The sequence below is a fragment of the Delftia sp. PE138 genome (assembly GCF_018320755.1).
Taxonomy (GTDB): Bacteria; Pseudomonadota; Gammaproteobacteria; order Burkholderiales; family Burkholderiaceae_C; genus Comamonas; species Comamonas tsuruhatensis.
This window is the reverse complement of record NZ_JABEPN010000017.1, coordinates 1-41238: the sequence shown is the minus strand read 5'-3', so window position 1 is coordinate 41238 and position 41238 is coordinate 1. Positions and strand designations below refer to the sequence as shown.

Sequence of the window (41238 nt, the reverse complement as noted above, 5' to 3'; positions counted from 1 at the left end):
TTCCGATGTATTACTCACCCGTTCGCCACTCGTCAGCGTCCGAAGACCTGTTACCGTTCGACTTGCATGTGTAAGGCATGCCGCCAGCGTTCAATCTGAGCCAGGATCAAACTCTACAGTTCGATCTTGAATTTAAAGTCTTTCGACTAACTCATAAAAACGGAATTGAAGTGAACTTCACTTCTATTCTCATGAGCGTTTTTTGGCTTCAAAGAGCCGAGTTCCAAAGAACTTGGCTGTTCGCCTCAAACGCCCACGCTTATCGGCTGTATATTTTTAAGGATCGAAGCGAAGAATTTCTTCCTTGCTTCTGACTTGCTGCGATCAGCGAAGCCTTGAATTCTAGCACAGTTTTTAGCGTCGTTGCAATCAAATTTCTTCGATTTTCTCAACACCAGCGATCTGCATCGCTCTCTTCAGCAGAGCCTTGCATTGTAGCACGTTTTTTCGTGCTGTCTACAAGACTTTTCTGACTCATCGCTGTCTGCAAGGCAGTGTGGCGACGAGGGATCGAACTATAGCATGGGTTTTTACCGATGGCGTGAAATTCGTGAACTTCCCTTCAAGTTGCCAAAGCAACCGAGACCACGCCCTTCGCCATCGGCCCGTAGCCTGCCCTAGCGGGCAGGCTACGGGCGTGAGGCCTTGCCGCCTGTGCCAGGAATCGGGCCCGCATAGATAATGCGCGCACGATGGCATTGATTACTTTGTTAGACGCCCAACTGGCGTTCGGGCATGTGGCGCTTCTCGACCACGCCCAGTTTTCCCTGGAGAGCGGCGAACGTGTGGGCCTGATCGGTCGCAACGGCGCAGGGAAGTCCTCTTTGTTGAAGATTCTTGGCGGACTGGCCAAGGCCGATGACGGCCAGGTCCAGACGCAGTCCGGTATCCGCATTACTTATGTGGCGCAGGAGCCGGTGCTTGTGCCCGAGCAGACAATCTTCGAGTCGGCATCCGCCGGCATAGCCGAGGTGATTGCCGTGCGCGACCGCTACCTGGCTGGCGCCGAGGGCGAGGATCTCGATGCGCTGCAGTCCCAGATCGAGGCCTATGACGCCTGGAACTGGGAGCAGCGCGTGGAGGAGACTCTGCAGCGGCTGCACCTCGATCCCGAAGCCGTGGTGGGCACCCTGTCCGGCGGGATGAAGAAGCGCGTGGCACTGGCCCAGGCCCTGGTGGCGAGACCCGATGTACTGCTGCTGGATGAGCCGACCAACCACCTGGATCTTGACGCCATCGAGTGGCTGGAAGAGTTGCTACTGAACTTCAAGGGCAGCGTAGTGACCATTACGCACGATCGATCCTTCCTGGATCGGGTTTCCACGCGCATCGTGGAGCTGGATCGTGGAACGCTGCGCTCGTATCCCGGCAATTTCGTCCAGTACCAGCAGACCAAGGAGGATCAGCTGGCCCAGGAGGCCGTGATCAATGCCAAGGCCGACAAGCTGCTGGCCCAGGAAGAGGTCTGGATCCGCAAGGGCGTGGAAGCCCGCCGCACGCGCAGCCAGAGCCGCATCGGCCGGCTTGAGCAGTTGCGGGCCAACCGCGCTGCCCGCCGCGAGGTGCTGGGTGGCGTGAAGATGGACATTGCGTCGGGCCGAGGCGACGGCTACCAGGGCAAGATCGTGGCCGAGCTGACGGATGTGGCCAAGTCCTTTGGCGACAAGAACATCGTCTCCCACTTCACCGCCACCATTTTGCGCGGAGACAAGGTGGGCCTGATCGGACCCAACGGCGCAGGCAAGACGACGCTGCTCAAGATGATTCTGGGCGAACTGGCACCTGACAGCGGCCAGGTGCGGCTGGGGGCGAATCTGCAGGTGGCGTACTTCGACCAGATGCGTCACCAGATCGACATGGATGCCACGCTGGAGGACTTCATCAGCCCCGGCAGCGAGTGGATCGAGATCGGCAGCCAGAAGAAGCACGTGAAGAGCTATCTGTCGGATTTCCTGTTCTCTCCGGCGCGCGCCCATTCCCCCGTTCGCTCGCTGTCTGGCGGGGAGCGCAACCGCCTGCTGCTGGCCCGGCTGTTTGCCCGGCCCGCGAATGTGCTGGTGCTGGACGAGCCGACCAACGATCTCGATATCGAGACGCTGGAAATGCTGGAAGACCTGCTGCAGAACTACGACGGCACCGTTTTTCTGGTCAGCCATGACCGCAGTTTCCTGGACAACGTGGTCACCAGCACCATCGCCTGGGAAGGCCCGGGCCAATGGCGCGAATATGAAGGCGGCGTGCAGGACTGGCTGGATCAGTCCCGCCGCAGCCGCGATCTGGCCGAGGCCGCGCAGCCCAAGCCATCCAAGGAAGAGGCCAAGCCCGTTGCGGCACGCAGCGACGGCAAGCCCAAGCGCAAGCTCAGCTACAAGGAGCAGCGTGAGCTCGATCAGTTGCCCGAAAGCATTGCAGCGCTGGAGGCAGAGCAGAAGTCCATTCGGGAAGCCTTGGCCGATGGTTCGCTGTATGCCAGCGACAATTCCCGCGCCGTTCAGTTGCATCAGCGCGATGGCGAGATCGATGAGCAGCTGATGGAGGCGCTGGAGCGCTGGAGCGCACTGTCGGAGTGAGCTTTCTTCGGACGAAAAAAAAGAGCGCATGGCGCTCTTTTTTCATGGGTGCCGCCAGGACCGGCCGTTGCACTCAAATGCGGTGGTGAACCTGGTCCGAACCTATGCGCAGCTTGCCCAGCAAGGCGGAGGCGATCTGGTTGAGGGGCAGCACCTCGTCGGCCGCACCATGGGCGATGGCCTCGCGCGGCATGCCGAAGACGATGCAGCTGGCTTCGTCCTGCACGAAGTTGTAGCTGCCCGCATCGCGCATTTCACGCATGGCGACCGCGCCATCGGCCCCCATGCCGGTGAGCATGATGCCGTAGGCGTTGCGGCCCGCACAGGCCGCCACCGACTTGAAAAGCACCTCGACCGAAGGCTTGTGGCGATTCACGGGCGGGCTGTCATCCACCACGGCGACATAGTTGGCACCGCTGCGCTGCACGGAGAAATGCTTGCCGCCCGGTGCGATGTAGGCGTGGCCGGGCAGCAGCCGCTCGCCCTGCTGTGCTTCCTTCACGGTCATCTGGCACAGGCTGTTGAGCCGGGCCGCGAAGCTGGTGGTGAAGCCCGGCGGCATGTGCTGGGTGATGACGATGGCCGGGCAGTCGGCCGGCAGATGGGTGAGCACTTCACGGATGGCCTCCGTGCCGCCGGTGGAGGCACCGATGGCAATCAGCTTTTCCGTGGACAGCCGCCCCAGCAGCGACGCCGGTGCAGCCTGGCGCGGCGCGCTCATGCCAGCCGAGGCGGAGACCGGCGCCACCGCGCTGCCGGTGGCGGGAGCCGCACTGCGCGGAGCGACCGGCAGGCGCCGGACCTGGGCCACGGCAGCAACGCGGATCTTGTCCACGATCTGCGCGGCCAGCTCCTGCAGGCCGTTGGACACGCCCACGCGCGGCTTGGCCACGAAGTCGATGGCGCCCAGCTCCAGCGCGCGCATGGTGACCTCGGCGCCGCGTTCGGTCAGCGTGGAGATCATGACCACCGGCATGGGGCGCAGCCGCATGAGCCGGCCCAGGAAGTCGATGCCATCCATGCGGGGCATTTCCACATCGAGCGTGATCACGTCGGGATTCATCTCGCGGATCATTTCGCGTGCGATCAGCGGATCGTTGGCCGAGCCGATGCATTCCATGTCGTGCTGGCGATTGATGATCTCGGACAGCAGACTGCGCACCAGCGCAGAGTCGTCCACCACGATCACCCTGATTTTCCTGTCCATTCCTTTGAACCTTCCTCAAAACAGGTCGACCGAGCCGCCTGCCGTATTGCGTGCCACGACGGCTGCATTGCCGCGCGTGAATTCCTGCTGTACCAGCTCCTCCGGATGGGCATGTGCCAGGCGCTTGACCATGGCCTTGCCGCTGGCGGGGAAGAACACCACCTTGCGCGGGTAGATGTCCAGCACATCCTCCGAGACGATGGGGATGCGTTCGGTCTGCAGGTACTGCGTGACGAAGGCGGTATTGCGTTCGCCCACGTTCATGGTGGTGAAGTTGTGCATCACCTGGCCGCCGCCGAAGATCTTGGCCTGCAAAGACTCGCGCCGTGCGCCGAGCTTGAGCATTTCGTTGATCAGCAATTCCATGGCGTACGAGCCGTAGCGGCCCGACGCATCGGCGGAGTCGCCGTCGGGCAGCATGAAATGGTTCATGCCGCCCACGCGCATGGTGCGGTCCCAGATGCAGGCCGAGATGCACGAGCCCAGCACGGTGACCAGGATCACGTCCTCGTTGGAGACGAAGTATTCGCCCGGCAGCACCTTGACGGCGTTGTGCTGGAAATGCGGGTCGTAGTAGAAGAACGACGCCTCGCCGGGGTAGCGCTGCTGGCGCTTGAGCTGCTCCAGCGAGGAGCGCGGCACCGGGTCGCCCGGCGCCGGGTAGTCCGCAGCGGTATAGCTGTTGATGCGCGGCGTGCGGCGGCGCTCCGAAGGCGGCGGGGGCGGTGCGAAGGCGGAGCGGTCTCCGATCATGGGAAGACCCCCTTGTGTGCGGCAGGACCTGCGTCAGCGGCGCTCATAGACCGTCTTCCCCTTGAGCGTGAACAGATCGCGCGAGTCGCTGAAGTTCTCGGCATGTCCGACGAACAGCAGGCCCCCGGGCTTCATGACGCGGTGGATGCGCTCCAGCACGCGGCGCTGCGTGGCCGCATCGAAGTAGATCATCACGTTGCGGCAGAAGACCACGTCGAAGGGATCGCGGAACGGCCAATCGTCACGGATCAGATTGACGTTGAGAAACTCCACCAGGCGGCGCAGCTCGGGCTTGACGCGCACCAGGCCCGCATTGCCGGCCTTGCCCCGCAGGAAGAAGCGGTGCAGGCGCTCGGCGCTCATGCCCTTGATGCTTTCGGCGCGATAGACACCGGCCGACGCCGTGTCCAGCACACGCGAGTCGATGTCGCTGGCCTGCAACTGGAAGCTGGGCGTGGCGCCCAGCACTTCCAGGGCCGTCATGACGATGGAGTAAGGCTCTTCCCCGGTCGAGGCCGCGTTGCACCAGACCTTCCAGGCCGTGCCGGCCGGCTTGCTGCGCAGATGCTGGGCAAAGATCTCGAAATGGTGCTGCTCTCGAAAGAACGCGGTGAGATTGGTGGTCAGCGCGTTCACGAACTCCTGCCACTCCACGCCATCGGACTGGGACTCCAGCCAGTCCAGGTAGGTGGCAAAGCTGTCGTAGCCCGTCTCGCGCAGGCGCCGCGACAGGCGGCTGTAGACCATGGCGTGCTTGCCATCGTGCAGGCTGATGCCGGCACGCTGGTAGATCAGCGCCTGCACGCGGGCGAAGTCCCGCGACGACCATTCGAATTCGCGCCCCTGGGCCAGGGGCCCGTTGGCTGCCCCGTCGTCGGCGACGGGGCGCGCGGCCAGTGCCGCATTGGAAGAACCGGATCGCATGAGGGCGCTCAGTGCAAGAACGGGTCTCAGTCGGCCGAAGCGACCAGGCCCATGTCCACGTTGTTCATGAGCTTTTCGATGTCCAGCAGGATGAGCATGCGCTCGCCCACCGAACCCAGGCCCAGGATGCAGCCGCTGTCGATGGCGCTTTCGATGTCCGGCGCGGGGCGCACGGCTTCGGGAGCCAGCTCCATCACGTCGCTGACCGAGTCCACCACGATGCCCACCACGCGGTTGCGCAGGTTCAGGATGATGACGACGGTGAAGCTGTTGTATTCGACCTGGGAGCAGTTGAACTTCAGGCGCATGTCCACGATGGGCACGATGGTGCCGCGCAGATTCACCACGCCCTTGATGAACTCCGGCGCATTGGCGATGCGCGTGGGCGGCTCGTAGCCGCGGATTTCCTGCACCTTCAGAATGTCGATGCCGTATTCCTCCTGGTCCAGGCGGAAGGTCAGGTACTCGCGCGCGCCGGTGGCGACGCCTGCAGTCTTAGCGATCACGCTCATTGCTCAGCTCCTCAACTGTCGGGCCCGCGCCGTGGTGGCGAAAGCCATGGTTTTTGGCGGCGCGCAGGCTCTGCCTGCGGCTCCGTCGTTTGTCGTCAGGTATCCCTGTCCCATTCAGTGGCGCGCGCGGCGCACCAGCGCACCCGTGTCCAGAATCAGCGCCACCGTGCCATCGCCCAGGATGGTGGCGCCCGAAACGTTGGGCACCTTGCGATAGTTCGATTCCAGGTTCTTGACCACCACCTGGTGCTGGCCCAGCAGCTCGTCGACCAGCAGGGCCACGCGGCTGCCGTCGGACTCGACCACCACCATGATGTTGCTGGACTGGCTGGTGTCGCTGCGCGGCACACGGAAGGTCTTTTCCAGCGCGAACACGGGCATGTACTCGTCACGCACCTTGACCAGTTGCGTGCCGTTGGCCACGGTGTTGACGTCCTCTTCCTTGACCAGGAAGGACTCGACCACCGAGGACAGCGGCAGGATGTAGACCTCGTCGCTGACGCCCACCGACATGCCGTCCATGATGGCCAGGGTCAGCGGCAGGCGAACGGCCACGCGCATGCCCTTGCCCTGGTTGGACTCGATCTCCACCGAGCCGCCCAGCGCCGCGATGTTGCGCTTGACCACGTCCATGCCCACGCCGCGCCCGGACACGTCGGTCACCACATCGGCCGTGGAGAAGCCCGGCGCGAAGATCAGCTGCCAGACATCCTGATCGGGCATGCTGTCCGAGACATCCATGCCGCGCTCGCGGGCCTTCTTGAGAATCTTCTCGCGGTTCATGCCGCGGCCGTCGTCGCGCACCTCGATGACGATGGAGCCGCCCTGATGGGAGGCTGCCAGCGTCAGCGTGCCATGCTCGGACTTGCCAGCGGCCAGGCGCTCCTCGGGCATTTCGATGCCGTGGTCCACGCTGTTGCGCACCAGATGGGTCAGCGGGTCGGTGATCTTCTCGACCAGGCCCTTGTCCAGTTCGGTGGCTTCGCCCAGAGTGATCAGGTCGATCTTCTTGCCCAGCTTGCCGGCCAGGTCGCGCAGCATGCGCGGGAAGCGGCTGAACACGGTGGACATGGGAATCATGCGGATGGACATCACCGATTCCTGCAGGTCGCGCGTATTGCGGTCCAGATCGGCCAGGCCCGCCAGCAGTTGCTGGTAGGCCGATGCATCCAGCCCGTGGCTGTTTTGCGCCAGCATGGCCTGGGTGATGACCAGCTCGCCCACCAGGTTGATGAGCTGATCGACCTTGGCCACCGACACACGGATGCTGGTCGACTCCATCTGCGCCTGCTGCGCCTGGGCAGCCGTCTTGGCAGCAGGCTTGGCCGCGGCACCGGCCGGCTGGATGGCCAGCGCGCCGTCGGCCTGGGGCATGCCGGGTGCACCGTTGAAGAAGCCGTAGGCCTCTTCGGCGGGCGGAATGGCGGCCGAGGCCAGGGCGGCGTCGGGATCGTGCGCGGCATGCTCTTCGGCGACGGGGGCTTCGGCCACCTGCACCGCTTCGGTTGCAGGAGCGGCCCCGGCCGCCTCATCGGCTGCCGTGATGCGAACCTGCTCCTTGGCCACGTGGAAGGCGAACAGATCGAGCAGGTCGTCGTCGGTGGACGAGGTCTGCACGGCAAAGAGGCGGCTTTGCGGCTGATCGCAGGCCAGGTCCTCGATGCGGCCCAGGCCGGGAATGTCGCGGAACAGTTCCTTGATGGCCTCGGCCATCTCCAGACGCTCCAGCGGACCGATCAGGATGTGCAGCGAACGGCCGCCACTGGCGGGTGCCGTTCCCACGGCGCCGCCCGATACGGGCGCGGCAGGCGCGGGCGCCTCGACCGGCGCTGCCACGGGAGCAGGCGCCGGTGCCGGTGCAGCGGCCGGGGCGGCTGTTGCAGGCACGGCACTGCGGCCTTCTGCCAGCATCTCGATGCGCGCCACCAGATCCGTGGTGGACAGGGCCTCGCCCTCGTTGCCGGCCTGGTGGCGTGCCAGCAGGCTGCGGCTGGCATCGGCCGACTCCAGCAGCACGTCGACCATTTCCGGAATCGGTGTGATCTCATGCCGGCGCAGCCGGTCGAGCAGCGACTCCATGCGGTGCGTCAGCTCGGTCACATCGGCAAAGCCGAAGGTGGCCGCGCCGCCCTTGATCGAGTGCGCGCAACGGAAAATGCCGTTGAGCTCCTCGTCGTTGGCCGCCGACAGATCCAGATTCAGCAGCATCTGCTCCATCTGGTCGAGGTTCTCGGCCGCTTCTTCGAAGAAGATTTGATAGAACTGGCTCAGGTCGAAGTCTGCGCCCGCTCCTGCCCCATCCTGGTGTAGATCCGCCATCTTTGGTCCTGCTGTTTCCTGTTGCCCGTACTTATCGGCTCAACGCATTACTTTCTGAATGACTTCGATCAAACGGTTCGGATCGAAGGGCTTGACCAGCCAGCCCGTGGCGCCCGCAGCGCGTCCGGCCTGCTTCATCTGGTCGCTGGATTCGGTGGTGAGAATGAGAATGGGCGTGTTCTGGAACTTCGGGTTTTCGCGCAGCTTGCGCGTCAGGCCGATGCCATCGAGGCGCGGCATGTTCTGGTCGGCCAGCACCAGATCGACTTGTTCGAGCTGGGCCTTTTCGAGCGCATCCACGCCGTCCACGGCCTCCACGACGCGAAATCCCGCTCCTGCGAGGGTGAACGCCACCATCTTTCGCATCGAGGGGGAATCATCAACAGCCAGAATCGATCGCATGTATAGCTCCAACAGACGGGCAATAAAAGGTGGATGGGTGCATGGTCAGCGGTCAGAACAGTTCGACCGAGCCGGCATCCATCTCGCTTTGCGTGACGGGATTGGGCCGGTCGGGTATCGCCGGCAGGCCCAGGGAATCGTCCTCTCCCTCGTCCACACCCATGGTGGCTGCGGCCAACTGGAACGCGCAGCCTTGCAAAATCTTCGTAATATGGGCGATCAGTTGGGAGGACATGTCGTGAAACTGCAACTCGGTCACCGCCAGCCTCAACGTGGACCGGGCGGCATCGAGCTGGGGCAAGGCGGCTAGCGCCTCGCCGGCCAGCTGGCCATGGGTCTCGTCGAAACGGTCCAGCAGGTTCTGCGTTGCGTGATTGAGAAGGCCTTCCAGGCGCTGCAGATCGCGCATCGCCACCAGCAAGGCATCCTGCAGGTCTGCGGCCACCATGACGGGCATGGGGACGGCAGGCTCGCCCGAAGGCTTGTGCATTGACTGCATTGTTACTCCACCACCAGCGTTTCAGCCCAACGTGCGCCGTGCCTTGCAGCACGGCCAACCCTTGTCAATCGTTCACGGGAATGCCGCGCATCCCTTGGTGTACACGACCATTTGCATTTATGTTCCAAAATGTATCTCATGATAGCGCCCCCGGGGATGCCAGACCACCGCACAAGCCCTTGCGCATACTGCACATTGAGGATTCGGCCGCTGACCAGGCGCTGGCGCGGCTGAGCCTGCTGCGCGGCGGGCTGGTCTGCGAGATTGTCGTGGTCGACACGCTCGATGATGCCGCAGCTGCGCTGCACAACCAGGCATTCGACCTCATCCTGGCCGACTACCACCTGCCCGGCTTCACGGCGCTGGATGCCTGGGAGCTGGTTCGCCGCCAGCCCGGGCATCCGCCCTTCGTGCTGCTGTCCGGCGCCATCGGCGAGTCGGCCGCCGTGGATGTGATGCGCGAGGGCATCAGCGACTATCTGCTCAAGGACCACATCACGCGCCTGCCCCATGTGGTCTCGCATGCGCTGGAAGTGCACGAGGCCCGCCTGGCACGCCGGCGCGCGGCGGCCGAACTGGCGGCGTCCGAGCGGCGCCTGGCCGACCTGACCGAGCACCTGCAGACCTCCACCGAGCGCGAGCGCGCCAGCATCGCCCGCGAGATCCACGATGACATCGGCGGCTCGCTGACCTCGGTGAAGTTCGACGTGGCCTGGATCGCGCGCAATGCGCCCGAGGGCGGGCTGCGCGAGCATGCGCTGGCTGCGCTGGAGATGCTGGAGCACGCGCTGGGCGCCAGCCAGCGCATCATGATGAACCTGCGCCCGCCCGTGCTGGACCAGGGACTGGTGGCCGCCGTCCAGTGGCTGGCCGAGAATTTCGAGCGCCGCACGGGCGTGCCCACCCGTGTGCGCAGCAGCCGCGAAAGCATGGACATCGCGCCCGACATCCAGGTCGTGGCCTACCGCACGGCCCAGGAGGCGCTGACCAACGTCGGCAAATATGCCCAGGCGCGCCATGTGGACATCGATCTCTCCGACCGCGAAGGTTTTCTCACGCTGGAGGTGACGGACGACGGCGTGGGCCTGGCCGACGGCGCCCGCGACAAGCCCGAATCCTTCGGCCTGCGCGGTCTGGGCGAGCGCGCGCGCACCGTTCGGGGCTGGCTGGATGTCAGCAGTCAAGCCGGACGCGGAACCTCGGTCATCGTCTCCATTCCGCTGGACGATGGCGGCGCTTGCCCTAATATCCCGGGCAATGAATGCTGAACGCCATGGCGGCGTGACCCTTTTTCCAGGAGGCCGACTTTGATCCACGTGGTGCTGTGCGACGACCATGCGGTGCTGCGCCGGGGCATCCGCGACACCCTGGCCGAGGCAGTGGACATCAGCGTCACCGCAGAAGCAGGCAGCTATGCCGAGCTGCGTGAGCAGCTGCGCACCGCCGCCTGCGACGTGCTGCTGCTGGACATCAACATGCCCGGCCGCAGCGGCCTGGAGGCCCTGGCCAGCGTGCGCGAGACCCATCCGCTGATCAAGGTGCTCATGGTCTCCATGTACCCCGAGGACCAGTACGCGCTGCGCTGCCTCAAGGCGGGCGCCCAGGGATATGCCAACAAGGCGGGCGATCCGATGCTGCTGATCGAGGCCGTGCGCACGGTGGCCACGGGCCGCAAGTACCTGACGTCCGAAGTGGCCCAGATGCTGGCCGACAGCCTGGCCCAGCCCGCACCCCAGGTGCCGCATGAAAGCCTGTCCGAGCGCGAGCTGCAGACGCTGATCAAGATCGCGGCCGGGCAGCGGCTGACCGACATTGCCACCGAGCTGATGCTCAGCCCCAAGACCGTCAGCGTCTACCGGGCGCGCGTGCTGGAAAAACTGCAGATGAGCAGCAACGCCGAACTCACGGCCTACGCCATCCACAACCAGCTGATCTGAGGCTTTTGCGGCCGCCAGAGCGGAAAATCTGTTGTTTTTCACAACTGCTTACATTGAGGTGCCAAACACCGCGATGCCGCGCTGCAGCAAGGCGACCAGGGGCTGCTCGAGCAGCGGCAGCGTGGCCATCAATCCCGTCAGGCCCACGGTGAGCGTGACCGGGAAGCCCACGGCATAGATGTTCATCTGCGGTGCCACGCGCGAAATGATGCCCAGCACCAGGTTCACGAACAGCAGCATGGCGACCATGGGCAGGGCGATCCAGAAGGCGCTGGCAAAGACCGCCGCCCCCATCTCGTGCAGCCGCATCTGGTTGATGGCCTGCAGGAAGCTGCCGTCCACAGGAAACGCCTCGTAACTCTTGAGCACGGCCATCAGCACCAGCAGGTGTCCGTTGATGACGATGAACAGCAGCGTGGAAATCTGGACCATGAAGCGCGCCACGGCGCTGAGCTGGGCATTGGTCGTGGGATCGAAGAAGCTGGCGAAGTTCAGGCCCATCTGCAGGCCGACCACCTCGCCAGCCACCTCCACGGCGGCAAACACCAGGCGCACGGCAAAGCCCACGGCCAGTCCCACGCCGACCTGCTGTATCAGCGTCCCCAGCGCCTGCGGCGAGTTGATGCCGATCACGGGCTGATCGCCCAGCACGGGCTGCGCGCACACCGCGACCAGGAAGGCCAGGCCGATCTTCAGCCGCATGGGAATGACGCGCTGCGAGAACACGGGAGCCACGGAAAACATGGCCAGCACGCGCAGAAACGGCCAGAGAACTGGCGACAGCCAGGCCACCAGTTGGGCTTCGCTGAAGGTGATCACGGCGGCGTTTCCTGCGCGCGGCGAAGGGCTCAGCCCACCGCCTGCGGAATGGTCTCTATGGTGCGGCGGATGAAATCCACCAGCGTGCTCAGCATCCACGGACCGGCAATGGCAAACACCAGCACGGCGGAGATGAGCTTGGGCACGAAGGCCAGCGTGGCCTCATGCACCTGGGTCACCGCCTGGAAGACACTGACGGCCAGGCCCACGGCCAGCACCACGCCCAGCACGGGCATGGAGATCATGAGCAGCAAGGTCAGTGCCTCGCGGCCGAAGGTGAGCACGTATTGGGAGGTCATGGAAGGATTTCCAATAAAACGGGACTAGACGGCGAAGCTGGCCGCCAGCGATCCGATGAGCAGGTTCCAGCCATCGGCCAGCACGAAGAGCATGAGCTTGAACGGCAGGGCCACCAGCACGGGCGACAGCATCATCATGCCCAGCGACATCAGGATCGAGGACACGACCATGTCGATGACCAGGAAGGGGATGAAGATCATGAAGCCGATCTGGAACGCCGTCTTCAGCTCGCTGGTCACGAAGGCCGGCACCAGCACGCGCAGCGGCGCGGTCTCTGCGGTGACGCCGGCTTCGAGCTTGGCCAGGCGCGCGAACAGCGCAAAGTCCGACTGGCGCGTCTGCTTGAGCATGAAGTCGCGCATGGGCGCCTCGGCCTTTTCAATGGCCTGCTCGAAGGTCGCGGCATTCGTGGTGTAGGGCACATAGGCCTCCTGGTACACGCGGTCCAGGGTGGGTCCCATGACGAACAGCGTCAGGAACAGCGACAGGCCGATGATCACCTGGTTGGGCGGCGCCGACTGCGTGCCCAGCGCCTGGCGCATCAGCGACAGCACGATGACGATGCGGGTGAAGCCCGTCATCATCAAAAGGATGGCCGGCAGGAACGACAGCGCCGTGAAGAACAGCAGGGTCTGGATGGGCACCGAAAAACTGGTGCCACCGCTGCCCTGGCCGATGACCAGCGGCAGGCTGGCGGGCGCGCCCTGCGCCCAGGAGGCCAGGGGCGTGGCGCAGCACAGCGCCAGCGCTGCGGCGCCGGCGGCCTGGCTCAGCGTGCGCGCCGGGCGCTTGCAGGAATATTCAGACATTCGCACCGTCCGCAGGCAGGCTGCGCGCTTGCGCCATCGCAGCCGAAAAATCAGCAGGGGCCGGGGCCTGCAGCACATGCAGGCACTGGATGCTTTGCGCCGTGACGCCCAGCACCAGCCGCACGGTCTGCGCGCCCTCGCCCACTTCTACCGTCACCACCCGCTGCTGCGGGCCCACGCCCACGGCGCCCAGCACCCGCGACTGCAGGCCGGCTGCGCCACGCAGCGCAGCCGTGCGCTGCTGAAAGCGGCGCAGCAGCCAGGGCAGAGCAGCCATGGCCGTGACCAGGGCCACGACCGTGAGCAGGGTCGGCCACAGCGGGCCCATGCCGGCGCTCTCAGCCACGGCTGACCCGGCGCAGGCGCTCGGACGGCGTGACCACGTCGGTCAGGCGGATACCGAACTTGTCGTTGACCACCACCACCTCGCCCTGGGCGATCAGGTAGCCGTTGACCAGCACGTCCATGGGCTCGCCGGCCAGTGCGTCGAGTTCGACCACCGAGCCCTGGGCCAGCTGCAGGATGTACTTGATCGGCACCTTGGTGCGGCCCAGTTCCACCGACAGCTGCACCGGGATGTCCAGCACCATGTTGATGTCGTTGACCGGCACGTCGCCGCCACCGGCGTAGGGGCGCACGGGCTCGCCCGTCAGCGGGCCGCCCTGTTCCGCCTCCAGCTTGGCGTCGCGCTCGCGCTGCTCGTCCAATGCCTCTGCCCATCCCGAGAACGGATCGTCGCCAGCGGGCTTTTGCGTGTCTTCAGTTGCCATTGTTTTCTCCCATCCAGCCAGCATCGGCACCGCGCAGGCAGTGCTCGACACGGATTGCATACTTGTCGTTGTGAGTGCCGTACTGGCACTCGAAAATCGGAACGCCGCCGATGGAGGCGCGGATCAGCGGCTCGCGGTCGAGTTCGATGAAATCGCCGGGGCGCATGGCCAGCAGCTGCTCCACCGTGGCGTCGGCGCGCGCCAATTCGGCCACCAGGGTCACCTCGGCGGCCTGGATTTCGCGCTTGAGCACCTTGACCCAGCGGCGGTCCACTTCAATGGAGTCGCCCTGCGTGGAGGAGTACAGGACATCACGGATGGGCTCCAGCGTCGCATAGGGCATGCAGATGTGGATGGAGCCCGAGATGTCGCCGATCTCCAGCTGGAAGGCCGTGGACACGACGATTTCGCTGGGGGTGGCAATGTTGGCGAACTGCGGCTGCATCTCCGAGCGCTGGTAGCCCAGCTCCAGCGGATAGATGCCGTGCCAGGCCTTCTTGTATTCCTCGCAGATCACGTTGACCAGGCGGTTGATCACGCGCTGCTCGGTGTGCGAGAAATCCCGCCCTTCGATGCGCGTCTGCAGCCGGCCCGTGCCGCCGTACAGCGTGTCGATGACGCCGAACACCAGCGAGGGATCGCAGACCACCAGGCCGCTGCCGCGCAGCGGGCGGATGGCGACGATGTTGAAGTTGGTGGGCACCACCAGCTCGCGCAGGAAGGCGCTGTAGCGCTGCACCGACACCGTGCCCACCGACACCTCGGGGCTGCGGCGGATGAAGTTGAACAGGCCGATGCGGAAGTTGCGGGCAAAGCGCTCGTTGACGATCTCCATCGTCGGCATGCGCCCGCGCACGATGCGCTCCTGGCTGGAGATGTCGTACTGGCGGATGATGCCCGCCTCGACCTCCTCGGTCGTGGATTTCTGGCTCTCGCCGGTCACGCCCTCCAAAAGGGCATCGACTTCTTCCTGGGAGAGAAACGAATCGCTCATGGCGCCTTGCCTCCCCGGTTACTGAATGATGAAGCTGGAGAACAGCACGCGGCGCACGGGGTTCTTGCCAGGGGAGCGGCGGCGCTCGCCATCTTCGTCCTCTGCATCCTCGTCGCGGCTGCGCTTCTTGGCCTTGGCCTGGTTGCCGTAGCCCAGCGGTGCGGACACTTCGTTGAGCACGTCGGCAGCCAGGCGTTCCTTGCCGTCGCGCTCCAGCAACTCCTCGGCCGTGCGCTGGGACACCAGCATCAGGATGCCGTTGCGGATGCTGGGCAGGTACTGCTTGACCGTAGTGGCCGTCTTCTCGTCGGCCAGCTCCAGCGTGATGCCGATCTGCACGAAGCGGTCGCCGCCCGGGTCGGACAGATTGACCACCAGGCTGTCCAGCGGCAGGAAGGTGGGAACCGTGACGGCCGCCTTGCTGGAGCCGCCCTCCTCCTCATCGGCATTGCTGTGCCGCTTGGACAGCAGGATGAAGGCAGCGGCCGCGCCTATGGCCAGGACGGCGATGATGACGATCAGCACGATCAGCTTCTTGCCCTTGGCCGGGGCGGGAGCTGCATTGTTGGCGGCATTGGGTGTGGCAGACACTGGAATTCCTCTGGGTGAGCGGGACCGCCACGCGCTCGCGCATCATGCGCGGCGCCATGACGCAGCAGGCCCATGGCAGGAATTATTCGGCGATTGGACCTCGGGCCATGGCCTGAATAAGCGCATGAAACCCCGGTTTCTCGCTGGCTTGATGGCCCCCAAACGCCACAGGCCGGGCAGCTTGTCGCCACCCGGCCTGTTCTGAAAACCCGGAAAACGGCGCATGCGCCGCCCCGCAAGAAGCGCAGGAAGAATCAGACGAACAGATCCACCCCGCCTGCCGCCGCGCGGCCACCAGCCTGTGCGGCACCATTGCCGCCCGTGACGCCGGCGGCATCGACCATGGCGCTCACGCGGCCCTGGCGCGCCTGGGCATCCGCGCCCTGGCGGCCCCCCGCCTCGCCATTGCCGGACTGGCCACCCGCGTCCACGCTGACGCCGGCCAGTTGCAGGCCCTGGGCCTGCAGCAGCTCGCGCAGCTGGTCGGCACCGTTGCCCAGCCATTCGCGCGCCTGGGATTCGCTGGCGCCAAAGCGCACATGGGCCTCGTTGCCCTGCAGGCTGACCTGCACCTGGATGGCCTTGCCCTCATGCTCGACAGACAGCGAGGCGTTCTGGCTCTTGTTGTGCACCCAGAAGGCCACCTGCTCGGACACCTGCTGCTCGCGCTCGGTGGAGTTGCCCGGCTGTGCCTGGGCATCGGGCTGGGCCAAGGCTGCGCCATTGTGTCCGGCGGCCTGCTGTCCCAGGGACTGGCCGGCGTGGGCCGCGCCCACGGCGGCTGCAACCCCATGCAATCCGTTGGCGGCAGACTCTGTGGAGCCGGTGCCACCTTCGCGGGCCCGCTCGAACAGGCCGCGCCATTCCGCGGGCCGCACCGCCGCCATGCCGTTGAGCGCAATGCCCGACGCCAGGGCCGCGTCCTGCCGCACGCCGGGCGCCAGCGCCTGGGGTGTGTGCTCATGCGTGGCCTGGGCTGCAGATGCCGTGCGCGCTGCGGCGGCCGTCAGCGCCGTATCGGACTGCACGGCGGCCAGCACATCGGCCGCCTGTGTCTGTGCCTGGGCGCCCTGGCGCGCAGCGGTATCGGCGGGCGTGCCGGCTGCAGCGGCATCCACTGCGCCAGCCAGCGCCGCCGTGTTGGCGTTCGCGGCCAGCGCCGCGCCTGCGGCATCGCCCGCTGCAGGTTGCGGCGCCATGAAGGCGGCATGCGCCACCACGCCCTGCTCCTGGCGCAAGGCCAGCATGGCGGCACTGCCCCGGCCAGACAACCAGTCGCCCGCCACGCCCTGCAGCATGTCGCGGTCGCCCTTGCCATCGAGGTGGGCGGTCTGCCCGACCAGGCTGAGCCAGGGCGCCTGGCCGTTGGCGGCCAGCAGCATGGCATCGGCCTGCGCGGAAGTGGCCATATCGGCCGTCTCCGCCTGGGGCTGCAGCGGCAATTGCGTCTGCAGCAGCCCCTGCGCCAGGCCGGACAGGTCAGCCGGATCCTTCAGGCTGCCCTGAATTGCACCCTTGAGGCTGGCCAGTGCGCCGGCCCCCTCATCGCCGAGGACCTGGCCCAGGTCCGGCAGTCCGCCAATGCCATCCATGGCGGCCAGCAGCGAGGAAAAGCCTGCGGCCTGCTCATTGGACGGCGGCTGCGCCGCGCGCGCGGAACGCACGCCCTCCATGGTGCGCTGCATGGCGCTGCGCGCGTCGGCGCGCTGTTCGATCTGGTTGGTGGACATGCGTCAAGCCTCCTGGAATGTCAGCCCGAAGCTGCGGCGGAAAAACTGGATGGCCGCACGTTCGTCGGTTTCCTTTTGCTCGCGGCGCATCTGGCCCAGCGCCAGGTCGCGGCGGCGCACCTCGACCACCTTGCGCAGGCTGCTGACCCGCAGCTCGCAGGCCATCAAGGCCTTTTGCGCGGCCTCCAGGCGGATGGCCAGGTCGGCCAACACCCGTGTCTGCAGGCCGATGGCGTGCTGCAGGCGGTCCATGAACTGGTATTGGTGGAACATGACTTCGGGCTGCACGGACTGGTTCTGCTGCACGCCCCAACGTGCCTGCATTTCCTGCACGTAGTGCTGCAGCTGGTCCATCTGCGCCTGCGCCGCCTGCTGCGAGCGCTGACGCTCCTGCACCGCCTGGCGCGCCTCGTCACGCTTGCGCGACGCGGCATCGATGGCCACCATCAAGGCATTCAAGGACGACATACCGGGTTTTCCTCCCTGTGTTCGCTGTTGCGTTATCTCAGTGCCGCGTCACCGCATCACTGACCACCGAGCGCGGCGGCCATGCCCGAGATGCTCTCGTCCATGGAAGCCGACTCGAACATGCTTTGCTGCAGAAAGGCCGCCATGGCCGGCTGCAGCCGTATCGCCTCGTCCATCTGCGGGTCCGAGCCCGCCATGTAGGCTCCGACCTGGACCAGGTCCCGGCCCTTCTGGTAGCGCGAATAGACAGCGCGAAAGCGCCGCGCCAGCTCGAAGTGCTCGCGCGAGGCCACGTTGTGCATCACGCGCGAGGCCGATTGCTCGATGTCGATGGCCGGGTAGTGGCCCGACTCGGCCAGCGCCCGCGACAGCACGACGTGGCCGTCCAGAATGGCGCGCGCCGCGTCGGCAATCGGGTCCTGCTGGTCGTCGCCTTCGGACAGCACGGTGTAGAAGGCCGTGATCGAGCCCACGCCGTTGAGGCCGTTGCCGCTGCGCTCGACCAGGGCCGGCAGCTTGGCAAAGCACGACGGCGGATAGCCCTTGGTGGCCGGTGGCTCGCCAATGGCCAGCGCGATCTCGCGCTGGGCCATGGCATAGCGGGTGAGCGAGTCCATGAGCAGCAGCACATGCTGGCCCTTGTCGCGGAAATGCTCGGCAATGGCCGTGGCGTAGGCGGCACCCTGCATGCGCAGCAGCGGCGGCGCATCGGCCGGCGCGGCCACCACCACGGCGCGGCTGCGGTCCTGTGCGCCGAGGATGTCCTCGACGAACTCCTTGACCTCCCGGCCGCGTTCACCGATCAGGCCGACGACGATCACGTCCGCCTGGGTGTAGCGCGCCATCATGCCCAGCAGCACGGACTTGCCCACGCCCGAGCCTGCGAACAGGCCCAGCCGCTGGCCCCGGCCCACGGTGAGCAGGGCGTTGAGCGAGCGCACGCCGGTGTCCAGCGTCTCGCGCACCGGGTCGCGGTCCATGGCGTTGATGGGGTTGCGGTCCAGCAGATCGGCCGTGACGTCGGCCAGCGGCCCGCCATGGTCCAGCGGCTGCCCCTGCGAATCCACGACACGGCCCAGCAGGCCGCTGCCGATGGGCAGGCGCAACACGCCGGCCGCCATGGACACGGGCTCTTCAGGACCGTCGCCAAAGCGCAGCGGGGCGACAAAGGGTTCGGCCGGCGTCACGATGGCGCCGCTGGACAGCCCCTGGATGTCGCCCGCAGGCATCAGGAACGCACGCTCGCCGGCAAAGCCGACGACTTCGGCCAGCACCGGGTCCTGGCCTGCCTGGCGTATCCAGCATTGCGAGCCCACCGGCACCTGCAGGCCCGTGGCCTCCAGCACCAGGCCGGTCAGGCGCGTGAGCGTGCCGTGGGTTTCCAGCGGAATGTCGCTGTGCAGGCGGGCGCGGGCATTGGACAGCAGCTGCTGCCAGGGCTTGCCGGCATCGGCCAGGGAGGCATCAACCGGCATCGCGTTCTCCGTCATACCAGGTGGAGACCAAGCCCAGCGCGGCCACGGCGCGGCGCCAGCGCTTGTCCATGCCGGCATCGACCTGGGCACCGCCCGATTCCACGCGCACATCGCCCTGGGCCACGCCAGCGTCGCTGATCCACTGCACCTTGGACTGGGCGCCATGCTCGGCGCGCAGCGCCTCGTCCAGCACGGCGAAGTCGGCAGGGTTCAGGCGCACGGTGGCGGCGCGGCCGTCGGAGGCCAGCATGTCCAGCGCCTCGCGCACCACGGGCAGCAGGGCCTGGGGCTGGCTGCGCAGCTCCTGGCGGACCACCTGGCGCGCGATGTCGCAGGCCAGGTTCAGCAATTCCTGCGCCGCATCCGCCTGCAGCTGCTTGAAGCCGGCGTCCAGGCCGGACAGCAGCGCGTCCACGCGCTGCGCCGTCTCTCGGCCCGTGCCGGAGACATAGTCATCCATGTGCTGCTGCCACTGCTGCCGGGCTTCCTGACGGCCTTGCTCCAGGCCCTCGGCATGGCCTTCGGCGCGTGCCTGCTCCAGCAATTCATGCAGCCGCTCCTCGTCCACGGCGGGGGTGGATGCCGCCGTGCCTGGCGCGTCGGCGTCGACATCCAGCACCATGGAATCGGCGTCCAGCCGGGGCGCATCGGAGCGCCCGGGCAGCGACAGGCTGTGGAAGCCGGACGAGGAAGCGGGTGTGCGCGCCATGCCGGCGCCACCGGGTGCAGCCTGTGCATCGGGGGCGCCCTGAATGTTCGGCAGGCCGGGCAGGCTTTGCAGCCCGCCCATGTGGTCCACGGCACCAAAGCGCCACTGCACCACCTGGCGCTCGTCAATCTCCTCGGAGGGAATGAAGCGCGAATTCATCCCACTAGACATAGCTGTCCTCCGCGCCGCTGCCGATGGTGATCTGGCCTTCTTCGGCCAGACGGCGCACCACCTTCAGGATTTCCTTTTGCTGCGCTTCCACTTCGGACAGGCGCATCGGGCCGCGGCCTTCCAGGTCCTCGCGCAGCGACTCGGCCGCACGCATGGACATGTTGGCCAGGATCTTGTCGCGCACTTCCATCGAACCGCCCTTGAGCGCGATGATCAGCGTCTCGGACACCACTTCGCGCAGCACCAGCTGCACCGAGCGATCGTCCAGTTTGACCAGGTCGTCGAACACGAACATCTTGTCCATGATCTTCTGGGCCAGGTCCGGGTCGTAGTTGCGGATGGTGTCCAGCACGGCCACGTCGGCATTGCCGCCGAGGTTGTTGATCATCTCGGCCGCCGTCTTGACGCCGCCCAGCGAGGTCTTGCGGATCTTGTCGCCACCGGCCAACACCTGGAACAGCACTTCGTTGAGGTCCTTGAGCGCGGTCGGCTGAATGCCTTCCAGCGTGGCCACGCGCAGCATGACTTCGCTGCGAAAGCGTTCGGGCAGCTGCATCAGCACGGCAGCAGCCTGCTCGTGCTCCAGGTGCACCAGGATGGCAGCCACGATCTGCGGATGCTCGCCGCGCAGCAGTTCGGCCACCGACAGCGGGTCCATCCACTTCAGGCTTTCGATGCCGGAGACATCGCCGCCCTGCAGGATGCGGTCGATCAGCAGCGCGGCCTTGTCGTCGCCCAGGGCGCGCTTGAGCACCGAGCGCACATAGCCGCTGGCGTCGTCCACCAGCAGGCTTTGCGCGGCCGCGTCATCGGCAAAGCGGTTGATGACGAAGTCCACCTTCTCGCGCGAGACGCCGCGCATGTGCGCAATGGTCTCGCCGAGCTTTTGCACTTCCTTGGGTGTGAGGTGCTTGAACACCTCGGCCGCTTCCTCCTCGCCCAGGGAGACCAGCAAGATGGCGGCGTCGTTCAGGCCTCGTTCGTCCATATCTCAGCAATCCGTGTTTGGCAGGCTCAGGTGGCCTCGCCGTTGATCCAGGTCTTGACGATGTTGGCCACCGCGATCGGGTTCTGCTTGGCCAGTTGGCGCGCCTGCTCCAGGCGCACCTGCTCCTGTGTGGGAGACAGATCGACAGCGGGTCCGGCCAGCGCCGGACGGTCCAGTTGCTCGCCCTCGATGGCATTGAGCTGACCGCCCACGGCAGCCGTCTTGCGGCCCTTGAGCATGGGTCGCACCAGGCCCAGCAGCAAGATGGCGCCGAACAGGGCCAGGCCGATGGGCACGCCCAGGCTGCGGGCCATGTCCAGCACTTCGGGCTGGCGCCACAGCGGCACCTCGGCCGGCGCTTCGTCCTGCACAAAGGGTGTGCTGACCAGGTTGACGGAGTCACCGCGCTCGGCGCTGTAGCCCACGGTCTCGCGCACCAGGGTCAGCAGTTGCGCCTGCTGCGCCGCCGTCAGGCCGCGCGCTGCGGCGGCAACGGTGGCGGCATCGGTGGCGCCACCGGCTGCATTCGGCGCAGCGGCCGCCACCAGGGGCGCATTGATGACCACGGCGGCCGTCAGGCGCTTGATGCTGCCCGTGCTGCCGCGTGTGTGGCGCACGGTCTTGTCCACTTCGTAGTTGGTGATGGACTCGCGCTTGCTGGCAGAGCGCACGGCGTTCTGTCCATCGGCCGCCTGGGGTGCGGGATTGGCGCCATTGACCGGCGCGGACGCGTTCTGGGGCGGCTGGTTGCTGGTGGCGCCGGGGATGCCGGTGGGCTGGGGCGGCTTTTGCTCGCCCGTGCTCTCCACCACCTGCTGGCTGCGCACCACGCCCGCGTCGGAGGACTGGTTGGGGCGGTGCTGCTCCGAGGTCGATTCGGTCTGGCTGAAATCCATCTCGGCCGAGACCTGGGCCTTCACATTGTTCTTGCCGACCACAGGCTCCAGGATATCCAGGATGCGGCGCACGTACTGCTGCTCGATCTGCTGGGTGTAGTTCAGCTGCTGCATGTCCACGGCGTTGGCGTTGCCGTCGGGCGACTGCGACAGCAGCTTGCCCGAATCGTCGAGGATGCTCACGGCCGTGGGCGCCATCTCGGGCACGCTGGAGGCCACCAGGTGCACGATGCCCGCGATCTGCGTGCGGTCCAGCACGCGGCCGGGGTACAGGCTCAGCAGCACCGAGGCCGAAGGCTTTTGCTGCTCGCGGAAAAAGCCGTTCTGATTGGGCAGGGCCAGATGCACGCGTGCGCTTTGCACGGCGGCCAGGGCCTGGATGGAGCGCGTCAGCTCGCCTTCGAGGCCGCGCTGGAAATTCAGGCGTTCCTGGAACTGGGTGATGCCGAACTTGCTGTTTTCCATCAGCTCGAAGCCCGTCACCGAACCCTTGGGCAGGCCCTGGGTGGCCAGCTTCAGGCGCACATCGTGCACGCGGTCGGACGGGATGAGGATGGCGCCGCCGCCTTCCGTGTAGCGGTATGGCACGTTCATCTGCGACAGCTGGGCGACGATGGCGCCACCATCCTTGTCGCTCAGATTGGAGAACAGCACCTTGTAGTCCGGCTGGCGGTAGAACATGGCCGCCGCCCCCACGGCGACAACCAGCAGCACGGCGATCGCGCCCCAACGCAGGCGCTGGCCACGGTCCATGGCCGTCCAGCGCTGCTGCAGGGCAGGCTGGGGGACGGGAGTGGCTTGGGGGACAGGGATTTCAGCGACAGCAGACATCTTGGTTCCAGGTGTTCGAGCCCTGCACACACAGGACCCTAGCGTGCTGTCGATTATTCGAAGTCCGCCGCTTCACATTCGCCCGATAAGCGCGCCGTTTGACCTTCTATTTGCCCGGATGCGAAAACCCTGCCGACCTACGATCTCGTCATCTTGCTAACTCCGATGGAATGTGTCATGGACCTTCGCATCCCCAGTACCACCTCTCCCCTGTACGGCACCCAGCTCCCCAAAGGCGTGGGCGCAGGCGACGCATCGACCAAAGTGGCGGCTGGCGGCTTCAGCCAGGCCCTTCAAGGCGCGCTGCAGTCCGTCAGTTCAGCCCAGAACCACTCCAGCCAGCTGCAGCGTGAAGTGCAGCTGGAGAACCCGGCCGTCAGCCTCGAAGAAACCATGATCGCCATGCAAAAGGCACAGATCGGCTTCCAGGCCACGATGCAGGTGCGCAACCGGCTCGTGCAGGCCTATACCGACGTGATGAACATGCAGGTCTGAGGACGTCCGGCCCCGGCCGGACCCTCTTTGCCCACCCAAACCGCAGACCGCAGACCGCAGACCGAACAGCATTTGCGCGCACCATCGCATGGCTGCGTCTTTCCGGCACGCGCAGGATCCGGCCTTCTTCAAGGCGTTGTTCCGCTTTCGCCGAACCGGGCCTTTGCCCACCCTCCCCATTCCTGGCCGCCCGTCACCGCACGGCCCAAAGCCCCCCGTCTTTTTCAGCAAGCGTGACCTCCTCCCGCGCATGGAGGGTCGCCTGCCGATGCGCAGCCCTGCCTGCACCGGCCGGCAGGCGCGTCACGCCGACGCCACCCCGGAAAAGACAAAACCCTCGGGCACGCGTGCCGGAGGGTTGATCAGGACAGGAAAAAAGGAAGACGGAGGCTGCTTCAGCTGGCCGAGTGGTAGATGCGCGCCTTGCCCGGTCCGGCGTGAGGGTTTCCATACAGGTCACGTCCATACGTGGCCTGGTCCGAAGCCTGGGGAATCAGCGCCGCCGCCTGGTGCTGGGCCACCACCGCCATGCGCGCCAGCTGGTCGCGCTGCATGGCCATCTGCTCGCCCAGAGCCTGGGCGCGCTCGCGCAGCTCCTGCGTCCAGTCGGCCGAGCTGAAGCGGCGGGCCAGTTCGGAAAACGCCGCCATGGCATCGCGCAGCCGGGTACTGGACTGCTCCAGCGCGACCGCATCCTTCGATTGCAGCGAGGCGGACACCATCCGGACCACCGCGTCCAGGGAATCGAGCATCTCGCTGAGAGTCATGGGACAGGCCTTGCTGAAAAAAGAAAGCGCGTGCTCGCGCCGGAAGGAAAAAACCGAGAAAGAACCGAACCCGCGCTCAGACGCGCGAGTGCGAGAGGAACTCCTCGGAGTTGGCCAGCAGCTTGTCGGCCACGGCGTCGGCGTTCACGCGGAAGGTGCCGTTGGCAATGGCTTCGCGGATTTCCTTGACGCGGTTGGCATCGAAGTCGGCGGTGGCACGACCAGTTTGGTCCAGTGCGCGGGCCGAGTTCGAGAACGACACGGGAACACCGGCCGCCTTGGCAGGCTGGGCCTGTGCGGAGGATTCCTCGCTGGCAATGGCGCTGGCTGTCTTGGGCTGCTTGGCGGCGGCCTGGGAGGCAGCGGCGGGCAGTTCCGGTTTTTGACCTATCTTCATCTTGATTCTCCAATCGCCCTGGCGGCGTAAGGCGCTGTGCCTAGCTTTCGACTGCCTGGAACAAAACTTGAGGTTTTTTTACTGCACCAGCACCACGCCCTCGGGATTCACCACCCCGGAGATGAGCCGGCCATTATCCATGCGAACCCGCACGGTCTGGCCTTCGCCGGCGGCAGACATGGCCTTGCCCGACGATGTGACGGAAAAACCACCACCATTGACCAGAACACGCACTTCGGCACCCACCGCGAACAGCGCCGGCGTACGCAGCATGTTCTGGCGCAGTGCCTGGCCTGCGGCCAGCGGGCGGGAAGCCACCAGGCCCACCCAGTCCTGCTGGTTGGCGTAGACGGCGGCCGAATCCTCGGCCCAGTCCACCTCGGCCTGGACGGCGTCGTCGGCCGACAGCGGGCGGCCCGAAGGCACGCCGTTTTGCAGCACCCAGGCAGGCCCCCAGGCCTTGACCGTGATGGGCAGGAACACATTCCAGGCCACGGCGCCCTGCAGGCAGCGCAGGCCCAGGCGGGTACGGCCCCACAGGCGCGAGCCTGCGGGCAAATAGGGCTCGACCTTGGCGCAGGCGGCCAGGCGCAGGCGGGGATCGAGCTGGCCCATCTGCACTTCCATGCGCAGGGGCAGGGCGCCCGCACCGGCCATGCCCTGCTGCAGGGCCTCGTCGGCAAAGCGCTGGCCGATCTGGCTGAGCTGGGCCGCGCCATCGGGCGCGTTCTGCGCGAACGCGCTGCCTGCCAGCGATGCTCCAGCGGCGAGCGCAGCGCATGCGGCGGCGCGGGCGAAGGCTCGGGCGGCGGAAGGCGGATGGGCGGTGCTGAAGTTCGACATGGCTGGGGCTCCTGACTTGCTCCGGCACCCCGTCAGGATGGGCGGGATACATGGAGCGATGCCAGCAAATATAGGGCGGGCGCCGTTTTCCGAAGCGCCGAACTGCGCAGGCAAACGCGCTTTCTTTGCGCTTTAGCGTTCGGGCCCGATTTCCATAATCGACGCATGCCGCAGTCCGTGGGCTGCCGCCATTTCGTCAACCGATCACCGCAAATCCCAGAGGGCGAGGCCGACATGCTCGACAAGATGACTGAACGACTGGACTTCCAGAGCAAGGCGCTGGTGCTGCGCGCCGAGCGCCAGCGTGCAATCGCCAGCAACATCGCCAATGCCGACACCCCGGGCTATGTGGCACGCGACTTCAATTTCCGCGAGGCGCTGACGGCCGTCACCTCCGGCCCCTCGCCCATGACGCTGGCCAGCGTCAGCCAGGGCGGCCACATTCCGCTGCCTGCCGCCGCCTCGGGGCAGAGCGCGCAAAGCCATCTCGGCTACTCGGTGCAGGCCCAGACCAACATGGACAACAACACCGTGGACCTGGACCGCGAACGCGCCAACTTCGTCGACAACGCCGTGCGCTACGAAGCCACGCTGCGCTTTCTGAACGGCCAGGCCAAGACCATGCTGTCGGCCATCCAGGGCCAGTAAGCCGGCGCCACAGATCACAGGAGCTTTCCCATGTCCATGTTCTCCATCTTCAGCATCTCCGGCAGTGCCGTCAGCGCCCAGTCCCAGCGCCTGAACGTCGTGGCCTCGAACCTGGCCAACGTCGATGCCGTGGCCGGCCCCGACGGCAAGGCCTACCAGGCACGCCAGGTGGTCTTCCAGACCGTGCCCATGGGCGAGGAAGGCTCCTCGGGCGTGCGCGTCAGCGCCATCAGCCAGGACAACACGCCGGGCCGCCGCATCCACGATCCCCAGCACCCGCTGGCCGATGCCGAAGGCTATGTGACGCATTCCAACGTCAGCGCCGTGGACGAGATGGTCAACATGATCTCGGCCTCGCGCTCCTACCAGAACAACGTCGAGGTCATGAACACGACCAAGTCGCTGCTGCTCAAAACCCTGCAGATGGGCCAGTGAGCCCCGTCCGCACCACATTCCAGGAGCCACTCCCATGATCTATGGCGCAGGCAGCGTCGCCAGCACGGCCGACCTCAACAGCAAGAACACCACGAGCAATTCGAACACCGACCCCGCAGCAGCGCAGGACCGCTTCCTGAAGCTGCTGGTCGCGCAGTTGAACAACCAGGATCCCATGAATCCCATGGACAACGCGCAGATGACCTCGCAGATGGCGCAGATCAACACCGTCACCGGCATCCAGCAGTTGAACAAGACCATGGAAAGCATGGCCGGCCAGTTCACGGCCATGCAGGTGCTGCAGGGCACGCAGATGATCGGCCGCACCGTGCTGACCGAGGGCAACACCCTGGGCGTGGGCAAGGAAAAGTCCTATACGGCGGCCTTCGACCTCGAAGGCCCGGCCGCCGATGTCAAGGTGCAGATCACCACGGCCGGCGGCGAGCTGGTGGACACCGTCGAGCTGGGCAGCGGCACCGCGGGCCGCAACTACTTCACCTGGGACGGCAGCAAGTACACGGGCGATGCCAGCCAGCTGCGCTACACGGTGCAGGCCACGAATGCCGACAAGGCCGTGGCCTCGACCACGCTGTCGCCCCACGCGGTGCTTGCCACGGGCACCACCGACGGCAAGCTGACGCTGGAGCTGGACGACGGCACCAACGTCGCCTACACCTCCGTCAAGGCCGTGTACTGAACGCCGCACCAAACACCCCAAACCATCGCAGGAGCACACCATGGGATTCCAACAAGGCCTCTCGGGTCTGAACGCCGCCAGCAAGAACCTGGACGTGATCGGCCACAACATCGCCAACGCCAACACCACGGGCTTCAAGTCCTCGCGCGCCGAGTTCGCCGAGGCCGTGGCCAGCGCCGTCGGCTCGGCCAGCGGCCAGACCAGCGGCATCGGTGTCAACGTGGCCGCCGTGACCCAGCAGTTCCGCCAGGGCCCGATCACGACCACGGGCAACAACCTGGACGTGGCCATCAACGGCAACGGCTTCTTCGTGGTGCGCCAGCCCGATGGCAGCACGGCCTATACGCGCGCCGGCAGCTTCGGCCTGGACAAGCAGGGCAACCTCAAGACCGTGCAGGGCGACAACGTCATGGGCTACCCCGTGGACGCCACCACGGGCAAGGTGCTGGCCGGCGGCCAGCCCGTGCCCATGGTCTTCCCGTCGGGCCAGCCGATTGCGGCCAAGACCACGACCAAGATCAATGTGGAGCTGAACCTCGATGCGCGCGCCACGCCCGCGGCAGGCAACCCCACAGCCACGCCTCCCGTTGCCGCCACGCCGCGCGCCACCTATGGCACCTCGATCAACGTCTATGACAGCCAGGGCGTGCCCACGCCGGTGCAGCTGTACTTCGAGAAGGACGCAGCATCCAATACCTGGAACGTCTTCACACAGTTGGACAACCCCACAGCGACGCCTCCGGTGGTGGCCACACCAATCGCCAAGATCGCCTTCGATGCCAACGGGAAATTTGTGTCGGCCACGCCCAACACGCCCCTGCAGATCCCAAGCAACAATCCCAATGCCCCGGCGCCCGGCACCATCAACGGCACGGCCGGCGTGACGCTGGACTTCTCCAGCGTGACCCAGTTCGGCACCAAGTTCGCGGTCAGCAGCCTCAAGCAGGACGGCTACACCTCGGGCGCGCTCACCGGCATCAACATCGGCAACGATGGCGCCATCGTGGCCACCTACTCCAACGGCGTGACGCGCACCGAGGGCCAGCTGGCCCTGGCCGCCTTCACCAACACCCAGGGCCTGGGCGCCGTGGGTGACAACAAGTGGGTGGAAACCTCGGATTCGGGCCCGGCGCTCAACGGCACGGCCCAGTCCGGCACCTTCGGCTCGCTGCGTTCGGGCGCGCTGGAGGACTCCAACGTGGACCTGACCGCCGAGCTGGTGAACATGATGACCGCGCAGCGCGCCTACCAGGCCAATGCCCAGACCATCAAGACCCAGGACCAGGTCTTCTCGACCCTGGTGAACCTGCGCTGATAGCCAAGAACTGAGTCAGGAGAGCCGGCATGGACCGCATCATCTACACCTCCATGACGGGCGCCAACGCAGCGGCGCAGCGTCAGTCCGTGCTGGCCCACAACCTGGCCAATGCCGGCACCAATGGCTTTCGGGCCGAAATGTCCACCTTCCGCTCCGTGCCCCTGCAGGGCAGCGGCGCGGGCACGCGCGTGTTCGCGCTGGAGGCAACCTCCGGCTACGTGGACACGCCCGGCCCCACCCAGCGCACGGGCCGCGCACTGGACGCCATGGCCATGGGCCGCGCCTGGTTCGCCGTCCAGGGCCTGGACGGCCAGGAAGCCTACACACGCAACGGCGTGTTCGAGGTTTCCCCCGAGGGCCAGCTGGTCAACAGCAACGGCCAGGCCGTGCTGTCGGACGGCGGCGGCCCCATCGACATTCCGCCCGAGTCCACGATTTCCCTGGGCTCCGACGGCACGCTGACCGCCAAGACCGGCAACCAGCTGCCCGTGGCCGTGGGCCGCGTCAAGCTGGCCACGCCGGCCGAGGACGCTGCGCTGGTGCGCGGCAACGACGGCCTGTTCCGCACGGGCAACGGCGAGCCGCTGCCCAACGACGAGAACGCCCGCCTGCTGTCGGGTGCCATCGAAGGCTCGAACGTGAATTCGGTGGAGACCATGGTCGGCATGATTGCCGCCGCCCGCCAGTTCGAGACCCAGATGCGCCTGCTGCAGACCGCAGAAACCAATGACAAGACGGCCAGCCAACTCTTGAGCATGAACGGCTGAAAGCACTGAAAAGGAAAACGCCATGATCAATTCGCTGTTCATCTCCAAGACCGGCATGGAAGCCCAGCAGACCCAGCTGGATGTGATCTCCCACAACCTGGCCAACGTCTCGACCACGGGCTACAAGCGCGCCAGCGCGGTGTTCGAGGATCTGATCTACCAGAACCTGCGCCAGTCGGGCGCCCAGACCACCGAGCAGAACCAGCTGCCCACGGGCCTGCACCTGGGCCTGGGCGTGCGCACGGTGGCCACCTCGCGCAATTTCCTGCAGGGCGCCCTGCAGCAGTCCAACAATGCGCTGGACGTGGCCATCGACGGCAACGGCTTCTTCCAGGTCAACATGCCCGACGGCACCACGGCCTATACCCGCGACGGCTCCTTCCAGGTCGATGCCCAGGGCCAGTTGGTGACTGCCAGCGGCATGCCCATCGCCAACGGCGTCACCATTCCCCAGGGCGCGACCAAGGTGTCTATCAGCCCCGAGGGCGTGGTCAGCGTGACCATGGCCGGCCAGGCTGCGCCCCAGCAGGTGGGCAACATCGCGATGAGCCAGTTCATCAATCCGGCCGGCCTGGAGCCGCGCGGCCAGAACCTGTTCACGGAAACCGCTTCCTCGGGCCAGCCCCAGCAGGGCCAGCCCGGTGTCAACGGCATGGGCATGATCAAGCAGGGCTACCTGGAAGGCTCGAACGTGAACGTGGTGCAGGAGCTGGTGACCATGATCCAGACCCAGCGCGCCTATGAAATGAATTCCAAGGCCATCCAGACGTCGGACCAGATGCTGGCCAAGCTGGCGCAGTTGTAATTGATCTCTCCCCCTGAGCGGCTTCGCCGCTTCCCCCTCTCTACTCGCTTCGCGAGGGAGGGGGACGACGCCCTCGCTGCGGGGCGGCCCTTGCTCGGCGTCCCTGACCTGGGCCGCGCCGGTCTCCGGGGTCGCGCCACATGCCTATGGCTCGCCAGGTTCATGCGAAGCATGGATCACTGAAACACCGGGAACATCGCCATGACCCAACGAACCTTCTCCCTTTCCGCGACGGGCACGTGCCTGGCGCTGGCGGCAGTCCTGTCGGGCTGCACGACGCTCAATGACCCGCCGCCGGTGGACATGCCGTCCACGGCGCCGCCGGTGCTGCCGCAGCCCGCCCCGGTGGCGGGCAGCCCCACGGGCAGCCTGTTCAACGCGGCCAGCTACCGGCCCGGTTTCGAGAACCGGCGTGCGCGCCTGGTGGGGGATCTGGTGACGGTGCAGATCGTGGAGCGTGTGACGGCCAGCCAGAAGTCGGATTCGGGCCTCAAGCGGTCCAACAAGACCACGGCCGGGATTTCGGCGCTGCCGCTGTTTTCGGGCAATGCGCTGGCCAATCTCAAGGACCGCTCCAACATCGGCTTCAACAACAACAACGACTACACGGGCTCGGGCTCGACGTCCAGCGACAACACGTTCACGGGCGCCATCAGCACGACGGTGGTCGATGTGCTGCCCAACGGCCATCTGGTGATCGCCGGAGAAAAGCAGATCGGCGTGAACCACAACGTGGATGTGCTGCGCTTCACGGGCACGGTGGACCCGCGCACCATGCAGCCCGGCAGCCTGGTCGCATCGACCCAGGTGGCCAACGTGCGCGTGGAATCGCGCAGCCGCGGGCAGGCCGGGGAAGCGCAGTCAATTGGCTGGTTGTCCCGGTTCTTTTTGAACGTTATGCCGTTCTGATTCTCCGGAGAATGGACAGCATGAAAGTACTGTCCATGCTCCTGACATTGCGCCAAGCGCAGCGCCCGTTCTGGGTTGCAGCCGCCCTCGGCGCCAGCATGCTGACCCTGCCGGCGCATGCAACACGCATCAAGGAGGTCGCTGCCATCCAGGGCGTGCGCAGCAACCAGTTGACCGGCTACGGTCTGGTGGTCGGCCTCGACGGCACGGGCGACCAGACCACCCAGATGCCCTACACCAAGCAGGCCCTGGCCAACTACCTGGAGCAGATGGGCATCTCGCTGCCCGCCACAGGCAACGCGGGCCAGCTGCAGCTCAAGAACGTGGCGGCCGTGATCGTCACCGCCGAGCTGCCGGCCTTTGCCCAGCCAGGCCAGACCATCGACGTGGTCGTCTCCTCCGTGGGCAATGCCAAGTCGCTCAAGGGCGGCACCCTGGTGACCACGCCGCTGCGCGGTGCCGACGGCGAGATCTACGCGCTGGCCCAGGGCAACCTCGTGGTCGGCGGCGCCGGCGCCTCGGCCGGCGGCTCCAAGGTACAGATCAACCACCTGAGCGCGGGCCGCGTGCCGCAGGGCGCCCAGGTCGAACGCGCAGTTCCCACCCCGATCAACGAAGGCGACAGCATCACGCTGGGCCTGAACGCCACCGATTTCCAGACCGCCGACAAGGTGGTGCGCGCCATCAACCAGCGCATGGGCCAGGGCGTGGCGCAGGCGCTGGACGGGCGCACCGTGCGCGTATCCGCGCCCCAGGACCCGGGATCGCGCGTGCGCATGATTGCCGAGATCCAGGAGATGCCGATCGAGACCTCCAAGCCCTCGGCCAAGGTCGTGATCAACGCACGCACGGGCTCCATCGTGCTCAACCAGGCCGTGACCCTGGGCCCCTGCGCCATCGCCCACGGCAACCTGGCCATCACCATCAGCACCACGCCGGTGATCAGCCAGCCCGGCGCCTTCTCGCAGGGCCAGACCGTGGTGGCCCAGAAGTCCGACATCCAGATCAAGCAGGAGCCCGGCAACATCATCAACATGCCCGGCTCCCCGCAGCTCACCGACGTGGTGCGCGCACTCAACACGCTGGGCGCCACGCCCCAGGACCTGCTGGCCATCCTGCAGGCCATCAAGGCCGCAGGCGCTCTCAACGCCGAACTGGAGGTGATATGAGCATCGCACTTCCCAATGGATCGCAGACTGCGGCCAGCAATGCGCTGGCGGCCGACGCCCGGTCCCTCAACGCACTCAAGTTCGCGGCCGGCGAGAACAGCCCGCAGGCCGCGAAGGAAACCGCCAAACAGCTGGAATCGCTGTTCATGCGCGAGATGATCAAGAGCATGCGCGAGGCGACCATGAAGTCCGGCCTGCTCGACAGCGCACAGGGCAACCTCAGCACCGACATGCTGGACCAGCAGCTGTCGGTGGCCATGTCGGGCCAGCCCGGCGGACTGTCGGATGCCATCACGCGCCAGCTGGCCCGCACCATGGGCTCGGAAGCCGCCGAGGATGCCGAGATCTCCGTGCCCTCCACGCTGAGCATGAGCCGCATCGCCTGGCGCAGCACGGCCACCAATGCCAATGGCGCCGCCGGCGGCACCGCTGCCATCGGCGCCTGGAGCGGCAGCCGCAGCAGCGCGGCCCAGTCCGTCAACGCCTACGCACCCGCGCCCAAGGGCCGCGACAACTTCGTGGCCCACCATGGCGACGCCGCGGCGCGCGTGGCGCAGGAAAGCGGCATTCCGGCCGCCTTCATGCTGGGCCAGGCCGGCCACGAGACCGGCTGGGGCAAGAGCGAGATCAAGAACGCCGATGGCAGCAATGCCCACAACCTCTTCGGCATCAAGGCCGGCAAGGGCTGGACGGGCAAGGTCGCCGAGGTCACGACCACCGAATACATCGACGGCGTGGCGCGCAAGGTCACGGCCAAGTTCCGCGCCTACGGCTCCTACGAGGAGTCCTTCCGCGACTATGCGCGGCTGATCACCAGCAATCCGCGCTACGAGAAAGCCATGGGCAAGACCGACTCGGCCCTGGCCTATGCGACCGAGCTGCAGAAAGCCGGCTACGCCACCGATCCCGAATACGCCAGCAAGCTCAGCCGCGCCATCCAGAGCGCCGTGCAGAGCGCGGCACGCGCACAAGCCTAAACCGAGAACACGCCATGAGCCTTTTGAACGTCGGATCCCGCGCCCTGATGGCGAATCAGATCGCCCTGCAGACCACCGGCCACAACATCGCCAACGTCAACACGGCCGGCTACTCGCGCCAGAGCGTGGCCTTCCAGACCTCGCCGGGCCAGAACATGGGCAGCGGCTACATCGGCAATGGCGTGGATGTGAACACCATCCTGCGCAACTTCAACGAGTTGCTGAACCGCCAGGCGGCCACGGCCAGCGCCGTGTCGGCGGCCGATTCGGCGCGCGCCACCTCGCTGGCGCAGATGCAGGAAGTGTTCAGCGGCGGCAAGACCGGCCTGGGCGCGGCCATCACGGACATGATGAATTCGTTCGCCGACATCGTCGGTGCACCCACGGATCCGACGGCGCGCAGCGTGGTGCTGACCCGCATGAACGAACTGGCGGCCCGCTTTCGCTCGTCCTCTGCACAGTTGGAGGAGCTGGACTACAACACACGCCAGCAGATGGGCAATGACGTGACCGTGGTCAACAGCCTTGCCAGCCAGATCGCAACGCTCAACGGGCAGATCAGCCAGTCCATTGCCACAGGCCATGCACCCAACGATCTGCTGGATCAGCGTGACCAGTTGGTGCGCGACATGAACCAGTACGTCCAGACCACTCAGATTCCGGCTGATGACGGTTCCATCAGCCTGTTCGTGGGTGGAAGCCAGCCGCTGGTACTGGGCCAGAATGCGGCCAAGCTAGAAGTCAGGGAATCGTCCCAATACCCCGGCAGTGGCCAGATGACCTTGTACTTCAAGCAATCCGGCGGGACGGATGTGGAGCTCTCGCCTGGAATGCTCGGAGGCGGTGAAATCGCCGGCCTGCTCCAATTCCAGGGTAGTGATCTCTCGGAAGGCCGCAACCTGCTCGGGCGCATGGCAGCCGCCCTGGGCGCAGCCATGAATACCCAGCACCAAAGCGGCCTGACACAGGATGGCACGCGCGGCACAGCATTGTTCACGGTACCCACGGCCATAGCGGGCCGCACGACGATCTCTGGCATCACCGCACAGGTGCAGTTCGTCGACCAAACCTCCACCAGCAATCCCAAGGCTGCGCTGGACTACACGGCCTATGCCGCGTCCGACTACAAAGTGGTGTTCAAGACCGGGGGGGCCCTCTCCCTGGTCCGGCTGTCGGACAACAAGACCACGGAGTTCGCCAACGTCACCGACCTTGCAAACACCACGGTGGATGGACTGCGCTTCGAGATATCCGCGCCAGGCGCGGCCAACCAGAGCGTGCTGTTCCAGCCTTTTTCTGCCGCCGCTCACGACTTCAAGGCGCTTGTATCGTCTGCCCGGGACCTGGCAATTGCCAATCCCATCACCGCCGGCATGGCTGAAGGCAACAAGGGCAATCTGCAGATGACTTCGCTGAAAATGCTGTCGCCCACTTCAGCACTGCCTCCAACTCCTTCTGGAGTGCAGTTGAGCTTTCAGGTGGATGCGACAACCGGTGCCGTCACTTACAGCTTCACGGGCGCGGCATCGGGCAACGGTGTCGCACATCCCTATGTATCGGGCGAGCCCATCACGGTCGACGGCTGGTCCGTTACCCTTACAGGAACCCCTCACCATGGAGATTCCCTGCGCGTGGGCAATGCACTGGATCCGCAATATGGCGACAGCTATCTGCGAAACGCGGGCAACGGATCGGCTTTCCTGGACCTGCGCGACAAGCAGGTATTCGACAAGAGTACTTCACTCAGCGATGGATTCTCCAGCGCGATCGCGCAGGTAGGCGCGCGCACCCAGAGCGCCACTTACGCAGCCAAGCTCTCCGGGACCATCGCCTCCAACCTCGAGGCAGACCGTACGGCGGTGTCAGGCGTGAACCTCGATGAAGAGGCGGCCAAGCTGCTGCAGTATCAGCAGTCCTATCAGGCCTCGGCCAAGATGCTGCAAGTGGCGCAGGGCATTTTCGACAGTGTGCTTCAGGCCGTGGGCCGCTAATTTCGCGAGGAGATCCAACATGAGCAACATCGCACGCATTGGCACGGCCAACATGTACGACAACACGGTGCGCAACCTCACATCGCGCCAGAGCAACCTCGTGGAACTGATGGAGAAGACCACTGCCGGCAAACGCGTGCTGCGCGCCAGCGATGACCCCGTGGCAGCGGCCCAGGCCGAGCGCGCTCAGACCCGGCTGACGCGCACCGCAACAGACCAGCGTTCGCTGGATGCGCAGCGCAACATCATGACCAATGCCGAGTCGACGCTCGGCGAGGCTCACTCCGCCATGCAGGAGCTTCGGGACTTGCTAGTGAACGCGGGCAACGGTTCATTCGATCAGCAATCTCGCGACACTCTGTTGGCCAGAATGACCAGCCTTCGTGAGCAATTGGTGGCCTACGCCAATCGCAAAGACACCAATGGCCTGCCACTGTTCCGAGGCCTGGACAGCGCCGACCAGCCAATTCAGGGATACAACTTCGTGGGCCAGCCCGGCCAGGCAGGCAGCAACGACAGCGGCATTGCCAACTCCATCGACGGCGCTGCCGCATGGATGAACGTTCCCACAGGAAACGGCGTCTACCAGGTCAGCCTGGACACGGCCGGTGGCGGAAAATTCTGGACCGATGTGGGCACCATCACCGATCCTGCCGCCGCCGCAGCAGCGACACGCCCCATCACCGTGAAATTTTCCACTGATGCCAGCGGCAACCTGCAATACAGTGCCGACAACGGAGCCACCTTCAGCCCCTTCAAATCGGGCGATGCCATCGAGATCCAGGGCATGCGTGTCACTGTTTCTGGAACACCCAAGGCGGGCGACGGCTTCGTGCTGCAGGACAGCACGCGCTCCGATGTATTCAGCGTGGTCGACCGTGTGATTGATGCTGTGCGCAATGGAGCCAACGCCGACGGCAGCGCCAAGCCAGAACTCACCCAGGCCATTGGCCGAGGCCTGACCGAGATCGATTCCAGTATGAGCCGCCTGCACTCGGCACGCAGCCTGGCCGGTGACTTGCTCAATCGTGCCGACCGCATTGAAGATGGCCTGCTGGACCGTGAAGTTCAACTCGAGGCAGACCGCTCACGCGCCGAAGACATAGATATGATCAAGGCCCTCTCGGAAGTGGACATGCAGAAGGTAGGACTGCAGGCGGCCTTGCAGTCCTACGCCTCGATCCAGAAACTGTCACTGTTCAACTTCATCAACTGATAACCGCCCGCGCATGCATCCATGGTCCAGTCCGTCCTGAGCTCTCTGACCCTCGGCTATAGGCCGCTCTGGAACCAGGCCCGCCGTCTGGCGGGCGTGCAGCTTTATCTTCACGAGGAGCCCGGCGTCCAGGCCGACGTGGCCCACCTGCTGCGCATACTGCGCGAGACCTGGGGCACGCAGTCGCCGCCGGTGCTGCTGTCGCCCCAATCCCGCCAGGTGCTGTGCGACCTGCTGGAGAACGCCTCCAAGGGAAGCCCCTGGATCGAGGTGCGCGGCGACTGGCTGCAGGACTCCGCCATCTATGACCTGGTGCGCCAGGCCCATGCGCGCGGCCTGATGCTGGTCTGGCGCGGCCCGCTGTCCGACGTGCCCGACGCCCAGGCCGCCCACTGGTTTGCCAGCAGCCTGCTGCACCTGCCGCCCGAAGGCGCCTCGGGCATGCCCAACCAGACCGTGCTGGCGCTGCAGCAGGCCGCGCAGGCCGCCGAAGCGCCGACCAAGCTCCAGGCAATCAAGCAGGCCGCCAGGCCCGCCCCCACCCTGCCCCCCCTGCAACTGCTGGGCGGCCAGATGTACGAGGGGCTGGACAGCCTGGCCCTGGCCGATCTGTGCCTGGACAGCTTCCATGCGGGCGCCATCGCCGGCTGGCCCGTGGCCGATGCATTGCATGCCCAGCGCCATCACCCCGCCTTGCCCAGCCGCGACACCGTGCTTGCGCTGATGCGTGCCGTCGATGCCGAGCAATCGCTGGAAGCCTTCGAGCAGATCCTGGGCGAGGACCCCATCCTGGCCTATCGCTTCATGCTCTACACCAACTCCGCGGCCCTGGGCCTGCGGGGCAATGTGGACTCGCTGCGCCGCGGCCTGGTGATGCTGGGCTACGGCACGCTGCAGCGCTGGCTGTCGGACCAGCTGCCCCACGCCTGCACCGAGCCCAGCCTGATACCCGTGCGCACCGCCATCCGGCTGCGCGCCAGCCTGACCGAACGCCTGATCGAAGCCGGCATCAGCCACGACCTGCAGCGCGAGGTCTATCTGCTGGGCCTGTTCTCGCAGCTGGACCAATTGCTGGGCGAGCCCCTACCCACCGTGCTGCGCCGCGTACCGCTGTCCGAACGCGTCTTCGACGCGGCCGTGACGCGCACCGGCCCCTACGCGCCGGCCCTGATGATGGCCATTGCGCTGGAATCCGACGATCCCGCACCGATTCGCCAGCTGCGCGAAGACAACGACTTCGAGATCGAGGACGTCAACCGCAACCTGCTGCGCATGCTCAGCGAACTGCAGGTGCAGCCCGCGCCGGCGGCCTGATCGATATACGGCGACCCACAGCGGCCGAACCTGCGGCCTGATCTGCAGCCGCTGCCATCCGCAGATTCCACCCATGAAAAAACCGCCTGGATCTCAGGCGGTTTTTTCATGTCCGGCAGGAAGCTGCAGATGCAGCTGCCGCCGTCAGGCCATGGCTCAATGCATGGCGTGGGGCTGACCGTCGAACATGTGCTCGAACTGTGCCAGCCAGGGCTCGGCCAGCGTGCGGATCTGGGCATCGTTGCGCAGGATGCGCTGCATGATGCGGGCCTTCTCCTTGCGTTCCTCAGGGGCCAGCGGCTCGTCATGGGCCTTGATGCGCAGTTGCTCGATCAAGACTGCGCAAGTGCCTTCGTAACGCGCTACTCCCTCCCAGTCTTTGTTCTGGGCCGCCTGCAGCATCTTGGCGCTGCTGTCTTCTATGGCGCGATAGAAATCAATCAATGTGTGCTCCATAAACGCATGGCGTTACTGTGCAGCCGCTTCCGGCGAAGTGGCAATGGCCTGCCAGCCCTGGGCAACCGGCTCGACCAAGGCCACGACCTCCTGCACGGCCTCCGCATCGTTGCGCACGTTGGCATGGGTGAGACGCTGGATGCAATAGTCGTACAGGGCGCCCAGGTTCATCGCCAACTCACCGCCTTGCTCACGATTGAGACCGCCTTTGAGGCCCTCTTCCAGAATCCGGATGGCACGCCCCAGCTGGGTGCCCTTGGCCTCGACCTCTCCGCGCAGAATCGAGCCCCGCGCTGCATTGAGGTTTTGCAACAGGCCCTCGAACAGCATCTGGATGAGTCGGTGGGGTGAAGCACTCTCCACGCCAGACTGCGCACCGACCTGCCGGTAGGCGCTCGCGGCACGGGAAAAAGCAGGGGTATACATAGGGGACATCCTTATCAACGGCTTGCCTTGTATATCGACAGCCGGTCTCCAATATCAAATGTTTTTTTAGGAGGAGCTCTTGTTCCAGCTGGCAACCTGCTGAGTCATGTAGGTGCTCAGCGCGGAGATGGATGCCATCTGCTTGTCCAGCGCCGTGTACTGACGCGTCATCCGTGCCTCCAGAGTGGCAGCGTTCTGGTTGACCTTTTTCTGTTCATCCAGGTTTGCTGTCGATCTCTTTTTCAGCGAGTCGCTCTTGCTGTTGAGTGTGCCGTCGTAGGACAGCAGCTCGTCAGTGAATTTCTTGAAATTCACAGCGATGCCACCGCCCGTGCCGTCGCTGGAGGATTTGGCGGCGAAAAGCGATTTGATGGCATCAGGCGACTCCAGAGCCTTGTCCAACTTGGTCGTATCGGTAATCTTCAGCGCACCACCTTGCTGCATCTGAATGCCCACCTGAGCCAGTCGGGTGAACGCGCCAGACGCGTTGGAGGCCGTTCCTGTCGTCAGAGAGCGCAAGGCGTTCTGCAGGTTCACCGTCGACGAGTCAGCCTGGAGCACGCCCTCGCTTTCGTTGTCGGGATTGGTCGAGGCCGTGACCTTGCCATCCACGGATCGCATGCTCTTGGTGGAACTGGACAGCAATTCGTTGACCGCGTTGTAGGCATCAATGAATTCCTGCAGATTCTTCTTGATCGCTTCCTTGTCGCTGGCGATCGAGACGCGCGCATCCTTGCCTGCCGTAGTGATTTCGTTCACAGAAATCTTCAGCCCGGGCAGTATGTTGTCGAAGTTGTCGGTCTCAGACACCTGTTCCACCCCATTGATGGTGATCTTGGCGTTCTGGGCCGACTGTCCGGGTGGTATGGTGAAATTCAGTCCCGTCGTCGTAAAAGCGGATTTCTCACCGGTCTCTTTGGACGTCAGCATCAGGCGCTCATTGCCGGAGGCATCGCGCATCACCGCAGCCTTTACGCCGGCACCCTTGTCGTTGATTTTCGCAGCCAGCGTCGTCAAAGTATCGCTGGCCGTATAGTCGATTCCCCAGGATTTCGTGCCTTGGGCGATGGTCAATGTTCCCGCCGTTCCCAGCTTGGAGTCAACCACACGTGCGTCACTTACGGACGTCTGAGCGCGCGACAGCTGGCCCACGCCGATATCGTAAACCGAGGGGCTGGTGATGCCTGTCACCGTCATGGATACAGCCGTGTTGCTGGACTTCACGGTCATTGCGTTCCAGCCGCTGTCACGTGTCAGCTTGGCAGCAGCATCGGCCAGTGTGCTGGTCAGCGACTTGATCTTGGAATAGGTCGATATCTGGGCATCGATGGTCTTGGCCTTGGTCTGCAGGCCATCCAACGGCTTCTTCGCAAGATCAACCATCTGGGAGATGATTTCCGTGACCTTCAGGCCGCTGCCGATACCAATAGAGGAAATAGCCATTTCATGCTCCTTGACGGCACAGGACGGACAAGCCCATGCCAATGAATACCGCCGATTCTGAACGAAGGCTGGAACGTCAAAAGCCCGAAAAGCGGCACGAGACCTTGCCAGCATGCGCTTTGTGCTGGGCACGGTCTCCGGGACCCATGCCTGCTTGACGGCAGGATCAGCGAAAACTTGAGCGCTTTTTCGTATCTCGCCCGCAAAAGGAAAAAAGGCAGCCATGCGCGAGCAGGGCTGCCATCAAAAAGCAAACTCATCCAAGCTTGCCAGCGCTGGCCCTCATCGAGACGGCGCCAGCAAGCTCCTCCATCAACGCAGCAGGCTCAGCACCTGCTGGGGCAGCTGGTTGGCCTGGGCCACCATCGCCGTACCAGCCTGCTGCAGGATCTGCGTACGGCTCAGGTTCGCCGTTTCCTTGGCAAAGTCGGCATCCGTGATCCGGCTGCGCGCTGCGGAAATGTTTTCGTTCTGGATGTCGATGTTCTCCACAGCCTTCTCGAAGCGGGTCTGCAGTGCGCCCAGGTCNGGCGCCAGCAAGCTCCTCCATCAACGCAGCAGGCTCAGCACCTGCTGGGGCAGCTGGTTGGCCTGGGCCACCATCGCCGTACCAGCCTGCTGCAGGATCTGCGTACGGCTCAGGTTCGCCGTTTCCTTGGCAAAGTCGGCATCCGTGATCCGGCTGCGCGCTGCGGAAATGTTTTCGTTCTGGATGTCGATGTTCTCCACAGCCTTCTCGAAGCGGGTCTGCAGTGCGCCCAGGTCGCCGCGCGCCGTGTTCACCTTGTCGATGGCGTTGTCGATACGCTGCATGGCTTCCCACGCGCCGGCCTGGGTGGAGATGTCCACCTTGTCGATGCCCTTGCCCTCAGTGGTCGAAATGGCAGTGAACGTAGCTGTAGCGCCAGTGATGGTCAAAGCGACACCGGTTGCGGTTCCATCGGTGTCAGCCTGTGCGCGGAAATCAATGGTACTGCCATCTTCATTCAGGTAGGCCACCACGCCGGTATCAGCGGTCTTGGCATTGATCGCGTTAATGACCTTGCCGACAGTCTCCTTGTCCGTGGAGTTCGCATCAACGGCAACAGCCGTGAACGTGGTGACCGTACCCAGCTTGCCCGTAATGGAAACTTGGACATCCGCAGTAGTGGCGGAAATAGCTGTGGACGAAGCCGTGCCCGTCGCGTAAGAAGAGTTGCCCAGGCTGTCGACCTTCACGTTGCCCAACGAGCCCACGCTGATGTTGTCGCCAGAGTTCGCACCCACCTGGAACACGCCACCCGTGAAGCTGCCTTCCAGCAGCTTCTGGCCATTGAACGTGGTGGTCTTGGCCACACGGTCCACTTCATCACGCAGTTGAGACAGCTCCGACTGCAGCGCCTCACGGTCGCTCTTGCTGTTCGTCGCGTTGGACGACTGCACCGCCAGCTCGCGCATGCGCTGCAGCATGTCGCCGACCTTGCCCAGCGCGCCTTCAGCCGTCTGTGCCAG

General features: G+C 65.3%; 43 protein-coding genes, 1 rRNA gene and 1 pseudogene. 16 read left to right on the top strand and 29 right to left on the bottom strand.

What is annotated here, in order from left to right; translation table 11 throughout:
- Positions 1 to 122: ribosomal RNA gene (locus HFGMBDPB_RS29255) — 16S ribosomal RNA — on the bottom strand; the annotation flags it as partial.
- A gap of 570 nt (positions 123 to 692) precedes the next feature.
- On the opposite strand from HFGMBDPB_RS29255, the gene HFGMBDPB_RS29250 reads away from it, so the two are divergent.
- On the top strand, positions 693 to 2570 hold the full coding sequence (locus HFGMBDPB_RS29250; protein WP_016449337.1) for an ATP-binding cassette domain-containing protein: 1878 nt from the start codon (positions 693 to 695) through the stop codon (positions 2568 to 2570).
- A 73-nt stretch (positions 2571 to 2643) separates the two neighbouring features.
- Here the strand turns inward: HFGMBDPB_RS29250 and HFGMBDPB_RS29245 are convergent, their stop codons facing one another.
- The 7 genes from HFGMBDPB_RS29245 to HFGMBDPB_RS29215 form a co-directional block, all read right to left on the bottom strand.
- Positions 2644 to 3777, bottom strand: coding sequence for a protein-glutamate methylesterase/protein-glutamine glutaminase (locus HFGMBDPB_RS29245; RefSeq protein ID WP_034366524.1), 1134 nt, complete (start codon positions 3775 to 3777; stop codon positions 2644 to 2646).
- Between the two features lie 15 nt (positions 3778 to 3792).
- Positions 3793 to 4530 (bottom strand): chemoreceptor glutamine deamidase CheD, encoded by a 738-nt coding sequence (gene cheD / locus HFGMBDPB_RS29240; protein WP_016449335.1) that lies wholly within the window; start codon positions 4528 to 4530, stop codon positions 3793 to 3795.
- Between the two features lie 33 nt (positions 4531 to 4563).
- A complete protein-coding gene (locus tag HFGMBDPB_RS29235; RefSeq protein WP_016449334.1) occupies positions 4564 to 5454 on the bottom strand; it encodes a CheR family methyltransferase in 891 nt (296 codons plus the stop codon).
- Between the two features lie 26 nt (positions 5455 to 5480).
- Positions 5481 to 5966, bottom strand: a complete 486-nt coding sequence (locus HFGMBDPB_RS29230) for a chemotaxis protein CheW (RefSeq protein WP_016449333.1) — start codon at positions 5964 to 5966, stop codon at positions 5481 to 5483.
- A gap of 114 nt (positions 5967 to 6080) precedes the next feature.
- Positions 6081 to 8285 (bottom strand): chemotaxis protein CheW, encoded by a 2205-nt coding sequence (locus tag HFGMBDPB_RS29225; protein ID WP_212646776.1) that lies wholly within the window; start codon positions 8283 to 8285, stop codon positions 6081 to 6083.
- Between the two features lie 39 nt (positions 8286 to 8324).
- Positions 8325 to 8687 (bottom strand): response regulator, encoded by a 363-nt coding sequence (locus HFGMBDPB_RS29220; RefSeq protein WP_016449331.1) that lies wholly within the window; start codon positions 8685 to 8687, stop codon positions 8325 to 8327.
- Between the two features lie 52 nt (positions 8688 to 8739).
- Positions 8740 to 9186 carry a hypothetical protein gene (locus HFGMBDPB_RS29215; protein WP_016449330.1) on the bottom strand — a complete coding sequence of 149 codons (447 nt, stop codon included), beginning with the start codon at positions 9184 to 9186 and terminating at the stop codon, positions 8740 to 8742.
- 119 nt (positions 9187 to 9305) lie between these two features.
- Here HFGMBDPB_RS29215 and HFGMBDPB_RS29210 point away from each other — a divergent pair, with 119 nt between their 5' ends.
- On the top strand, positions 9306 to 10454 hold the full coding sequence (locus HFGMBDPB_RS29210) for a hybrid sensor histidine kinase/response regulator (protein ID WP_016449329.1): 1149 nt from the start codon (positions 9306 to 9308) through the stop codon (positions 10452 to 10454).
- 39 nt (positions 10455 to 10493) lie between these two features.
- Positions 10494 to 11123, top strand: a complete 630-nt coding sequence (locus HFGMBDPB_RS29205; RefSeq protein WP_016449328.1) for a response regulator — start codon at positions 10494 to 10496, stop codon at positions 11121 to 11123.
- 48 nt (positions 11124 to 11171) lie between these two features.
- Here HFGMBDPB_RS29205 and fliR read toward each other — a convergent pair whose 3' ends face one another.
- From fliR to fliF, 13 genes are all read right to left on the bottom strand, one after another.
- Positions 11172 to 11942 carry a flagellar biosynthetic protein FliR gene (gene fliR / locus HFGMBDPB_RS29200; RefSeq protein WP_012202582.1) on the bottom strand — a complete coding sequence of 257 codons (771 nt, stop codon included), beginning with the start codon at positions 11940 to 11942 and terminating at the stop codon, positions 11172 to 11174.
- A gap of 29 nt (positions 11943 to 11971) precedes the next feature.
- Positions 11972 to 12241, bottom strand: a complete 270-nt coding sequence (gene fliQ, locus HFGMBDPB_RS29195) for a flagellar biosynthesis protein FliQ (RefSeq protein ID WP_012202581.1) — start codon at positions 12239 to 12241, stop codon at positions 11972 to 11974.
- A gap of 24 nt (positions 12242 to 12265) precedes the next feature.
- Positions 12266 to 13051 carry a flagellar type III secretion system pore protein FliP gene (gene fliP, locus HFGMBDPB_RS29190; RefSeq protein ID WP_016449327.1) on the bottom strand — a complete coding sequence of 262 codons (786 nt, stop codon included), beginning with the start codon at positions 13049 to 13051 and terminating at the stop codon, positions 12266 to 12268.
- A complete protein-coding gene (locus HFGMBDPB_RS29185; RefSeq protein WP_012202579.1) occupies positions 13044 to 13379 on the bottom strand; it encodes a FliO/MopB family protein in 336 nt (111 codons plus the stop codon). Before HFGMBDPB_RS29185 ends, fliP begins: the two co-directional genes overlap by 8 nt.
- Positions 13380 to 13389: 10 nt before the next feature.
- A complete protein-coding gene (gene fliN / locus HFGMBDPB_RS29180; RefSeq protein ID WP_016449326.1) occupies positions 13390 to 13821 on the bottom strand; it encodes a flagellar motor switch protein FliN in 432 nt (143 codons plus the stop codon).
- Positions 13811 to 14815, bottom strand: coding sequence for a flagellar motor switch protein FliM (gene fliM, locus HFGMBDPB_RS29175; RefSeq protein ID WP_016449325.1), 1005 nt, complete (start codon positions 14813 to 14815; stop codon positions 13811 to 13813). The genes fliN and fliM overlap by 11 nt, the downstream gene beginning before the upstream one ends.
- An 18-nt stretch (positions 14816 to 14833) precedes the next feature.
- Entirely contained in the window at positions 14834 to 15406 is a 573-nt protein-coding gene (locus tag HFGMBDPB_RS29170) for a flagellar basal body-associated FliL family protein (protein ID WP_016449324.1), read from the bottom strand.
- 254 nt (positions 15407 to 15660) lie between these two features.
- The gene (locus HFGMBDPB_RS29165; protein ID WP_212646775.1) at positions 15661 to 17136 is read right to left on the bottom strand and encodes a flagellar hook-length control protein FliK; all 1476 of its coding nucleotides are present in this window, start codon (positions 17134 to 17136) and stop codon (positions 15661 to 15663) included.
- 3 nt (positions 17137 to 17139) lie between these two features.
- On the bottom strand, positions 17140 to 17604 hold the full coding sequence (gene fliJ / locus HFGMBDPB_RS29160; protein WP_016449322.1) for a flagellar export protein FliJ: 465 nt from the start codon (positions 17602 to 17604) through the stop codon (positions 17140 to 17142).
- A gap of 56 nt (positions 17605 to 17660) precedes the next feature.
- Positions 17661 to 19079, bottom strand: coding sequence for a flagellar protein export ATPase FliI (gene fliI, locus HFGMBDPB_RS29155; protein WP_034366515.1), 1419 nt, complete (start codon positions 19077 to 19079; stop codon positions 17661 to 17663).
- Positions 19069 to 19959, bottom strand: a complete 891-nt coding sequence (locus HFGMBDPB_RS29150; RefSeq protein ID WP_016449320.1) for a FliH/SctL family protein — start codon at positions 19957 to 19959, stop codon at positions 19069 to 19071. The genes fliI and HFGMBDPB_RS29150 overlap by 11 nt, the downstream gene beginning before the upstream one ends.
- The gene (fliG, locus tag HFGMBDPB_RS29145) at positions 19952 to 20947 is read right to left on the bottom strand and encodes a flagellar motor switch protein FliG (RefSeq protein WP_012202571.1); all 996 of its coding nucleotides are present in this window, start codon (positions 20945 to 20947) and stop codon (positions 19952 to 19954) included. Before fliG ends, HFGMBDPB_RS29150 begins: the two co-directional genes overlap by 8 nt.
- 26 nt (positions 20948 to 20973) lie before the next feature.
- On the bottom strand, positions 20974 to 22674 hold the full coding sequence (fliF, locus tag HFGMBDPB_RS29140) for a flagellar basal-body MS-ring/collar protein FliF (RefSeq protein WP_026062017.1): 1701 nt from the start codon (positions 22672 to 22674) through the stop codon (positions 20974 to 20976).
- 177 nt (positions 22675 to 22851) lie between these two features.
- On the opposite strand from fliF, the gene fliE reads away from it, so the two are divergent.
- Positions 22852 to 23169 (top strand): flagellar hook-basal body complex protein FliE, encoded by a 318-nt coding sequence (gene fliE, locus HFGMBDPB_RS29135; protein WP_016449318.1) that lies wholly within the window; start codon positions 22852 to 22854, stop codon positions 23167 to 23169.
- A gap of 395 nt (positions 23170 to 23564) precedes the next feature.
- On the opposite strand, the gene HFGMBDPB_RS29130 is transcribed toward fliE, so the two are convergent.
- From HFGMBDPB_RS29130 to flgA, 3 genes are all read right to left on the bottom strand, one after another.
- Complete coding sequence (locus HFGMBDPB_RS29130) at positions 23565 to 23936, bottom strand: hypothetical protein (protein WP_212646774.1); 372 nt, start codon at positions 23934 to 23936, stop codon at positions 23565 to 23567.
- Positions 23937 to 24012: 76 nt separating this feature from the next.
- The gene (flgM, locus tag HFGMBDPB_RS29125; protein WP_016449316.1) at positions 24013 to 24333 is read right to left on the bottom strand and encodes a flagellar biosynthesis anti-sigma factor FlgM; all 321 of its coding nucleotides are present in this window, start codon (positions 24331 to 24333) and stop codon (positions 24013 to 24015) included.
- A 78-nt stretch (positions 24334 to 24411) separates the two neighbouring features.
- Positions 24412 to 25176, bottom strand: a complete 765-nt coding sequence (gene flgA / locus HFGMBDPB_RS29120) for a flagellar basal body P-ring formation chaperone FlgA (protein WP_016449315.1) — start codon at positions 25174 to 25176, stop codon at positions 24412 to 24414.
- A gap of 234 nt (positions 25177 to 25410) precedes the next feature.
- Here flgA and flgB point away from each other — a divergent pair, with 234 nt between their 5' ends.
- The 12 genes from flgB (at position 25411) to HFGMBDPB_RS29060 (ending at position 37422) form a co-directional block, all read left to right on the top strand.
- Positions 25411 to 25824, top strand: coding sequence for a flagellar basal body rod protein FlgB (flgB, locus tag HFGMBDPB_RS29115; protein ID WP_013800365.1), 414 nt, complete (start codon positions 25411 to 25413; stop codon positions 25822 to 25824).
- A gap of 30 nt (positions 25825 to 25854) precedes the next feature.
- Positions 25855 to 26259, top strand: coding sequence for a flagellar basal body rod protein FlgC (flgC, locus tag HFGMBDPB_RS29110; RefSeq protein WP_016449314.1), 405 nt, complete (start codon positions 25855 to 25857; stop codon positions 26257 to 26259).
- A gap of 34 nt (positions 26260 to 26293) precedes the next feature.
- The gene (locus tag HFGMBDPB_RS29105) at positions 26294 to 26956 is read left to right on the top strand and encodes a flagellar hook assembly protein FlgD (protein WP_016449313.1); all 663 of its coding nucleotides are present in this window, start codon (positions 26294 to 26296) and stop codon (positions 26954 to 26956) included.
- Positions 26957 to 26996: 40 nt separating this feature from the next.
- Complete coding sequence (gene flgE / locus HFGMBDPB_RS29100; protein ID WP_212646773.1) at positions 26997 to 28271, top strand: flagellar hook protein FlgE; 1275 nt, start codon at positions 26997 to 26999, stop codon at positions 28269 to 28271.
- 29 nt (positions 28272 to 28300) lie between these two features.
- On the top strand, positions 28301 to 29041 hold the full coding sequence (locus tag HFGMBDPB_RS29095; RefSeq protein ID WP_016449311.1) for a flagellar basal body rod protein FlgF: 741 nt from the start codon (positions 28301 to 28303) through the stop codon (positions 29039 to 29041).
- A 22-nt stretch (positions 29042 to 29063) separates the two neighbouring features.
- Positions 29064 to 29846 (top strand): flagellar basal-body rod protein FlgG, encoded by a 783-nt coding sequence (flgG, locus tag HFGMBDPB_RS29090; RefSeq protein ID WP_012202560.1) that lies wholly within the window; start codon positions 29064 to 29066, stop codon positions 29844 to 29846.
- Positions 29847 to 30047: 201 nt separating this feature from the next.
- On the top strand, positions 30048 to 30755 hold the full coding sequence (locus tag HFGMBDPB_RS29085; RefSeq protein WP_012202559.1) for a flagellar basal body L-ring protein FlgH: 708 nt from the start codon (positions 30048 to 30050) through the stop codon (positions 30753 to 30755).
- 20 nt (positions 30756 to 30775) lie between these two features.
- The gene (locus HFGMBDPB_RS29080) at positions 30776 to 31924 is read left to right on the top strand and encodes a flagellar basal body P-ring protein FlgI (RefSeq protein ID WP_016449310.1); all 1149 of its coding nucleotides are present in this window, start codon (positions 30776 to 30778) and stop codon (positions 31922 to 31924) included.
- A complete protein-coding gene (flgJ, locus tag HFGMBDPB_RS29075) occupies positions 31921 to 32901 on the top strand; it encodes a flagellar assembly peptidoglycan hydrolase FlgJ (RefSeq protein WP_016449309.1) in 981 nt (326 codons plus the stop codon). Before HFGMBDPB_RS29080 ends, flgJ begins: the two co-directional genes overlap by 4 nt.
- A gap of 14 nt (positions 32902 to 32915) precedes the next feature.
- Entirely contained in the window at positions 32916 to 34892 is a 1977-nt protein-coding gene (gene flgK, locus HFGMBDPB_RS29070) for a flagellar hook-associated protein FlgK (protein WP_047219522.1), read from the top strand.
- Positions 34893 to 34911: 19 nt separating this feature from the next.
- Positions 34912 to 36108 (top strand): flagellar hook-associated protein FlgL, encoded by a 1197-nt coding sequence (gene flgL, locus HFGMBDPB_RS29065; RefSeq protein ID WP_047219521.1) that lies wholly within the window; start codon positions 34912 to 34914, stop codon positions 36106 to 36108.
- Between the two features lie 21 nt (positions 36109 to 36129).
- Positions 36130 to 37422 carry an HDOD domain-containing protein gene (locus HFGMBDPB_RS29060; protein WP_212646772.1) on the top strand — a complete coding sequence of 431 codons (1293 nt, stop codon included), beginning with the start codon at positions 36130 to 36132 and terminating at the stop codon, positions 37420 to 37422.
- Positions 37423 to 37578: 156 nt separating this feature from the next.
- Here HFGMBDPB_RS29060 and HFGMBDPB_RS29055 read toward each other — a convergent pair whose 3' ends face one another.
- From HFGMBDPB_RS29055 to HFGMBDPB_RS29035, 5 genes and pseudogenes are all read right to left on the bottom strand, one after another.
- Positions 37579 to 37878, bottom strand: coding sequence for a flagellar protein FliT (locus HFGMBDPB_RS29055; protein ID WP_199962059.1), 300 nt, complete (start codon positions 37876 to 37878; stop codon positions 37579 to 37581).
- Between the two features lie 12 nt (positions 37879 to 37890).
- The gene (gene fliS / locus HFGMBDPB_RS29050) at positions 37891 to 38304 is read right to left on the bottom strand and encodes a flagellar export chaperone FliS (protein WP_047219519.1); all 414 of its coding nucleotides are present in this window, start codon (positions 38302 to 38304) and stop codon (positions 37891 to 37893) included.
- Positions 38305 to 38370: 66 nt separating this feature from the next.
- On the bottom strand, positions 38371 to 39747 hold the full coding sequence (gene fliD / locus HFGMBDPB_RS29045; RefSeq protein WP_047219518.1) for a flagellar filament capping protein FliD: 1377 nt from the start codon (positions 39745 to 39747) through the stop codon (positions 38371 to 38373).
- 312 nt (positions 39748 to 40059) lie between these two features.
- Positions 40060 to 40272, bottom strand: a pseudogene (locus HFGMBDPB_RS29040) (flagellin); the annotation flags it as partial.
- A 24-nt stretch (positions 40273 to 40296) separates the two neighbouring features.
- On the bottom strand, positions 40297 to 41238 hold a 942-nt coding region (locus HFGMBDPB_RS29035; protein ID WP_160856261.1), incomplete at its 5' end, for a flagellin.

Coding starts and splice junctions, on each gene's coding strand:
- HFGMBDPB_RS29165 (WP_212646775.1), bottom strand. CDS start 17,136: ATGTCCACCAACCAGATCGAACAGCGCGCCGACGCGCGCAGCGCCATG.
- fliM (WP_016449325.1), bottom strand. CDS start 14,815: ATGAGCGATTCGTTTCTCTCCCAGGAAGAAGTCGATGCCCTTTTGGAG.
- flgK (WP_047219522.1), top strand. CDS start 32,916: ATGAGCCTTTTGAACGTCGGATCCCGCGCCCTGATGGCGAATCAGATC.
- flgJ (WP_016449309.1), top strand. CDS start 31,921: ATGAGCATCGCACTTCCCAATGGATCGCAGACTGCGGCCAGCAATGCG.
- HFGMBDPB_RS29230 (WP_016449333.1), bottom strand. CDS start 5,966: ATGAGCGTGATCGCTAAGACTGCAGGCGTCGCCACCGGCGCGCGCGAG.
- fliG (WP_012202571.1), bottom strand. CDS start 20,947: ATGGACGAACGAGGCCTGAACGACGCCGCCATCTTGCTGGTCTCCCTG.
- HFGMBDPB_RS29060 (WP_212646772.1), top strand. CDS start 36,130: ATGGTCCAGTCCGTCCTGAGCTCTCTGACCCTCGGCTATAGGCCGCTC.
- flgC (WP_016449314.1), top strand. CDS start 25,855: ATGTCCATGTTCTCCATCTTCAGCATCTCCGGCAGTGCCGTCAGCGCC.
- cheD (WP_016449335.1), bottom strand. CDS start 4,530: ATGATCGGAGACCGCTCCGCCTTCGCACCGCCCCCGCCGCCTTCGGAG.
- HFGMBDPB_RS29245 (WP_034366524.1), bottom strand. CDS start 3,777: ATGGACAGGAAAATCAGGGTGATCGTGGTGGACGACTCTGCGCTGGTG.
- HFGMBDPB_RS29235 (WP_016449334.1), bottom strand. CDS start 5,454: ATGCGATCCGGTTCTTCCAATGCGGCACTGGCCGCGCGCCCCGTCGCC.
- HFGMBDPB_RS29085 (WP_012202559.1), top strand. CDS start 30,048: ATGACCCAACGAACCTTCTCCCTTTCCGCGACGGGCACGTGCCTGGCG.
- fliF (WP_026062017.1), bottom strand. CDS start 22,674: ATGTCTGCTGTCGCTGAAATCCCTGTCCCCCAAGCCACTCCCGTCCCC.
- flgB (WP_013800365.1), top strand. CDS start 25,411: ATGCTCGACAAGATGACTGAACGACTGGACTTCCAGAGCAAGGCGCTG.
- flgM (WP_016449316.1), bottom strand. CDS start 24,333: ATGAAGATAGGTCAAAAACCGGAACTGCCCGCCGCTGCCTCCCAGGCC.
- HFGMBDPB_RS29095 (WP_016449311.1), top strand. CDS start 28,301: ATGGACCGCATCATCTACACCTCCATGACGGGCGCCAACGCAGCGGCG.
- HFGMBDPB_RS29055 (WP_199962059.1), bottom strand. CDS start 37,878: ATGGAGCACACATTGATTGATTTCTATCGCGCCATAGAAGACAGCAGC.
- fliP (WP_016449327.1), bottom strand. CDS start 13,051: ATGTCTGAATATTCCTGCAAGCGCCCGGCGCGCACGCTGAGCCAGGCC.
- flgL (WP_047219521.1), top strand. CDS start 34,912: ATGAGCAACATCGCACGCATTGGCACGGCCAACATGTACGACAACACG.
- HFGMBDPB_RS29080 (WP_016449310.1), top strand. CDS start 30,776: ATGAAAGTACTGTCCATGCTCCTGACATTGCGCCAAGCGCAGCGCCCG.
- HFGMBDPB_RS29225 (WP_212646776.1), bottom strand. CDS start 8,285: ATGGCGGATCTACACCAGGATGGGGCAGGAGCGGGCGCAGACTTCGAC.
- fliN (WP_016449326.1), bottom strand. CDS start 13,821: ATGGCAACTGAAGACACGCAAAAGCCCGCTGGCGACGATCCGTTCTCG.
- HFGMBDPB_RS29220 (WP_016449331.1), bottom strand. CDS start 8,687: ATGCGATCGATTCTGGCTGTTGATGATTCCCCCTCGATGCGAAAGATG.
- HFGMBDPB_RS29215 (WP_016449330.1), bottom strand. CDS start 9,186: ATGCAGTCAATGCACAAGCCTTCGGGCGAGCCTGCCGTCCCCATGCCC.
- HFGMBDPB_RS29250 (WP_016449337.1), top strand. CDS start 693: ATGGCATTGATTACTTTGTTAGACGCCCAACTGGCGTTCGGGCATGTG.
- fliI (WP_034366515.1), bottom strand. CDS start 19,079: ATGCCGGTTGATGCCTCCCTGGCCGATGCCGGCAAGCCCTGGCAGCAG.
- fliJ (WP_016449322.1), bottom strand. CDS start 17,604: ATGTCGTCCTTGAATGCCTTGATGGTGGCCATCGATGCCGCGTCGCGC.
- flgA (WP_016449315.1), bottom strand. CDS start 25,176: ATGTCGAACTTCAGCACCGCCCATCCGCCTTCCGCCGCCCGAGCCTTC.
- HFGMBDPB_RS29185 (WP_012202579.1), bottom strand. CDS start 13,379: ATGGGCCCGCTGTGGCCGACCCTGCTCACGGTCGTGGCCCTGGTCACG.
- fliQ (WP_012202581.1), bottom strand. CDS start 12,241: ATGACCTCCCAATACGTGCTCACCTTCGGCCGCGAGGCACTGACCTTG.
- HFGMBDPB_RS29105 (WP_016449313.1), top strand. CDS start 26,294: ATGATCTATGGCGCAGGCAGCGTCGCCAGCACGGCCGACCTCAACAGC.
- fliS (WP_047219519.1), bottom strand. CDS start 38,304: ATGTATACCCCTGCTTTTTCCCGTGCCGCGAGCGCCTACCGGCAGGTC.
- HFGMBDPB_RS29130 (WP_212646774.1), bottom strand. CDS start 23,936: ATGACTCTCAGCGAGATGCTCGATTCCCTGGACGCGGTGGTCCGGATG.
- flgG (WP_012202560.1), top strand. CDS start 29,064: ATGATCAATTCGCTGTTCATCTCCAAGACCGGCATGGAAGCCCAGCAG.
- HFGMBDPB_RS29150 (WP_016449320.1), bottom strand. CDS start 19,959: ATGTCTAGTGGGATGAATTCGCGCTTCATTCCCTCCGAGGAGATTGAC.
- HFGMBDPB_RS29210 (WP_016449329.1), top strand. CDS start 9,306: ATGTTCCAAAATGTATCTCATGATAGCGCCCCCGGGGATGCCAGACCA.
- flgE (WP_212646773.1), top strand. CDS start 26,997: ATGGGATTCCAACAAGGCCTCTCGGGTCTGAACGCCGCCAGCAAGAAC.
- fliE (WP_016449318.1), top strand. CDS start 22,852: ATGGACCTTCGCATCCCCAGTACCACCTCTCCCCTGTACGGCACCCAG.
- fliD (WP_047219518.1), bottom strand. CDS start 39,747: ATGGCTATTTCCTCTATTGGTATCGGCAGCGGCCTGAAGGTCACGGAA.